The organism is Paracoccus aestuariivivens, assembly GCF_009711225.1.
GTDB classification, from domain to species: Bacteria; Pseudomonadota; Alphaproteobacteria; order Rhodobacterales; family Rhodobacteraceae; genus Paracoccus; species Paracoccus aestuariivivens.
The window spans coordinates 1-56,683 of the sequence record NZ_WMIE01000022.1; the positions used below are offsets into that span (position 1 = coordinate 1).

General features: G+C 61.3%; 53 protein-coding genes and 4 pseudogenes (1 of these 57 cut by a window edge). 30 read left to right on the forward strand and 27 right to left on the reverse strand.

Annotated elements, in window-relative coordinates; translation table 11 throughout:
* Positions 1-107, forward strand: a pseudogene (locus GL286_RS22890) (ATP-binding protein); the annotation flags it as partial.
* 341 nt (positions 108-448) lie between these two features.
* On the opposite strand, the gene GL286_RS19300 reads toward GL286_RS22890, so the two are convergent.
* The 5 genes from GL286_RS19300 to GL286_RS19320 all read right to left on the reverse strand — a co-directional run bounded on the left by GL286_RS19300 (position 449) and on the right by GL286_RS19320 (position 5,589).
* A complete protein-coding gene (locus tag GL286_RS19300) occupies positions 449-1,462 on the reverse strand; it encodes an ABC transporter substrate-binding protein (protein WP_155097212.1) in 1,014 nt (337 codons plus the stop codon).
* 22 nt (positions 1,463-1,484) lie between these two features.
* Positions 1,485-2,270 (reverse strand): ABC transporter permease, encoded by a 786-nt coding sequence (locus tag GL286_RS19305; RefSeq protein WP_155097213.1) that lies wholly within the window; start codon positions 2,268-2,270, stop codon positions 1,485-1,487.
* Positions 2,270-3,076: an ABC transporter ATP-binding protein gene (locus GL286_RS19310; protein ID WP_155097214.1), complete on the reverse strand. Its 807-nt coding sequence runs from the start codon at positions 3,074-3,076 to the stop codon at positions 2,270-2,272. The genes GL286_RS19305 and GL286_RS19310 overlap by 1 nt, the downstream gene beginning before the upstream one ends.
* A 206-nt stretch (positions 3,077-3,282) precedes the next feature.
* The gene (locus GL286_RS19315) at positions 3,283-3,876 is read right to left on the reverse strand and encodes a CHAP domain-containing protein (RefSeq protein ID WP_246185032.1); all 594 of its coding nucleotides are present in this window, start codon (positions 3,874-3,876) and stop codon (positions 3,283-3,285) included.
* Positions 3,877-4,347: 471 nt separating this feature from the next.
* Complete coding sequence (locus GL286_RS19320; protein ID WP_155097215.1) at positions 4,348-5,589, reverse strand: aminopeptidase; 1,242 nt, start codon at positions 5,587-5,589, stop codon at positions 4,348-4,350.
* 157 nt (positions 5,590-5,746) lie between these two features.
* On the opposite strand from GL286_RS19320, the gene GL286_RS19325 reads away from it, so the two are divergent.
* Positions 5,747-6,457, forward strand: coding sequence for a class I SAM-dependent methyltransferase (locus GL286_RS19325; RefSeq protein ID WP_155097216.1), 711 nt, complete (start codon positions 5,747-5,749; stop codon positions 6,455-6,457).
* Positions 6,458-6,530: 73 nt separating this feature from the next.
* Here GL286_RS19325 and GL286_RS19330 read toward each other — a convergent pair whose 3' ends face one another.
* Positions 6,531-7,019 (reverse strand): hypothetical protein, encoded by a 489-nt coding sequence (locus GL286_RS19330; RefSeq protein WP_155097217.1) that lies wholly within the window; start codon positions 7,017-7,019, stop codon positions 6,531-6,533.
* Positions 7,020-7,236: 217 nt separating this feature from the next.
* Here GL286_RS19330 and GL286_RS22670 point away from each other — a divergent pair.
* The 6 genes and pseudogenes from GL286_RS22670 to GL286_RS19360 all read left to right on the forward strand — a co-directional run.
* Positions 7,237-7,432, forward strand: a pseudogene (locus GL286_RS22670) (hypothetical protein); the annotation flags it as partial.
* A gap of 227 nt (positions 7,433-7,659) precedes the next feature.
* Positions 7,660-8,147 (forward strand): annotated as a pseudogene (locus GL286_RS19340) (transposase); the annotation flags it as partial.
* A 59-nt stretch (positions 8,148-8,206) separates the two neighbouring features.
* Positions 8,207-9,177: pseudogene (locus tag GL286_RS19345) on the forward strand (IS5 family transposase).
* 39 nt (positions 9,178-9,216) lie between these two features.
* Positions 9,217-9,432: a hypothetical protein gene (locus GL286_RS19350; RefSeq protein ID WP_211596430.1), complete on the forward strand. Its 216-nt coding sequence runs from the start codon at positions 9,217-9,219 to the stop codon at positions 9,430-9,432.
* A gap of 12 nt (positions 9,433-9,444) precedes the next feature.
* On the forward strand, positions 9,445-10,857 hold the full coding sequence (locus GL286_RS19355) for a M24 family metallopeptidase (protein WP_155097218.1): 1,413 nt from the start codon (positions 9,445-9,447) through the stop codon (positions 10,855-10,857).
* Entirely contained in the window at positions 10,854-11,519 is a 666-nt protein-coding gene (locus GL286_RS19360; protein ID WP_155097219.1) for a flavin reductase family protein, read from the forward strand. Before GL286_RS19355 ends, GL286_RS19360 begins: the two co-directional genes overlap by 4 nt.
* A gap of 52 nt (positions 11,520-11,571) precedes the next feature.
* Here the strand turns inward: GL286_RS19360 and GL286_RS19365 are convergent, their stop codons facing one another.
* The 5 genes from GL286_RS19365 to GL286_RS19385 are packed head-to-tail and all read right to left on the reverse strand — an operon-like array spanning position 11,572 to position 16,216.
* Complete coding sequence (locus tag GL286_RS19365; RefSeq protein WP_155097220.1) at positions 11,572-12,270, reverse strand: aspartate racemase/maleate isomerase family protein; 699 nt, start codon at positions 12,268-12,270, stop codon at positions 11,572-11,574.
* Between the two features lie 4 nt (positions 12,271-12,274).
* Positions 12,275-13,372, reverse strand: a complete 1,098-nt coding sequence (locus GL286_RS19370) for an ABC transporter ATP-binding protein (RefSeq protein WP_155097221.1) — start codon at positions 13,370-13,372, stop codon at positions 12,275-12,277.
* 7 nt (positions 13,373-13,379) lie between these two features.
* Positions 13,380-14,444, reverse strand: a complete 1,065-nt coding sequence (locus GL286_RS19375; RefSeq protein ID WP_155097222.1) for an extracellular solute-binding protein — start codon at positions 14,442-14,444, stop codon at positions 13,380-13,382.
* A 30-nt stretch (positions 14,445-14,474) separates the two neighbouring features.
* Positions 14,475-15,269, reverse strand: coding sequence for an ABC transporter permease (locus GL286_RS19380; RefSeq protein ID WP_170295303.1), 795 nt, complete (start codon positions 15,267-15,269; stop codon positions 14,475-14,477).
* Positions 15,266-16,216: an ABC transporter permease gene (locus tag GL286_RS19385; protein WP_170295304.1), complete on the reverse strand. Its 951-nt coding sequence runs from the start codon at positions 16,214-16,216 to the stop codon at positions 15,266-15,268. Before GL286_RS19385 ends, GL286_RS19380 begins: the two co-directional genes overlap by 4 nt.
* 139 nt (positions 16,217-16,355) lie before the next feature.
* Between GL286_RS19385 and GL286_RS19390 the strand changes: the two genes are divergently transcribed.
* On the forward strand, positions 16,356-17,291 hold the full coding sequence (locus GL286_RS19390) for a LysR family transcriptional regulator (RefSeq protein WP_170295305.1): 936 nt from the start codon (positions 16,356-16,358) through the stop codon (positions 17,289-17,291).
* A 350-nt stretch (positions 17,292-17,641) separates the two neighbouring features.
* On the forward strand, positions 17,642-18,532 hold the full coding sequence (locus GL286_RS19395) for an alpha/beta hydrolase (RefSeq protein WP_155097226.1): 891 nt from the start codon (positions 17,642-17,644) through the stop codon (positions 18,530-18,532).
* Here GL286_RS19395 and GL286_RS19400 read toward each other — a convergent pair.
* From GL286_RS19400 to GL286_RS19410, 3 genes are read right to left on the reverse strand one after another with little or no spacing between them, the layout of a single operon-like run.
* Positions 18,527-19,294, reverse strand: a complete 768-nt coding sequence (locus GL286_RS19400; protein WP_155097227.1) for an ABC transporter ATP-binding protein — start codon at positions 19,292-19,294, stop codon at positions 18,527-18,529. The two genes, GL286_RS19395 and GL286_RS19400, sit on opposite strands and share 6 nt — an antisense overlap.
* A 43-nt stretch (positions 19,295-19,337) precedes the next feature.
* Positions 19,338-20,282 (reverse strand): FecCD family ABC transporter permease, encoded by a 945-nt coding sequence (locus GL286_RS19405; RefSeq protein WP_155097228.1) that lies wholly within the window; start codon positions 20,280-20,282, stop codon positions 19,338-19,340.
* Entirely contained in the window at positions 20,279-21,265 is a 987-nt protein-coding gene (locus GL286_RS19410; protein ID WP_170295306.1) for a FecCD family ABC transporter permease, read from the reverse strand. Before GL286_RS19410 ends, GL286_RS19405 begins: the two co-directional genes overlap by 4 nt.
* Before the next feature lie 172 nt (positions 21,266-21,437).
* Between GL286_RS19410 and GL286_RS19415 the strand changes: the two genes are divergently transcribed.
* Positions 21,438-22,406 (forward strand): ABC transporter substrate-binding protein, encoded by a 969-nt coding sequence (locus GL286_RS19415; protein WP_170295307.1) that lies wholly within the window; start codon positions 21,438-21,440, stop codon positions 22,404-22,406.
* Positions 22,407-22,555: 149 nt separating this feature from the next.
* Positions 22,556-24,685, forward strand: coding sequence for a TonB-dependent siderophore receptor (locus tag GL286_RS19420; RefSeq protein WP_155097231.1), 2,130 nt, complete (start codon positions 22,556-22,558; stop codon positions 24,683-24,685).
* A 103-nt stretch (positions 24,686-24,788) separates the two neighbouring features.
* Here GL286_RS19420 and GL286_RS19425 read toward each other — a convergent pair whose 3' ends face one another.
* On the reverse strand, positions 24,789-25,676 hold the full coding sequence (locus GL286_RS19425) for an NAD(P)-dependent oxidoreductase (RefSeq protein ID WP_155097232.1): 888 nt from the start codon (positions 25,674-25,676) through the stop codon (positions 24,789-24,791).
* A 373-nt stretch (positions 25,677-26,049) separates the two neighbouring features.
* Here GL286_RS19425 and GL286_RS19430 point away from each other — a divergent pair, with 373 nt between their 5' ends.
* From GL286_RS19430 to kdgT, 5 genes are all read left to right on the forward strand, one after another.
* Positions 26,050-26,406, forward strand: a complete 357-nt coding sequence (locus GL286_RS19430) for a COG4315 family predicted lipoprotein (RefSeq protein ID WP_170295308.1) — start codon at positions 26,050-26,052, stop codon at positions 26,404-26,406.
* 12 nt (positions 26,407-26,418) lie between these two features.
* The gene (locus GL286_RS19435; protein ID WP_155097234.1) at positions 26,419-26,931 is read left to right on the forward strand and encodes an RNA polymerase sigma factor; all 513 of its coding nucleotides are present in this window, start codon (positions 26,419-26,421) and stop codon (positions 26,929-26,931) included.
* Positions 26,928-27,689 (forward strand): anti-sigma factor family protein, encoded by a 762-nt coding sequence (locus GL286_RS19440; protein ID WP_155097235.1) that lies wholly within the window; start codon positions 26,928-26,930, stop codon positions 27,687-27,689. The genes GL286_RS19435 and GL286_RS19440 overlap by 4 nt, the downstream gene beginning before the upstream one ends.
* 45 nt (positions 27,690-27,734) lie before the next feature.
* Positions 27,735-28,319, forward strand: a complete 585-nt coding sequence (locus tag GL286_RS19445; RefSeq protein WP_155097236.1) for a YceI family protein — start codon at positions 27,735-27,737, stop codon at positions 28,317-28,319.
* Between the two features lie 523 nt (positions 28,320-28,842).
* A complete protein-coding gene (gene kdgT, locus GL286_RS19450; protein WP_155097237.1) occupies positions 28,843-29,853 on the forward strand; it encodes a 2-keto-3-deoxygluconate transporter in 1,011 nt (336 codons plus the stop codon).
* Positions 29,854-29,901: 48 nt separating this feature from the next.
* Here the strand turns inward: kdgT and GL286_RS19455 are convergent, their stop codons facing one another.
* From GL286_RS19455 to GL286_RS19475, 5 genes are all read right to left on the reverse strand, one after another.
* Positions 29,902-31,131 carry an FAD-dependent oxidoreductase gene (locus tag GL286_RS19455; protein ID WP_170295311.1) on the reverse strand — a complete coding sequence of 410 codons (1,230 nt, stop codon included), beginning with the start codon at positions 31,129-31,131 and terminating at the stop codon, positions 29,902-29,904.
* A 2-nt stretch (positions 31,132-31,133) separates the two neighbouring features.
* Complete coding sequence (locus GL286_RS19460) at positions 31,134-33,188, reverse strand: catalase (RefSeq protein WP_155097239.1); 2,055 nt, start codon at positions 33,186-33,188, stop codon at positions 31,134-31,136.
* Between the two features lie 84 nt (positions 33,189-33,272).
* Positions 33,273-33,737 carry a pyridoxamine 5'-phosphate oxidase family protein gene (locus GL286_RS19465; RefSeq protein ID WP_246185033.1) on the reverse strand — a complete coding sequence of 155 codons (465 nt, stop codon included), beginning with the start codon at positions 33,735-33,737 and terminating at the stop codon, positions 33,273-33,275.
* Between the two features lie 592 nt (positions 33,738-34,329).
* A complete protein-coding gene (locus GL286_RS19470) occupies positions 34,330-35,463 on the reverse strand; it encodes a zinc-dependent alcohol dehydrogenase family protein (protein ID WP_155097240.1) in 1,134 nt (377 codons plus the stop codon).
* Positions 35,464-35,498: 35 nt separating this feature from the next.
* The gene (locus GL286_RS19475) at positions 35,499-36,407 is read right to left on the reverse strand and encodes a LysR family transcriptional regulator (protein ID WP_155097241.1); all 909 of its coding nucleotides are present in this window, start codon (positions 36,405-36,407) and stop codon (positions 35,499-35,501) included.
* A gap of 177 nt (positions 36,408-36,584) precedes the next feature.
* On the opposite strand from GL286_RS19475, the gene GL286_RS19480 reads away from it, so the two are divergent.
* Genes GL286_RS19480 through GL286_RS19505 form a run of 6 tightly spaced genes read left to right on the forward strand, consistent with a single transcriptional unit; the run spans position 36,585 to position 42,773 of the window.
* Positions 36,585-37,784: an ABC transporter substrate-binding protein gene (locus tag GL286_RS19480; protein WP_155097242.1), complete on the forward strand. Its 1,200-nt coding sequence runs from the start codon at positions 36,585-36,587 to the stop codon at positions 37,782-37,784.
* A gap of 2 nt (positions 37,785-37,786) precedes the next feature.
* A complete protein-coding gene (locus GL286_RS19485; protein WP_155097243.1) occupies positions 37,787-38,566 on the forward strand; it encodes an ABC transporter ATP-binding protein in 780 nt (259 codons plus the stop codon).
* On the forward strand, positions 38,563-39,267 hold the full coding sequence (locus tag GL286_RS19490) for an ABC transporter ATP-binding protein (protein WP_155097244.1): 705 nt from the start codon (positions 38,563-38,565) through the stop codon (positions 39,265-39,267). The genes GL286_RS19485 and GL286_RS19490 overlap by 4 nt, the downstream gene beginning before the upstream one ends.
* 1 nt (position 39,268) lies before the next feature.
* Positions 39,269-40,156, forward strand: coding sequence for a branched-chain amino acid ABC transporter permease (locus GL286_RS19495; RefSeq protein WP_155097245.1), 888 nt, complete (start codon positions 39,269-39,271; stop codon positions 40,154-40,156).
* A gap of 1 nt (position 40,157) precedes the next feature.
* Positions 40,158-41,156, forward strand: a complete 999-nt coding sequence (locus GL286_RS19500) for a branched-chain amino acid ABC transporter permease (protein ID WP_155097246.1) — start codon at positions 40,158-40,160, stop codon at positions 41,154-41,156.
* Positions 41,157-41,180: 24 nt separating this feature from the next.
* Positions 41,181-42,773: a GMC family oxidoreductase gene (locus GL286_RS19505; protein WP_155097247.1), complete on the forward strand. Its 1,593-nt coding sequence runs from the start codon at positions 41,181-41,183 to the stop codon at positions 42,771-42,773.
* Between the two features lie 25 nt (positions 42,774-42,798).
* Here the strand turns inward: GL286_RS19505 and GL286_RS19510 are convergent, their stop codons facing one another.
* On the reverse strand, positions 42,799-43,488 hold the full coding sequence (locus GL286_RS19510; protein ID WP_155097248.1) for a GntR family transcriptional regulator: 690 nt from the start codon (positions 43,486-43,488) through the stop codon (positions 42,799-42,801).
* A gap of 117 nt (positions 43,489-43,605) precedes the next feature.
* Between GL286_RS19510 and dctP the strand changes: the two genes are divergently transcribed.
* From dctP to GL286_RS19540, 6 genes are read left to right on the forward strand one after another with little or no spacing between them, the layout of a single operon-like run.
* Positions 43,606-44,592: a TRAP transporter substrate-binding protein DctP gene (dctP, locus tag GL286_RS19515; protein ID WP_155097249.1), complete on the forward strand. Its 987-nt coding sequence runs from the start codon at positions 43,606-43,608 to the stop codon at positions 44,590-44,592.
* Between the two features lie 51 nt (positions 44,593-44,643).
* Positions 44,644-45,192, forward strand: a complete 549-nt coding sequence (locus GL286_RS19520; protein ID WP_155097250.1) for a TRAP transporter small permease subunit — start codon at positions 44,644-44,646, stop codon at positions 45,190-45,192.
* Entirely contained in the window at positions 45,193-46,506 is a 1,314-nt protein-coding gene (locus GL286_RS19525) for a TRAP transporter large permease (RefSeq protein ID WP_155097251.1), read from the forward strand.
* 13 nt (positions 46,507-46,519) lie between these two features.
* Positions 46,520-47,806, forward strand: coding sequence for a malonyl-CoA decarboxylase domain-containing protein (locus GL286_RS19530; protein ID WP_155097252.1), 1,287 nt, complete (start codon positions 46,520-46,522; stop codon positions 47,804-47,806).
* Positions 47,803-49,320, forward strand: coding sequence for a malonate--CoA ligase (locus GL286_RS19535; RefSeq protein ID WP_155097253.1), 1,518 nt, complete (start codon positions 47,803-47,805; stop codon positions 49,318-49,320). The genes GL286_RS19530 and GL286_RS19535 overlap by 4 nt, the downstream gene beginning before the upstream one ends.
* A 22-nt stretch (positions 49,321-49,342) precedes the next feature.
* Complete coding sequence (locus tag GL286_RS19540) at positions 49,343-50,323, forward strand: quinone oxidoreductase family protein (protein WP_155097254.1); 981 nt, start codon at positions 49,343-49,345, stop codon at positions 50,321-50,323.
* A gap of 77 nt (positions 50,324-50,400) precedes the next feature.
* On the opposite strand, the gene GL286_RS19545 is transcribed toward GL286_RS19540, so the two are convergent.
* The 6 genes from GL286_RS19545 to repA all read right to left on the reverse strand — a co-directional run bounded on the left by GL286_RS19545 (position 50,401) and on the right by repA (position 56,216).
* Positions 50,401-51,126, reverse strand: coding sequence for an NAD(P)H-binding protein (locus GL286_RS19545; protein WP_211596432.1), 726 nt, complete (start codon positions 51,124-51,126; stop codon positions 50,401-50,403).
* 17 nt (positions 51,127-51,143) lie between these two features.
* Positions 51,144-51,629: a cupin domain-containing protein gene (locus tag GL286_RS19550; RefSeq protein WP_343038941.1), complete on the reverse strand. Its 486-nt coding sequence runs from the start codon at positions 51,627-51,629 to the stop codon at positions 51,144-51,146.
* Between the two features lie 381 nt (positions 51,630-52,010).
* Positions 52,011-52,634: an SOS response-associated peptidase gene (locus GL286_RS19555; protein ID WP_155097255.1), complete on the reverse strand. Its 624-nt coding sequence runs from the start codon at positions 52,632-52,634 to the stop codon at positions 52,011-52,013.
* Between the two features lie 111 nt (positions 52,635-52,745).
* Positions 52,746-53,822, reverse strand: a complete 1,077-nt coding sequence (gene repC, locus GL286_RS19560; RefSeq protein WP_155097256.1) for a plasmid replication protein RepC — start codon at positions 53,820-53,822, stop codon at positions 52,746-52,748.
* 223 nt (positions 53,823-54,045) lie between these two features.
* A complete protein-coding gene (repB, locus tag GL286_RS19565; RefSeq protein WP_155097257.1) occupies positions 54,046-55,014 on the reverse strand; it encodes a plasmid partitioning protein RepB in 969 nt (322 codons plus the stop codon).
* Positions 55,014-56,216, reverse strand: a complete 1,203-nt coding sequence (repA, locus tag GL286_RS19570) for a plasmid partitioning protein RepA (RefSeq protein ID WP_170295309.1) — start codon at positions 56,214-56,216, stop codon at positions 55,014-55,016. Before repA ends, repB begins: the two co-directional genes overlap by 1 nt.
* 414 nt (positions 56,217-56,630) lie before the next feature.
* Here repA and GL286_RS19575 point away from each other — a divergent pair, with 414 nt between their 5' ends.
* Positions 56,631-56,683, forward strand: partial view of a type II toxin-antitoxin system VapB family antitoxin gene (locus tag GL286_RS19575; protein ID WP_170295310.1) — the 5' end (the start) only. The gene runs 193 nt beyond the window's last position; 53 of the gene's 246 nt are visible here — the first part of the coding sequence; the start codon lies at positions 56,631-56,633; its stop codon lies beyond the right edge, outside the window.

The following is a 56,683-nucleotide window of genomic DNA, read 5'->3' on the forward strand; positions in this document are numbered from 1 at the left end:
GCTGCCACATCCTGGAAACGGGAAACGACAGCTTCCGCTTTAAGGCCAGCTCAGCTGCATTGGCGACGAAAAAGAAGGAGACCACACACACATTGACCAAAGCATGACCCGAATTCCATAGTCAGCGGTGGATCACTTCTCGGTGAAAATCCCGGCTCAGTTCTGGGTGGAAATCAACAGACAAGGGGATATCTGGCATCCGGCTCGGTGGGCGTCGAGCCCGTAGAACCGATCTCGCACCAGAACCGCGCAGCTCCATTCCCGCCAGCTAGTCATATGATTGCCGCAAAACAGGCCTGATGCATGACTGTACCCGACCACACGCCAAACGGCTCAAAATCCGACTTGGAGGAGCAGGAGTAACCATACACGACTCGGGTTTGGATTGGACGCGAAATGGCTTCGTTTCCGGCGGGTAGGCACGACACGCGCGCCTACCCTGATATCGTTACTGCGTAAGCTTGCCAGCAGCGGCCTTCTCGACAAAGGCGTTGGTGTAGGTCTTGCTGACATCCACATCCGCAGCCTTGATCTCGGGCGAATTGAAGCTCATGACCTCCAGCACCGCCTTGGCGGCTTCGGGGGCCATCATGCCATCCGCAGAGATCATCTCAAGGCTGTTCTTGAGCGACTCGGCATAGAGCTTGGCGTCGTCGCCAACCAGTTCGGGCGGCATCTTCGCGGCGATATCCTCGGGTGTATTGCTGTGGATGAAGTGCAGCGTGTCCACGATCGCCGAGGCCAAAGCCTGCGCCTGTTCGGGATGTGCGTCGATCCATTCCTGACGCGTGTATAGCGCGCCGCCCGCGTAATCCGCGCCGAAGAGATGGCGGGCATCGGCTTCTTTGCGGGTATCGACCAGAATGTTCAGCCCTTCATGGCGCTTTTTCAACTGAGAGATCGCCGGATCAAGCGTGACAACCGCGTCGATCTGACCTTTTTCCAGCGCAGCAACCGCGGTCGCGCCAAGTCCCACGCCGACGACCGAGGCAGCCGTCGGTTCAAGCCCCTCACGCGACAGCATGTATTTCAGGAAGAAGTCGGTCGAGGATCCCGGCGCGGTCACGCCGACGGTCTTGCCCTTGAGATCCGCGACCGACCTGATTTCCTCGTTCTTGTCGGGTGCCACGACCAGCGCCAGCCCTGGCAACCGGTCCATCACGACGAACGAAGCCAGTTGCTGCTTCTTGGCGGCAAGGCTGATCGTGTGTTCGTAATAGCCCGACACCACATCGGCGCTGCCGCCGACAACCGCCTTCAGCGCCGCCGAGCCGCCTTTGAAGTCGATCAGTTCGACATCGACGCCATGCTTTTCGAAATTGCCCAGCTGCTCGGCCAGAACGGTCGGCAGGTAGCAGATGCAGCTTGAACCGCCGATGGCGATCTTTACTGTCTCTGCCTGCGCAGAGGTTCCCGCCACAAGGGCAAGAACGGCTGAGCCGATCATGTATTTCAGTTTCATTCCTCTCTCCTCCCTTGGAAAATCAATGTTGGGACTGGTTGTCGGGCCGCCAAACCAAAAGCCGCCGCTCGGCCAGCGTGACTAGCCAGTCGATGATCAGCACGAATGCCGACAGGACGAACATGCCCGCAAAGACACCGGCAATGTCGAACATGCCCTCGGCCTGCGCGATCAGATAACCAAGCCCTGCGGCCGAGCCGAGATACTCGCCCACGACCGCACCGACGACCGCGAAACCGATCGAGACATGCAATGACGAAAACACCCATGTCAGCGCCGAAGGCAGATAGACATGGCGGAGTAGCTGACGTTCGTTCATTCCCAGCATCCGCGCATTCTGCAGGACGGTGCGGTTCACCTCTTTGACGCCCTGATAGACGTTGAAGAACACGATGAAGAACACCAGTGTGAAGCCGAGCGCCACCTTGGACCAGATCCCCAGCCCGAACCAAAGCGTGAAAATCGGAGCCAGAACCACGCGCGGCAACGAGTTCGCCGCCTTGACGTAAGGATCAAAGACCGCCGCCAGTTTTGGGCGACGTGCCAGCCAAAAGCCCAAGACCAGCGCGGCGAAAGCGCCGATGACAAAGGCCAGCGTCGCCTCGACCAGCGTGATCCAGAGGTGATACCAGATCTCACCCGTCGAAAACCACGCGATGATCTGCCGCGCGACGTCACCGGGCGTCGAGAAAAAGAACTGCAGCCGCGAGGGATCGCCAAGGATCGGTGTCTGTGTCACCAACCACCAGATTGCAATGGCAATGACCGCGACAAGGGCTTGCAGCACGAATAGAACAGGTTTCGACATCAGGCCCGCTTCTCCGAATTGTAACCATAGGCCTTGAGGACCTGCTCTTTGAGCAGGTGCCAGATATCCCGATGCAGGGTCTGGAACTCGGGCGTCAGCTTGATTTCCGAGACATCCCTTGGCCGTTCCAGCGGGATCGGGAAATCCCCGATGATCCGTGCGTCCGGTCCCGTAGACAGGATCACCACGCGGTCGGACAGCGAGATCGCCTCCTCGAGGTCATGGGTGACGAACATCACCGCCTTTCGGTCCTGCTGCCACAGGTCCAGCAGCAGGTCGCCCATGATCAGCCGCGTCTGCGCGTCCAACGGGCCAAAGGGCTCATCCATCAGCAGTATCTCGGGATCGCGGATCAGCACTTGCGCCATTGCGACCCGCTTGCGCTGCCCACCCGACAGCATATGCGGATAGCGATCACCAAAGCCGCGCAATCCGACCTTGACCAGCCATTCATCTGCGCGGGCCAGCGCCTCGCGGCGCGGAACGCCATTGATTTCCAGCGAGATAGCCACATTGTCGCGCGCCGTCTTCCACGGCATCAGCGCATCTGCCTGAAACAGATATCCAGCACTTCGGTTAAGACCAGAAAGCTCTTGTCCACCCAGTTCCACCCTCCCTGCCGACGGCTTTAGCAAACCGGCAGCGGCATTCAGCAAGGTGGATTTGCCCGAACCAGTTGGCCCAACGATGGCGACGAATTCGCCCTTGGCAACGTTCAGGTCTGCGCCTGCGACCGCTCTGAACGGTTTGGCACCATGAACTGCAAAACTGATATCCACGGATTTCAGCTGAATAGCTGATTCCATTCTCTCCCTCCCTCGATCGGTCTCTCCGCCCTTCGAACGGTATTACCGATGTCAGGAACCCCGACGGAACTTTGCGTCACTGCGGCGGGGACCGCAAGCTTGCAAGGCATACGGTATTTAGACCGCTGAATTGTTTGAAAATTTATACCGAAGGTCAGGCATGCCGGGTTTCCGGCAAGCCCATAAAGACAGATTCGAAACAGGGATTACTTTTGTGCCTGCGGATAGATGAAACCATTCACCGGATAGCTTGCACCCAGATGACCAGGGCTGCTTTCCAGCTTCACCTCGGACCAATCGTTCCTCGGTGAAACATCGACGGCGGCCATGTCTATCGACACGCGGTTCCGGCTCCAGTTCGCATGGCTCACGAGCACTTTCCGCGCCGAAATCACTTTCGAGACGACAGCGACATGACCGTTCGGATTTTTGCGGGTCGCTTTGAAGGACATGACCGAGGCCGGAACGGGAGTCAGTCCGCGTGCATAATGCCCGTTGGCTTTTCCCCACCAGTCCTTGGCATTTCCCATGATCTCGATCCCGCTCAAGGTGCGGGCAAAAGGCACACACCAGACCCGCGAGCCCCGATGCTGCTTTTTCTTCACCTCAAGCAGGGCCAAAGACATGCGCTCGGGCGAAATCCGCCCGATAGAGACGTCCCGATCCCTGCTCAGCTTGGCGCCGACCACGATGGGGGGCTGAGAACCGCTGCCGTTCGTTGCCTGCTCCGAGCATCCGGCCAGCATTACACATGCCACGATGCTTGCAAGGCAGGCCCGCCCGCTTCTCCTATGGATCATTTGCCCCTCGGCCGTTTTTTATGGGTCGCTCTCCGGCGACCTGCATTTCATAGCCGGAACATCGGTGCTGCGACAATTGTTCGCAGTTCCGGCCGACGACGATAGGCGTCTAACCGCCGTCGCCGATAGCCGGTCGGCGGAAAGCGACCTTACCCGTTCGGATGTGATCGTCGGAGGCAGATTGCGAACGCTCGTCCTCGGGATACGTTTGCCCAGTGCTGGCGCCCAAGGCCAATACAGGAGCAAGCGAGGGATCGCCGGTGCGCCGCGACGCGTTCCAAGTCACGCGACGCTGACAAAATATCTGTCAATTGACCTTGCGTCGCGATGTGTTTAGCGCAAGCAAACGCCTACCTATCGCTTCTGCGGCAACGCTTGAAGCGTATGCGGGTGGCGTTGATGCCCAAACCCGCAAGCATTGCCGATCGGGCAGTCAAGCGCCCCCTGCCCACCACCTCTGCAGCGAGTCCCTCAGCGCGCCCATTCGCCTTTGCGGAACACGGGCACTCGCGTGCCATCCGCGCGGATCCCGTCAATATCGGTCTCAGGCCCGCCGATCATCCAGTCGACGTGTATCATCGAGCTATTTCCGCCTTGCGCCGCGATCTGTTCGGGCGAAAGCGATGCACCATCCAGGAAACACTTGGAATAGCATTGCCCCATCGCGATATGGCAGGCGGCGTTTTCATCGAAAAGCGTATTGTAGAACAGCAAGCCCGTCTGCGAAATCGGCGAGCTATAGGGAACAAGTGCGACTTCACCCAGACGGCGGGCACCCTCGTCGCTGTCTATCATGTTAAGCAGGACGGTTTTGCCCTTGCTCGAGCGCACCTCGACGGCGCGACCAGCTTCGAAGCGCATCTCGATCTCTTCGATCAGCGCACCGTTATACGAGAGCGGCTTGGTCGCGCGAACCGTCCCGCTGACACGATGGGCGTGAGGCGTAGTGAACACCTCCTCGGTCGGGATATTGGGATTGCAGATCACGCCGTTCTGCGCAGTCGACGCGCCGCCATGCCATTCATGGCCGTCAGCCAGCCCGACCAGCAGATCCGTTCCCGCCCCCGTGAAGTGCAGCGCGTCAAAGCGTTCGTCGTTCAGCCAAGCGGAACGCACGCGAAGCGCCGCATTATGCGCGGCCCAAGCCGCGACCGGATCATCATTCTTGACACGCGAAGCCGCGAAAATGGCATCGGCCAGTTTCAGCACGGCCTCGTCCTCGGGCAGGTCGGGAAAGACCTGCCGCGCCCAGCCTGCCGTCGGGTAGGCGGCAATCGTCCAGTTGATCGCGAAGTTCGCGATTTTCTCAAGCGCGGGCTTATAGGCCAGCGAATTGGCCTTGTTAGCGCGCGAGACCTTTGCAGGGTCCTCGGCAGCAAGCGCCATCGGATCTGCTCCTGCAATCGCCATGCGGGCGGCACCACCCTCGAAAGCCTGTGCCATGCCTTGATACAGCCAGTCAGGCGCACGCTCGAAGCTGGCGTCCTGCCCGTGTTGGAACCGCGCGCGGGCAATGTCATCGTCAGTCAGAAGCGGGGTGACGATTCCCGCTCCCGCACGATACGCACTCGCAGCGATTACGCGCACCAAGGGCAGCGCCTCGACCGGAGCAGTCAGCACCAGATCCTGTCCCGGCTGGAGATTCAGACCAACCCGAACTGCAACATCGGCAAGGCGAGAAAGAAGAACGGGATCAAGGGTCGTGGCAGTCATGGTGGCTCCTTGGGCAAGGCTGTCCGTGCAATCGGCGGACGTTAACATGGTAACTTTCCGATTGGCGCGGCAAGATCAAGGGCGTCATCCCGTCTGGCGCCGATGCAAGTGTACGCATATCGCGCAGGCCCGAATTGGAAAAAAGGATTACGCGCTTATGACCATCGAAGCCAAAATCTCGTTGCCGCAGGCCATGTTCAACCGCGAGATGGCCTACAACTATGACAGGAAGAACAGCGGCCTTGCCCCGATCACCAACAGCCTGCATTTCCTCGCGCGGCTGGTTCTAGAGGGGTTGCCACCGCGAAGCAAAATTTTATGTGTGGGGGTGGGGACCGGTGCCGAGATTTTGACGCTGGCCGAAGCTTTTCCGCAATGGACCTTCTTAGGGATCGACCCTTCGGCAGAAATGCTGGAGGTCTGTCGTGAACGCCTACGCCACGCAGGTATCCTTGACCGTTGCGAGTTGATCCAAGGCTACGTTCATGACGCGCCGCCGGATGCCACTTTCGACGCCGCCCTCAGCCTGTTGGTCGCCCATTTCATCCCGCGCGACCAGCGTGCCGATTTCTATCGTGCCATCCATGAACGGTTGAAACCCGACGGATATTTTATCGCCGCCGAGTTATGTACTGACCTGAACTCACCCGACTTCCCGTCCCTGCTGAAAGGCTGGGAACGGATTCAGTTACGCATGGGTGCGAACGAGGAGGCATTGGCCCGGCTTCCGGACATTCTGCGCAACACGCTTGCGGTCCTGTCACCAGAGGAAACAGATGGCCTTTTAAGATCATCCGGCTTTGACATGCCCGTCGCGTTTTTTCAGGCCTTCCTGATCCGTGGCGTATTTGCCGTAAAGCAAAGCTAGGGCGAGGTCACGTTTCGCCGCAAACAGGGCCTGAACAGCTACATCCGCATCCAGGCCCCGCAGTCGGCTTGCCTCACGCTTGGGGCTGGAACTTGGCCCGCAAGGCATCCAGCGCCTTACTCTCGGGTTCCGAGACCGGTTCGCCGCCAAATCCCAGGAAACCACCCTCCTTCGCCGCCTCGGCCACGCGGGTCGCGATGTCCATCAGAAAAGTCCGGAACTCGGAGGCGCTTTCGGGCGCAGTCCGGTCGAACATCCCGACGATCTCGCCTACCCGCGCAATTGCCGCATCCGAGATTTCGGCAGGTTTCTTGCCTTTGACCAGCGGCTTCACACCGTCGGTCGCGGCATGACGCCCTTCGGACGTCTTATATGCCTCGGCGATCTCGGCACCGATCGTCCCGGCCTCGGCCTGCTGGACCGAACTTGCCACCGCGGCACTTTCCTGAACCGCACCGATCAACCCGCCCGGATCCGCCGCCGTCACGGCAAGTCCGACCAGCATCGGTGCCTGCAATACTGCTGTCCAGTCGTCGGTTGAGAACTTTTCTTTCAGTGCCATCTTGGAGATCTCCGTGCAATCGTTTCACCGTTGAACGCGCAGACCAGCGTCAGGTTCACCTCTGCGTCACCCGGTCGCAGCGCGAAATGAGGCAATCCGGAACGAACCTTGCCCGCCCTTTGACGTCGATCTTGCTTAAGTTGATTTCCTCATATCACAGCCGCTCGGGCAGAGGCACAACCCATCGGCGTTATTACACAACTCGCTGACCTACGGGATGGCGATGTCCGCATCTGCCCGCTACCGGACGACAAACTGGAAATCATGTGGTGAGCTGTTGAGACGCCATTGGTCCGAGCCCAACGGCGAACGCGCTGAAGCGACGTGGATCATTGCTGGTCTGGCGGGACAGGGACATGGCTTGGTTGGCCCCCAAGGCTGGTCGTCCATGCCGTCCGCCTGTGTTCTCTGAATGAGAAGGATCAGGAAACAGTCGGCGGACCGTTTTCCCGCTGACGAGCTTCAGCCGCATCAGAGTTTCCGCCCACTGGCTGGTCCCGCCTCTCGTCTTCTCCTGCTCGAGCGTATTGAACAGTTCGTTGTTCGAGTCGCTTCAGACTGCTCTGTCCCCTGAGAACTGGACGGTTTGAAGCCGGAGTTTTCGGCTGACATTTCCCGGCTGGGATAGGAGCTGAGAACGATGAAGGCATCGAAGTTCACCGAAGCGCAGAAAGCGTTCACCCTGAAGCAGGACGAGGAGGGAACGCCGGTCGCGGAGATCTGCCGCAAGGTAGGGATCAGCCCGGCGACCTACCTCATCTGGAAAAAGCGCTATGGCGGGGTGCTGCCCGACGAGATGCGTCGGCCGAAGGCGCTGGAAGACGAGAACAGCCGGCTGAAGAAGATCGTGGCGGACCTGGCATTGGACCGGGAGATGTTGCAGGACGTCATCCGCCGAAAGCTCTGAGGCCTGCCCGCGCACGGGAACTGGTTGATGGGATGTTGGTGGACTGGGGAGTGTCGATCCGCCGGGCGTACGGGACGCTGCGCTTCGATCCATCGAGCAACCATTATAAGTCCCGCCAAACCGGGCAGGCCGCTTTGGAACTGAGGATCAGCGAAATCTGCCAAACGCGGGTGCGATACGGATACCGTCGCATCCACGTCTCGCTGCGACGGGAAGGATGGCGTTGTTGCGCAAATCGGGGAGGATTCATCTCGTGAATCCAGCATGCTAGCTGGGCATCATGAGCAGACCTCCGAAGACGACCTACAAGACCACCAACTGGCAAAGCTACAATCAGGCGCTAAGACAGCGCGGATTGCTGACTGTCTGGTTCGATCCCTCGATGCAGTGGGAAGCCATTCCGTCGGGGCGTCGCGGCCGTCAGCAGGCCTATAGCGACGCGGCGATCCAGGCCTGCCTCACCCTCAAGGTCCTCCTCGGGCTGCCGCTCCGCCAAGCGACCGGCTTCGTAGCGAGCCTGCTCGAACTGTCTGGGCTCGGCTGGTCCGTGCCGGACTTCAGCACTCTGTCGCGCCGCCAGAAAACCTTGAACGTGACCATTCCGTGTCGCGGCTCCAAGGGGCAGCTGCACCTGCTCGTGGACAGCACCGGCATCAAGGTGGAAGGCGAAGGCGAGTGGCACAGGCGCAAGCATGGCGGCTCGAAACGGCGCGTTCGCCATGGTCGCTCGGACCGATGGCGCGACATGGCTCACGGCGCAAGATCCACCTCGGAATCGACGAGGAAACATTGGAGATCCGGGCCGTCGAGGTCACGTCCAGCAATGTCGGCGATGCGCCGATGCTGCCGGACCTGCTTGCCCAGATCCCGGCGGAGGAGGAGATCGCCACCGTCACCGCCGACGGTGCCTATGACACCCGCGCCTGCCATGACGCCATCGCCGCCCGCGATGCTGCAGCTATCATCCCGCCGAGACGGAATGCGAGGCCATGGAAGCCGGACACAGCCGGAGCCCGGGCGCGCAACGAGATCCTGCGAGCATCGAAGCACTTGGGGCGGGCGCTCTGGCGGAACTGGAGCGGGTATCACCGCCGCAGCAGGGTCGAAACGAAAATGAACTGCGTGAAGTTGCTCGGCCAGCGGCTGATGTCGCGGGATTTCGACCGCCAGGTGGCAGAGGTCCAGATCCGCGCGGCGGTCCTCAACCGCTTCACGGCACTCGGTATCCCGACGACCGTGGCCGCAGGATAAGTGTGCTCGGGGAAAGGGGAAGTCCGGTCATCAGCTGATTTGCGCAACAGCGCCGTCTTCATGCAATCGCTGGATAACGTCTCGGTCACGCTATTCTTAGGCGATCCGGGCCGGACCATGCTGCCGCTGCGGCTATTCGCCATGCTCGAGGAAAGCCTTGACGGTCGCGTCGCCGCTGTCTCGGGACTGCTGATCCTTGCCGCCGCACTTCTTCTGTTCACGCTTCAACGCTTCGGCACCCGTTCGCCGCGCTGAAAGGATTTTTCGATGAATGCCCATGCCACGCCCCGCGCCTCGATCGAGCGCCTCTTGGGGGATTTCACGCCGGATTTCGATTTCCGCCCCGCCATGCCGATCCCGCCTGCTGAATATGCCGAGCGGATGCGCAAGCTGAAGCGCGAGGCGGTCTCGGCCGGTCACGACGCGGTGGTGGTCCATTGCGACACGGTCGGCTGGTTCCATGCCGCCCATGCCTATCTGCGCTATCTCTGCGACTGGATGCGCGAGGGGGTGCTGATCATCCCGATGGACGAAGGCAAAGAGCCGGTGCTTTTGTCCTTCTTCACCCAATCGGTGATCCTGCCCCCGGGTGGCGAGCCGGTGGGCGTTGATAGGATTCTGCAAATCGGGGCGGTGGGACGCGAATATGCCGATATCCCCGGCGATTCCGGCCAGAAGACCGTTGAGGCGACCGTGAACCTGCTGACAGATATCGGCGCGGGTCGCGGCAGCATCGGCTTCATCGGCGATAAGCGTTCGACCGCCTTCCGCGCCGCGCTGACCGCCGCCATGCCCGGCGCGAAATTCACCGACCAGCATGGCATCCTCGACCGTATGCAGCGAGCCCGCAGCCCCGCCGAAATCGCGGTGATCCGCTCCGCCGCGCAACTGATCAGCGTCGCGACGCAGGCCGCCTATCACGTCGCCCGTCCCGGCGTGACGGATTACGAGATCTACGCCGCCTTCACCATGGCCCAGATGGCGCGCGGCGGCGAGACCGGCGACGGCTATCAGATCGGCGCGAATGAATGGGGCACCCATTGCGGCAAGCCCTACGGTCGGGTGATGCGCAAGGGCGACCTCGCGAATCTCTATGTCTCGAACGTGACCTATCAGGGCTATACCGCGCAGACCGCCCGCATGATTGCCTTTGGCGAGTTGACCGCGCGGCAGGAACTGGTGCTGGACGCTTGCACCCGCGGCGTGAAAGCCGCCGAAAAGCTGATCCGCCCCGGCACGCTGATGCGAGATCTGAACAACGCGGCCTTCGCGCCTTATGTCGAGGCAGGCCTGCTGAAAGATCCCGAGGCCCGCTCCATACCCTATATCTGGAGCACGGGTGCGGATGGCGGCCCGCGCGAGATCCCCCGCCAATATATCCCCGATGCCGATTACGAGGCACAGGGCCGCCGCCTGATGCATGTCTATCCCGCGACATTCGGTCCGCATAATCCGAACCTCGGCCATTCGGTCGGCATGGCGGGCGGGCAGAATGCCTTCAACATCTCATCCCATAACTATGACAAACTGGAGGAAGGGATGGTTTTCGTCCTGCATACCCAATGGCTTGAGCCGATGTCGGCAGGCTGCAATGTCGGCGACATGTATCTGGTCACCGCCGACGGATTCGAGAACCTGTCGCGGCATACCCCGCTTGAGACGCACCGGGTGGCCGCATGAATAGCATTTCCTTCGACTTCGCCGCGCTGACCCCGAAGGAACGCTACAAGCTGTTGATCGGCACTGTAATCCCACGCCCCATCGCGCTGATCACCACGGTGTCTGAAGATGGCATCCCCAATGCCGGTTCGTTCAGCTTCTTCAATATCTTGACCCATGATCCAGCTGTCATGGCGGTGGGTATCGAATACAAGCCCGATGGCAAGCCCAAGGACACCGCCGCTAATATCCTCGCGACCGGCGAATTCACCGTCCATATCTCGGATCACGCGCTGGTCGATCAGATGGAGATCTGCTCGATCAAATTCGCCCATGACGTGGACGAATTGGCCATCGCGGGGCTTGAGACAACCCCTGGCGAGACCGTCCGCAGCCCCCGCATCCTCGCCGCCCCCGCTGCGTTCGAGTGCCATCTGCTGCAAACCGTACCCGTCACCCCTGCCCGAGTGATCGTGTTGGGCGAGGTCAAACGCATGTTCGTGCGCGAAGCATTGGTGGACCACGAAACACTTCATGTCGACCAACTGGCCATCGACGCGGTGGGCCGTCTGGGCGGACATCTTTACTCCCGCCAACTCGACCAGTTCGAACGCGTGACACCCTCGGTCGAGCAGTTCATGGCAAGCCAGCGCGAAAGTGACTTGAAGCGTTCGGTTCGGTGATCGGTGGAACTGAATGGAGGAAGCCGTACCGCCTTGCCAATGGCATAGGCGATTACGACCCTATGAGCACGGGGTGGTCCGGCAAAAGACCAAGCAGTGATTGCATCCCGATCGAGGCTGAATCGAAGACCAGAGCCATGCCACCTGTCGTCGTGCCGAGGGAATAGCCCTCGATATTGGTGCTCCAGATCAATCGCGCTTGCACGTCGGCTGGTCCGTCCATCTGTCGCAGGGCTGACAGCAGCCTCTCCGAGGACACGCGCGCCGCATCGAAATTCTCGCGGATCGCGAGGGAATGGGACACCGCGACCTCGATGCCTTCGCGGGCAAAGTTTGCGGCGATCCGGTCGGTCTCGGCGCGGTCGCCCTGCGCGACCAACGCGATGCGGGTCACGCCGTGGCGCTTGAGCGTGTCGAGCGTCGCCAGCGCCGTCGTCGTCACCGGCACGCCGGTCAGATCCTGCAAGTCCGCGCAAAGCTTTCGGTCTGGCTCGAAGCCCAGCAGCGCGCCGCGAGTGGCGTTCCAGCAGATCCCCTCAACCCGCGCTTCGGCGAGCATGCGCGCGGCAAAGCGGAAGGGTGACATATCGTAGCCATCGGCGGGGTGGCCGGAATAGGGCACGCGAGCAAAGCACAGGTCGATATCGTCGCGCCCTTCAATCATGCGGTGGGCGACGCGCTCGACCACGCGGTTCGAGGACGGCAGGATCAGGCCGATGGCGCGGCGTGGGGTTGTAAATTCAGTCGCCATCAACTCAGCCTTGCACCACTAGCGTCCGCGCGGCGGGCCAACTCGCGGTCCAGCGCGCGCCGATCTGGGGCATTTCCTCCAACTGGCCGGTCGGGATCGCCGCGACGATCTCGCCGCCCTGATGGTGCAGCCAGACCGACAGCGCCTGCCCACGGAAGGCGGTGCGCGTAATAGTACCGGTGATGTGGTTCGGTTGTGGCTTGCCCTCGCCCATCTGCATCACGATGCTTTCGGGGCGGATGGCGATAGTCGCCTTGGTGCCCTTGGGCAGATCGGGTGCGACGGTGCTAAGGCAGGTCACACCTGCCGCCTCCAGCGCCAGCCCCTTGGGTGATGCGCCCTTCACAGTAACCGGCAGCAGGTTGGTCACCCCCATGAAATCGGCGACGAATTGGGTGGCGGGTCGGTCATAGATTTCTTGGGCTGACGCGACCTGCCGCAGACGCCCGCCCTCCATCACCGCCACCCGATCGGCGAGGATCAGGGCTTCCTCCTGATCATGGGTAACGATGATTGTGGTCAGGCCCAGTTCGGCGCAAAGCGCACGCAATTCGACCTGCATCTCTTCGCGTAACTTACGGTCGAGCGCGCCGAAGGGCTCGTCAAGCAGCAGCACGCGCGGCTGATAGACGATGGCGCGGGCCATCGCGACACGCTGGCGCTGGCCGCCGGATAGCTGCGCGGGCATGCGGGACTCGAACCCCGCCAAACGGACCTTACTCAGGGCCTCATCGGCGCGGGTGGCGATTTCGGCCTTGGGCAGACCGCGCATCTCCAGCCCGAAGGCCACGTTTTCGCGCACGGTCAGATGCGGGAACAGCGCGTAGTCCTGGAACAGCATGCCGAGGTTGCGCTTATGGACCGGCAGACCGATCACCGACTGACCATCGATGATGACGTCACCCTCGGAAGGCTGGACCAGACCGGCGATCATCCGCAGGGTCGTGGTCTTGCCGCAGCCCGAGGGACCGAGAAGGGCGAGGATTTCGCCCCCCTTGATCGTCAGATCGACGCCTTGGACGACGCGATTGTCTCCGTAGCTGCGCCCCAGCCCGATCAGGCGCACTTCCGCGCCGCGGGACAGATTGGTAATCGGTGCCATGCTGCCCTCAGACCGCGAAGATGCCGTTCAGCCGCTCGGTCCAGGCCGAGCGGCGGGTGTTGATGAAGGTCCAATCCGGGTTGAAGAGGCCGCGGGCATCCATCTGGGTTTCGGGATAGGCGATGTATTTCAACGTCGCCTCGTCGAACTCGATCCCCGAGACCGGCGGGGCGGTCAGCGCGAATTCCGAGAAGCTTTTCTGGACCTGCGCCTCAAGCATCCGGTTCATGAAGGCCACGGCCAGATCGCGGTTCGGGCCGCCCTTGACCAGCACTTGAGAATTGTTGCCGCCAAAGCTGCCCTCGGCCGGGAAGGCCATGGTGATCGGTGCACCCTTGGCGGAATAGGGATAGACGTATTTCGACAGCTCCAGCAGACCGATATCGGCCTGTCCTTGGGCCACTTCATTCGCGGCCTGCGGACCATTGTCGAAGAGGTTCATGATATTAGGCTTCAGCGCCTCGACCTGATCGAAGCTGTCATCGATCAGGTATTGCGCTTCCGCGAAGGGTTTGCCCGATTTCACCGCCGCCGCGACAATCAGGAAAAAGACCGAGGGCGTGTTCTTCGGGCTAACCAGCTTCAGCTTGCCGCGATATGCGTCACCCCAAAGCTCGGCATAGGTCTTGGGTGCCTCGACACTGGTGTTGTGGAATAGCCCCGCGACCGAGATCGCGACGCCGGTCCCCCAGCCATCATAGGCGAAACGCGGCATCAGGTTTGCGGCGGCGGGCATCTCGGCCAGCGGCAGTTCCTCGATCAGCCCCTCGGCGCGGCAGGTCGGGATCGCCACGTCATCGATGAACATGACCGAGAATTTCGGGTTCGCCTTGGTCGCCTGCATCTTGCCGACATTGGCAAGGGTGAAGCCTTCCTCGGCGATGACGGTGCAGCCGAAATCGGCCTCGAATTGCGGGATGATGTTCTTGCGGACGAACTCGCCCTGCGCGCCGCCCCAGATCCCGATCTGAATTTCCTTGCCCTGCGCCCAAGCGCCTTTGGACAGGATCATCGGGGCGGCAAGGCTGGTCAGAGAGAGGGCTGCGAAACGGCGGCGCGAAAGAAGGGTCATGTCGGAACCTTTCGGATGAGGGGAGGAGGATCAGGAAATCAGGCGGGCGAGGCTGATGCCGAAGGCCTTCTCGATGACCAGCACGAGGAGGAGGGCGAAGAAGATCAACAAGGCAGCCATGGCGGCGATGGAAGGGTCAAACGAACGTTCGATCATCGAATGCAGGAACAGTGGCACGGGAAAGTTGCGGCCATCGGCCAGCCACATCGAGATCGGGTAATCATCGAACGAGACGATGAAGGCGAAGATTCCTCCGGCACAGATCCCCGGTCGGACCTGCGGCCAGATCACCCGGCGCGCCACGGTCAGCGGCGAGGCCCCCATGACCGAAGCCGCATCCTCCAGCGACCGGTTCACCAGCATGAAGCTGCCCGAGACGGTGCGGATCACGTAAGGCAGGCAGACGACAGTGTGCCCGATGACCAGTTGCGCGAAGGTGGCGCGAGAGCCGAGCATCGAAAAGGTCTGCAACAGCGCCACCCCGATCACGATCAGCGGCACGATCAGCGGCGACAGGATCAGGCCGAGGATCAACCCTTGTCCCGGCAGGTCGTAGCGCACCAGACCGGCGGCGCAGGGAACTCCGAGGATCAGCGAGATCAGGGTGACGACGCCCGCGAGCTTCAGCGAGAACAGGAAGGTTCCCTGCGCCTCGGGATCGGTCAGCACCTTGCCGTACCATTCGGTCGTAAATCCCTGCGGCGGGAAGGTGATGAAGGGCGTGTCCGAGACCGACATCAGCACCGGCACCACCAGCGGCGCAACAACCAGCGCCAGCAGCACCCCGACGACGATTTTCAGAACAGGACTGATATCGTCACTCATGCCGCAATTCCGGTCCATTTGACGAAGCGGCGGTTGACCAGCCGCAGGAAGACAAGGTTCGACGCCAACACCATGGTGATCAGCAGGGTCGAAATCGCGGCACCGAAGGGCCAGTCGTTCAACGTCAGGATTTGCTGCTCGATCAGCGTGCCCAGAAGCGGCGAGAAGTTTCCGCCAAGGATTTGCGGGGTGACGTAAGCGGCGGCGGTCAGTGAAAAAACCAGCGAACTCCCCACCGCCAGCCCCGGCAGGCTAAGCGGCAGGATTACTCGTGAAAACACCCGGAACCGGGACGCCCCGGCGACGCGGGCAGCCTCTTCGACTGACCTGTCGATCCGGCGGATGGCCGAGGCCAACGGCATCACCATGAACGGCAGGTAGACATGGACGCAGGCGATCAGCACCGCCCATTCGGTGTAAAGCAGCGAGGGCATGCCGGTGATGCCAAGCTGTTTCAGCACCCAAGCCAGCGCGCCCGTTTTGTTCAAGATCGTCTGCCAGCCATAAGAGCGCACGACCACATTCACCAAAAGCGGCGCGAGGATGGTCAGCGTCACGATCCGCGCCAGACCGGGTGTGCCGCGGGCGATGGCGATGGCCAGCGGGTAGGCAAGCACCACCGCGACAAGGCAGGTCAGCGCCGCGACCCGCGCCGTGCGGGCCAGGATACGCAGGTAAAGATCGGTCTGGAACAGCCGCAGGTAGTTATCTGCGGTCAGCCCCGGAACCGTCACCCCCTCGACCACCTTGGCCGAAACGCTGAGCCAGACCATCGACAGTACCGGCCAGGCGAACCAGACCAAAAGGAACAGGACCGTCGGCGCGACCATCAGCCAGCCAGCGCGTTGGCCGCTCGGGAACGGTCGGGCGGCACTTTTCGCCGCAAGCGGCGCATGGGTGCCCGATGCTTCGGCGGGTGCCGAAGCCGTTGCGATCAATCCGGTCATTCGGGTGTATCCGTGGTGATCCGCTTCCGGTTTCCTCCCGTCGCGGCGTGGTAACTGTCCTGACATTCCTGCAAGAAACCGTTGCCGTCCATCTCAGTTTGAGCAAAGTTTCATTCTAGAAATTAGAATGGATTTGCCGATGCGCGGATCGCTGCTGCCTGCCGCCTTGCGTTACGCCGATCAGGTCGCCCGCTCCGGCTCAGTCCAGCGCGCGTCTAAGGAACTGAACGTCGCCGCCTCGGCCGTCATCCGCCAGATCGCGCTGCTCGAGGAAAACATCGGCACCGCGCTTTTCGAGCGCGTCCCGCGCGGCATGCGCCTGACACCGGCAGGCGACGCGCTAATCGCGCTGGTGCGGCGCTGGAAGGCCGATGAGCGGCGGGTCGTCACGGAAATCCAGCAATTGCAGGGTGTCAATCAGGGCCATGTGCGGCTGGCGGTGATGGACAGCCATGTGAACGGTTTTCTACCCGGCTTCATCGCGGATCTGGCGGTCAGCCACCCGCGCATCTCGCTGGATATCACGGTGGCAAGCCCCGACGATGTGATCCAGTCGCTGGCCGCGGGTCAGGCCGATCTGGCCGCCGTCTTCAACCTGCCGCCCCGCCGCGACTTGCATATCCTGTGGAGCGCAGAACTACCCTTCGGTTGCGTCGTCGCCCCCGATCACGACCTCGCCCGCCGCGGCTCGACCAGTCTGCAAGAGGCCGTCGCCTATCCGATCGTGCTGCAAAGTCGGGCCTTGGTGATCCGTCGTTTTCTGGATGCCCGATATGACTGGGTGCTCGAAGGCAGCCGCAAGCTGGTCGAGACCAACTCACTGCAACTCGTCAAGCAACTGGCCCGCAGCGGGCAGTACATTGCGTTCACCTCCGAACTTGACGCCGCGCCCGAACTGGAGGCGGGCGAATTGGTCTTCCTGCCCGTCCGCGACAAGGCAGCAGAACCGCAAAGCGTCAGCGTCGCGATCAATGCCAGCGCGCCGTTCTCTCGCGTTACCCGCATCGTCGCGGATGGCCTGACGACTGCGGTGCAGCGCGCATTGGAAAACGCTCGCGCTGTCGGCACTCCCTGACAAGGCTTGGCGCGCCGAGCGGGGTGTCGTTTGATCGCGCAGCGTTATTTACAAGTCCTACGGTCGGTGATCGCTAACTGCGTTCAGAAAGACCCGCGCCTTAATGCACCGGTCTGGCTTGCAAACGGCCAAGCGCATCACGTCAAATCTCACGCCTTTTACCGGAGGGCTTTCGGAATCCGGAACGGGCCAGCCTTGTCGGTCACGGTAAACCATGCGCGCCACTTCAATCCGCGATCTCGCCGTAGACCGCTGATCGATCAGGCAAGCCACCCGTTAAGGCAAGGGCTTGCGGCAGACCGGTTGGCGCGGCTATCTCGGATCTCGGTTCCGAGACACAAGGATATGCCATGGATACCACGTCCCTTCCGGTCATGCCGACGCTTACCGCCGAGGGAGCGGGCCATGCCGGTCTGCGCTGGTTCGACCTGACGGACACGCAGACCGGCGCGATCCGACGGGTGTTCTTGTGGCTGCCACCCGGAGAGATGCCCGAGGCGGGCTGGCCTGCCCTGTTCATGACCGACGGGAATGCGGTGATCGCGACCGCGATCGACGCGATGCGGGCGCAGGCGCCTTACCCTTCGGGGACCAATCTGGGACAGGGCGCGCTGGTTGCCATAGGCTATCCCACCGATGATGCCTATGATCCCTTCCGGCGCAGCTGGGATCTCGGCCCTCCGCCCGGCGCGACCTATCCGCCGTTCTGGCCTGACACGCCCGAGGTCAAGACGGGTGGCGGGGCGGAAATGGCGCGTTTCATCCTTGAGGATGTCCGCGCCTTTCTGGGTACGCTGACGCGCCTTGACCCGGCGCAGCAAGGCCTGTTCGGTCATTCCTTCGGCGGGCTTTTCGCGCTTTGGCTGATGTTCAACCGCCCCGATGCCTTTACCCATTGGGTCGCGGCCAGCCCCTCGATCACTTGGGAAGGCAACTTCCTTATGGCCCATCGCGATGCCTTCGCCCCCCAAGGGCGCACGCTTCGGGTGCTGCTGTCGGCGGGCGAATGGGAGGGCGACGAGTTGGCCCCGTTCCAGCGCGGGGCCGAGGATGCCGATAAGCGCCTTGCCGCCAAGGCCGAGGAGCGCACCTTGGACGCCGGACGCGAGATGGCCGAGGATCTGGACCGCCTGCCCGGCGTCACCGCCGTCTATGAAACCTATGCCAATGAGACCCATATGTCCGTGCTGCCGGTCGCGGTGAACCGGGCGCTGCATTGGGTCTTTGGCCGCCGTTCATAGGGCCGCAGGGAGGACCACCGGCTTGCCATCGGGCAGCGCGCTGCATTCGAAACCGATGCCGAAGGTTTCGCGCAGGGGCACGGGGGCCAGCACGGCATCGGGCGGGCCAATGGCCACGAGCCGCCCCTCGCGCAGGGCCAGAACCTGATCGCAGGTGCGGGCGGCGATGGTCAAGTCATGCAGGATCATCACCACGCTGCGGGTCTTTCCCAAGTCCCGCAGCAGACCGACCAATTCCGTCTGATGCGGCAGATCGAGGAAGTTCAGCGGCTCATCGAGCAGGATCGTGTCGCATTCCTGCGCCAAGACCAGCGCGATCCACGCCCTTTGCCTCTGCCCGCCCGACAGGCTGTCGACGGGGCGGGTGGCCAGATCCTCCAGCCCGACGGCGTGCAGCGCGCGATCAACCGCGGCTCGATCCGCAGGCCCCATCGGCAAAAAGGGTCGCATCCAAGGCGTCCTCCCGCGCGCGACAAGCTGGCGGACGGTCAGGCCCGGCGGGGCTGCGGCCGATTGCGGCAGCATGGCGATACGGCGGGCGCGGGCGCGCGGCGCCATCGCGGCAATATCCTGACCCTGATGCAGGACGCTGCCGGTTTCAGGCGGCAAAAGCCCCGCCATCGCCCGCAGCATCGTCGTCTTGCCCGAGCCATTCGCGCCGATGATCCCGGTGATCCCACCCGAGGACAGGTCAAAATCCACCCCATGCAGCACGGGCGTGCCGCCAAGATGGATGGAAAGATCGCGGATTTCGAAGGGCATTTTCGTCCTTTCGCCTTCAGCTTCGCGCCAACCGGCGCGAGAGTTAACTTTGCGCCATCCGGCGCACGGTCAGTATCAGCACCGGAGCACCGATCAGCGCGGTATAAAGCCCGGTCGGCAGCAGCGCCGCCGGGGCCATGGCCCGGGCCAGAACATCGGCCAAGGTCACGAAAGCCGCACCGGTCAGCATGGCGGCGACGGGGCTTGGGCGACCTCCCGCGACCAGCCGACCGACCGGACCTGCGGCCAGAGCCACAAAACTCATCGGCCCGCACAAGGCGACCGACCCCGCCGCGACCAAAGCCGCGATCAGGCCAAGCCCCGCGCGAAGCAGCCCAACGCGCAGGCCAAGCGCGCGGGCCAGATCGTCACCCAGTTCCAGCCGGTCCAGCACCCGCCCCGACAGAAGCAGCGGCAAAAGCAGCGGGGCAAACCAGACCCCGCGTTGAACCTCGGCCCAACCGGCGCCGTTCAGCGTGCCGCTGAGCCAAGTCATCGCCATGCCCGCGCTGCTGTCACCCATGCGCAGGATCAGCGCCTCGGTCCCGGCGGCGGCGAAGATTGCCAGCGCGAGGCCCTGCAGGACGACGGCGCGGGGATCAAAGCCTTGGCGGGGATGGGCGGCGAGCCACGCCAGCGCGGCGATGGCGGCCAGCCCGCCTCCCCAAGCACCAAGCACCACCGGCGCGCCGAAGAACAGCGCCGCGACCGCGCCAAAGGCCGAGACCTGCGTCACCCCGATCACATCTGGCGAAGCGAGGGGGTTCCTCAGCAATGTCTGGAACACCAGTCCCGAAAGGCCAAAGCCCGCCCCGGCGATCATGCCCACCAAAAGACGCGGCAGGCGCAGGTTCCAGACCATGCGGCCCGCGCCTTCGGGATCGGAAAGCGCCTCGATCAGCGCGGGGGGCGCAAGCCAAACTCGCCCGGCGGCAAGCGACAAGGCGGCCAGCGCCAGCAGCAGCAAGATCAGCCCCAGATACCTCATGCGCCCTCGCGGATCAGGCGGCGGATCAGCGCCATGAAGACCGGTGCGCCCAGCATCGCCAGCACCAGACCAAGCTGCAATTCCGAGGGCCGCGCCAGCCAGCGCCCGGCCAGATCAGCGATGATCGCCAGCCCAGCTCCGACCGGACAGGCCAAGGCCACCTGCTGGGTCAGGCTGGAATGCGGCAGCACGCGGCGCGCCAGATGCGGGGCGATCAGCCCGACGAAACCGACCGGCCCGGCAATCGCGACGCTGGCCCCGGCGCAAAGCGCGACCGAGGCAAGGCCAAGGCCCATGACCCGCCCGACATTCAGGCCAAGGGCGCTGCCCATCTCGGCCCCCAGCATCAGCGCCTCGATCTGGCGGGCAACCAGCGCGGCCAGCAGGATGCCAAGGCCCGCAATCGGTGCCAGCACCGCCAAAGCCGAGAGTTGCGCCATGGCAAGCGAGCCAACCATCCAGAAGCGATAGGCATTCCTCGCCTCGGGCTGGGTCAGCACGATCAGCGCGACGAGGGCCATGAAAAGACTGGACAAGGCCGCCCCGGCCAAGGGCAAACGCAGGGTATTGTCGCCGCTGCCCGCGAGATGGCGCACCAGCAGTGCCGCCAGTGCCGCGCCCGCCAGCGCAAGCCCCGCGATGGCCATTTGCGGCAACGCGCCGATCCAGAACAGCCCCATCACCACCGCCAGCGCCGCCCCGGCATTGACCCCGGTCAGGCCCGGATCGGCCAGCGGATTGCGCGCCATCGCCTGCATCACCACCCCCGCGACAGCCAACGCCGCGCCGATCACCAGCGCGGCCAAGACGCGAGGCAGGCGCATGCCGATGATGATGCCCTGCGCCGGGTCCTTGGGCTCGAATGCCATCAGGGCATGCCACAGCACCGGCAGCGGATAATCCTGCGCGCCAAGGCAAAGCGCTGCGATCAGCCCGGCCAGGACAGCAAGCCAAAGCACGGCAAGTCGGGGCAGAAGGCGCAAACCACTCTCCGTTCGGGATAAAAGCTGCGGCTGGCGACGAGCTGGCCTTTCGCGCCTGATTGCAGGGCCGCGCGCCGGGGTCAAGCGGCTTGACCGAGGCAAGCTCAGCGGTTAGCCCCGGATCACCCAGCGCGAGCGCGCAAGGCAACACCGTTGACTTATGGAAGATGCCATGCCGCGCGCCTTTGTTATCCTTGCCCTGTCGGCAGCCCTTGCCTTGCCTGCAGCGGCCGAGGAAATCACCCTGCGCCATGGGTTCGGCGAAACCAGACTCGATCCCGACAAGGTCAAGCGCATCGTCTCGGTCGGCTATCACGAACAGGACTTTTTATATGCCTTGGGCATTGCCCCGGTGGGCGTGCATGATTGGTTCGGCGATCACCCCTATGCGACGGGGCCTTGGGCCGAAGGGGCCCGCAAAGCCGTCGGTGCCGAGCCGGAGGTGCAAAAGGGCTTCGAGATCGACGTGGAATGGGTCTGGGAGCAAGAGCCCGATCTGATCGTCGCCACTTTCGCGCCGATGGATGCGGCGCTTTATGCGCAGCTTTCGCAGATCGCGCCAGTTCTGGGCCCCCCCGCCGATTATCCGCTTTGGGGCGGGCCTTGGGACGCGGAATTGCGGTTGATTGCGCAGGCGACCGGGCGCGAGGATCAGGCGAAAGCCGTGATAGACCGCATCAGCGCCAAGGTCGAAACTGCCGTTGCCGCGCATCCGAAATTCCGCGGCCTGTCCGGCACGGCGGCCTATTTCCAGAATGGTCAGATCGTCGGCTATCGCAGTCAGGACGGCGCGAACCGGTTGCTCGACAGTTTCGGGATCAAGACGCCGCCGGTCTTTGACGAGATGGTCGCAGGCTCGGACCGCTTCCAGATCAGCCCCGAGCGTTTCGACCTGTTCGATCTGGATGTGCTGTTCTGGTTGGTCGAGCCCCCTTCGCGCACGGCGATCGAGGCGCTGCCCTCATGGCAGAACACCCGCGCCGCCCGCGAGGGCCGCGCGATCTGGGCCAGTCCCGAGATGATGGGCGCGATGGCATTCCAGTCGCCTTTGTCGATCGAATGGGCGCTGGAGCCCCTGACCAAGCTGCTTGCAGCGGCATCGGATGGAAATCCCGATACATCGACAGATCTGACGCCTTGACTTGGCGCGCCGAGGGTCACAGAAGCGTGAAAACCTAGGCAACGCGGCCTCGCGCAACCCCGGCAGCAATCGGCGGCCCCTCTCCGCCATCGAATTTCATCGCGCCAGACCCGGACCGGGTCCGGTCGCCGCATTATGGCCGGATCACCATGACCCATTTCGCCCTGCAAAGGCCCCGCCTTGCGCTGCTGCTTTCCGCCACCGCTCTTACCGCGCTTCCTGCCTTCGCGCAGGAGAATGTGACTCTCGACCCCGTCGTGTTGCAGGGGCAAGGCTCGCCGATCTCGGGCGGCGTGGGCTATACCGTCACGACCACCGCGACGGGCCTGAAATCCGGCGCGCCCGTGACCGAAGTGCCGATGACGGTCAACACCGTGACCGAACAGGAACTCGAGGACCGCGACCCGGTCCAGATCGAGGACGCGCTGGCCTATATCCCGGGCATCGTCGCCTCGCCCTGGGGCATGGATGACCGCTTCGACCAGTTCAGCATTCGCGGCTTCGACCTTGGGGTTTACGGTCTGTTCCGCGACGGGCTGATCAACAAGGCGCAGAGCTTTACCGGCTTCAAGGTCGATCCCTACATGATCCAGCGCATCGACGTGCTGAAAGGCCCGGCCTCGGTGCTTTACGGCTCGAACGATGCGGCGGGCATGGTGAACATGATCACCAAGCGCCCGACCTTCGCGCATCTGGGCGAGGCGAGACTGTCCTATGGCTCGCATGACACGGCGGAACTGGCCGTCGATTGGGGCGATGTGAACGCCGACAAGACCCTGTCCTGGCGTCTGACTGGTTTGACCCGCGAAGGCGCGAACCAGATCGAGAATTCGGATGACGACCGCGATCTGCTGGCCTTCAGCACAACATGGGCACCGACCGACCAGACCTCGATCACCTTCCTTGCGCATTGGCAAAAGGACAACATGATGCCCAACGTCATGGTCCCCGTCGCAGGCGAGGATTACGACAGTTCGGGCGGCACCCTGCCCTTTGATTTCCTGAACAGCATTCACCCTTGGAACAAGTTTCAGACCGAGCAAGCCAGCATCGGTTGGCAGGCCGAGCACGAGTTCAACGACAGCCTGAAGATCCGGCAGAACTTCCGCTATGCCCGTCAGTCGACGGATTACAACCACCTGTATTCCAGCGGGCTGGATGCCAGCGCGCCGCTGCCCGAGAACCTGAACTACACCGCCTTCACCGTGGACGAAAAGGCGCGCTACTGGGCCCTGGACAACCAGCTGGAATATCGCGGCCGGATGGGCGCGGCCGAGCATGTCCTGACCTTCGGCGTCGATGTCAGCAAGCAGATCCGCGATGGCAGCATGGGCTATGCCGATCCGGGCTATACCATTCCTCTGGCCGCGCTGAACTTCGACCAGCCGGTCACTGAACCGGGGGCTTTCACCGACTCGCGCACCGAAGTGCTGGAAAAAGGCATTTACGCTCAGGATCACATCCGCTTTGGCAACGGCATCACGGTCACGGCCGGTCTGCGCCGTTCCTGGGTCGAGAACAAGACGGAAGATCGCCTTTGGGGCATGGACTCCGATCAAAAGGACAATGCCACCACCGGAATGCTGGGCGCGACCTGGGATCTGGGCAACGGCTTCGTCCCCTATGCCAGCTACGGTGAAAGCTTCACCGTCAATATCGGCCAGACATTCGCTGGCGAGCAATACCAGCCGACCGAGGGCAAGCAGCTTGAGGTCGGCCTGCGCTACCAGCCCCAAGGCACGCAGTTGCAACTGGCAGCCGCCCTTTACAATATCGAAAAAAGCAACGTCCTGACCTCGGACCCGATCAATGCGGGCTTCCAGATCCAGACCGGCGAAGTCCGCCATCGCGGGCTAGAGCTTGAGGCACGCGGTCAGGTGACCGATGCGATCTCGCTGATCGCGGGCTACAGCTATATCGACGCCAAGGTGACCAGTTCCGAGGATGGCGACCAAGGCAATGAGCCGGCAATGGTCCCCGAGCATTCGGCCTCGATCTGGGCGGAGTATGACTTCAACGGCGCGGCAGAGGGCCTGAGCCTTGGTGGCGGGTTGCGCTATGTCGGCAAGACATGGGCTGACAATGCCAATAGCCGCGAGGTCGATTCCTACCTGCTGGCCGACATGGCTGTGCATTATAACTGGGATGACTATTCGGTTGCGCTGAACGTCACGAACCTGTTTGACGAGGATTACTACTCGACCTGTAGCTCGGCGGGCTACGGCTGCGCCCAAGGCGAGGGCCGCGAGGCCACGCTGACCCTTTCGCGCGCCTTCTGATACGTAACCGCCGCGCGGGGCGACCTTCGCGCGGCGGGCTGTTTGAATTTGGCCTGGCGCCGTTGCAAGACCGGCTTGAAACAGGCTTTCGCAATGCGTCGGGTCAGACTGCCCTGAGGATTCTATCCGCGCGGGCAGTAAAATCCTCATCGCCTGCAGCTAGTTCCAGATCTCCGATCCGTTGTTGCCAATCTGCGGTCGCAACCGCCATGACGTTCGGCAGGTCCAACTCTGCAAGCGTTGCGGCGACTTCACGCATTTCGGCCGCGCGGCGACGGCCATGCATCATCATCCGTTCAAGATTATAGGCCGCCTGCCGCGGCCATTCGATGCCGGGATTGGATGCCTGTAACGAGGTCAGAACCTTTTCCTCGACCCCTGCCCTACATGCCGCCAAAAGACATTCGGCGGTCAGGGCCTCCATCCCCTTGATCATCACCGAGCGGATCATCTTGATCGAGGAGGCATCCCCGATTGTATTCCCCGCTGGTTTCGCGCGCATGTCCAGAGAGCTGAGCAGTCGTTCGGCCTGTGCGGCATACGGCCCAGCGATCAGCAAGGGCGTGTGATGCAGCTTTGGATGAACCGGAGCCATGATAGCGACATCGACATAGCGACCGCCTGCGGCCCCGATTAATTCAGTCGCCCGGCGTTTTGCACCCGGCGAGCAGCTATTGCCGTCAAGCCCGAGCGCGCCAGCGGCGAGAAATTCGGCAGCTTGCGTCGCAGCTTCAACCGCGCGGTCGGCAGTAACGAGGCAGAATACCGCGCGCGCGTCAGTCAGCGCTGAGGCGTGATCGGCGGCCAGCGTCACCCCGCAACGTGCTGCACGCTGCATCGGCAGGGCAACAGCCACGGCATCGTCGCATTTCAGGTCGTACGCACGCGCCTGTCTTGCGATTTCCGGACCCCAGCCTGTCGCAAATGCCTCGGCCGCCTCACCAAAGCCGATAAAAGCCAAATGCCCTGTTGATACGTCGAAATCACTCATGCGCGTCCTCCCATTTGCACCGTGACTATCGCAGTCCGGAAACAGGGCAATTGGCCATAGCTCCCGCTTATGAACGCTGACGCGCTTCGGAACCGCACCCTGGTCCAACTCGCCTACCCACGCGCCTGAGATCGAGCTAGCCCAATCTGCTGCGCTGCGCGTCGGATGCGGCCAATCCTGATTGCTGGATGGCGGTAAGCGTTAAGCCAGCCTCATCACAAAGAGGTCAATCGGGACGCGGATCGGGATAAGAATGCACGGCGCATCGTCATGTAATCCGGCGGTTCGACCGGCAGGTCATGAAATGTCCGTTCGACGCAAGCGGAGTGTGACACATGCGAACCAATGGCATCCTGCAAAGCCTGATCTGAGGTTGATCACGCTGTTATCGACCGGATCGGCGGGGCCGGCCAAGGCTGTGGTTTGTCACCTCGACAATGCCGATACCGAAGCGCTGACGGGTGGGGCGGGAATGGCGCGTTGCAGCTTCTATGAGCATCAGAGGGCAAAGTCCTTTTGCGATGGAAACTGCGCAGCGAACTGGCCGCGTTTCATCGCCGCGGTGGGTGCCACGGTTATGGAAGCGACCCGTCGGGCCAATGGCAAGGACCGCCAGAGGCAATGGACCCGTGCAGGCAAAACGCTGTATCTTTGGTTTGTGAACCATGCGACCGGTCATGTAACCGGGGACGGGGTCAGCGGGATCTGGCATATCGCCAGAACCTGGTAAGGTCAGGCACCGATGACGCTTCTGGACGAGATCGAGGCCTTCATTCCCGCGCTGCGACGCGACGCGCATGCCCTGATGCGGGATCGCGACGGAGCCGAGGATCTCGTTCAGGATTGCCTTGAGCGTGCCGTGGCGCGGCGACACTTGTGGTGCGGCGACCGCGAGGTCAGGATCTGGCTGTTCCGCATCCTTCTTAACCGGTTCCGCAATGTCCTGCGCAGCTCGAGGCCGCGCCTGCAACTGCTGCCGCTGGAGGCAGTGGGAGCCACCCCGCAATCCGGATCTCAGGAAAGCCATCTGGCGCTGCGCGAGGTCCACGCCGCGATTGGACGGCTGCCCGATGACCAACGGGCCGTTCTGCTGCTTGTCGCGGTCGAGGGGATGAGCATTGACGAGGCGGCGCGGGCACTTGCTTTGCCCCCGGGCACCGTGGCCTCGCGGGTGGGGCGCGCCCGTGCCGCCTTGCGCACAATGACCGGCCATGCCGAAGGCCGGTCGCCGCGTATACAGGGAACAAGGACGTGAACGATAAAGATCGGCCGGATGATGCCATTCAGATCGCTTTGCGCCACGGCTCGACCGCCGATCAGACAGCGCTTGCCACGATGGCGGCGCGTGTTCCGACACTTTCGCGCGATGTCGCCGAATGGGATCGGCAGGACGAGGCTCTGCTGGCGCTTTACGCGCCCATTGCCGATGAGCCGATCCGCCAACGCCATCTGAACACCCTGCGCCGCGCCGAACCGAGTGACGCTTTTACGGGCTGGACGCGGGTCGCGGCAGTTCTGGCGGTCCTTATGCTTGGTATACTTGGCGGAGCGCTTGGCCAGCGGATGTTGGCCAAAGATCCGGCAAGGCAACTGACTGCGGCGGCCTTCCGCGCCCATGCGACTTTTACACCTGAAATTGCCCATCCGGTCGAGGTCACCGGAACGGATGAACCGCATCTGAGTAATTGGCTCTTGGACCAGCTGGGGCGCCAGATCACTCCCCCTGGCCTGCGGGCCTTTGGACCTGAGCTGATGGGCGGGCGCGTGCTGCCCAATGCCGGCGGGCCTGCGGTTCTATTGATCTATCGTGACGCGCAAGATGAAAGACTCAGCCTTTTTATCGCGCCTACCTCCGGCCATGACGAGTCTAATTTCGAATTCGTTCAACAGGATGGCGCACGAAGCTACTGGTGGTTCGATGATAATCTGGGCTGCGCCATGATCGGCACACTGGGCCGCAAGGCGCTGCATGACATCTCGCGCGACGCCTATGAACAAATCGCGGGCGGGTGAACCGACCGCGCAACCAAACCTTGGCAATGATTCACGGAGGGCACGATGTTACGCATAATTCGAGTGCTCCTGTTGGTGCTCACGAGCGTCCTGACCACAGGGGCAGCACTGGCCGCGACGCGGGTCTACCAGCTTGACGGAATGGGCTCGCGGGTCGGGTTCTCGACGGAATCCGGAGCGGGGAGAGTGACGGGCAACATTCCGGTCACTGAAGCAAGATTGCGGCTGGATTTCGGCAATGTCTCGAACAGCAGCATCAGCGTGATGCTGGACGCCTCTGCCGCGACGGCCAATACCCCCTTTGCCGCCGAGGCGATGCGAGGGCCGACCATGTTGGACACGGCACATCATCCAACGATGGTGTTTCGCAGCACCAGGATTTCGAGTTCGGGCAACGTCGTGAAGGTGGTGGGCGATCTAACGATCCGTGGCGTATCACGTCCGGTGACGCTGCAGGGTAGCATTGCGCGGATGAACAAGTCAGACGCGAACGATCTGGATCGTCTTCAGGTCCGACTGAGCGGAGCGATCCGACGCAGCGCCTATGGTGCGACGGGCTGGTCCGACGCCGTCAGCGACGTGGTCCGTCTGGTCATCGTCGCGCAGATCTCTCGGGTCGAAGGAAACTAGTCACCATCGGGCAGAGGCGTAATGTCAGGCTGATTGGCAGGATGATCAGGATACCCAGCGCGTTCGGCAGGTCACACCCAGCAGTTTCCTCTGATCAGGAGATTGTGATATTGCGGCCAGCACGAACGTCACCGCGCGAAATGATGCGGCAGGATATAGCAGAATGGAACAATAGGCTGCGCCTGCTTGAAGGATGCCGATATGAACCCGCTAACTACGGGCCAGCATCCGCCAAAAGAGCAGTTCGATCCGGTCCTTGTCAGCCCGCTCCTGATCTAGCAGGCCTGCCGCAGACGGGTTCGGGCGGCAGAAAACTCTTCTCTCAGAAACGTTCAGGAATGGAAATCTGCGGGCGTTTTCCGGGTACCGAAAAAGCGCGAAACGCCACTTGCAACACCCCGCCAATCCGGCAATTCCGTCGCGTTAGTAATCCCCTGCTCGATTTGACAATCCCCCCGCCGCAGCAGTAAGGCGCGGCCAGACCCGCAGGGCCACGTTCTGGCTGCAACGCGGGGGAGGACGTATGCAAATCAAGAAAACCATCGAAAAAGTGCCGGGCGGCCTGATGCTGATCCCGCTTCTGCTCGGGGCACTTTGCAAGACTTTCGCACCCGGGGCCGGAGAGTATCTTGGTTCCTTCACCAAGGGCCTGACCTCGGGCACCGTCCCGATCCTTGCGGTCTGGTTCTTCTGCATGGGCGCGACGATCAGCCTGAAGGCGACCGGCACGGTCCTGCGAAAATCCGGCAACCTCGTCATCGTCAAGACGCTGGTCGCATGGGCCGCCACCATGGTCGCCACGATGTTCCTGCCGGTCGAAGGCGTTCAGGCAGGACTGTTCGCGGGCTTCTCGGCACTCGCGATCTGCGTCGCAATGGACATGACTAATGGCGGGCTTTATGCCGCCTTGATGCAGCAATACGGCAGCAAGGAAGAGGCAGGTGCCTTCGTCCTGATGTCGGTTGAATCGGGGCCGCTGGTTTCGATGTTCATCCTTAGTTCGGCCGGTGTGGCAAGCTTCGAGCCGCATGTCTTCCTTGGTGCGATCCTGCCCTTCCTTGTCGGTTTCGTCCTTGGCAACCTTGATCCCGACCTGAAGGAGTTCTTCGGCAGGGCCGTCCAGACCCTGATCCCCTTCTTCGGCTTCGCGCTTGGCAACGGCATCGACCTGAACGTGATCATGACCACCGGACTTGCCGGCATCCTGCTGGGCGTTCTGGTGATCATCGTGACCGGCATCCCTCTGATGCTTGCCGACAAATACATCGGCGGCGGCAACGGTACTGCGGGCATCGCTGCGTCCTCGACTGCCGGCGCGGCAGTTGCCAACCCCATGATCATCGGCACGATGGTACCGGAACTGCAACCGGCAGCGGCCTCGGCCACGGCGCTGGTCGCGACTTCGTGCCTTGTCACCGCCGTGCTGGTGCCGATCCTGACCGGACTCTGGTCCAATTACATGAAAAGGCGCGGCGACACGGTGCCAGAACCGCAACAAGCCACCCCGTCCGAGCGGGTCTCGGACTTCCACTGAAATGCCAGACGGCCCGGAGAAATTCCGGGCCGTTTCAGTTTGAACACCTTAGCGAAAGGCGAACAGGTCTTCATCGTCATCGCGCTTCCCCGACAGTCGCGCCGTGACAACTTGGGCGGCGATCATCGAAAAGGTGATGCCATTGCCGCCAAAACCCATCACCGCATGGACGCGCTCAAAGCCCGGAACGCGGTCAATGATCGGCAAACCGTCTACTGTATCGCCAAAAGGAGCCGCCCATAGATAGGCAGGCGTACCGACCTCGATCCCGCATAATGCCTTCAACTTCGCCGCGATGCGGGTGGCGCTGGCATGCAGTCGCGCCGGATCCTGATAGGCATCGGGCGCATCGCTATCCTCACCGCCCGCGATGATGCGGCCATCGCGCGCTGTGCGGAAGTAAAGGTAGGGGTCGGCGGCCTCCCAGACCAGCATATCGTCAAGCCAAGCGGGTCGCGCGATGCGGGGTCGGCTCGCCAAGGCCCAGGTCGAGGTGATGCGGTGCGATTCGCTCTCCATCAGCGGCAGGAATTCATAGCCGGTGCAGAACACCCCCTGCCCCGCAGTCAGGATCGACCCGTCGCGGGTGGCCAGGGCCACGCTATCGCCGGTTTCCGCCAGATCGGTGATCTCGCAGGGGGAGACGATCTCGGCCCCGCGCCCCACCGCCAGCCGCAGCAACCCCGCCGTCAGTTGCGCCGGATTGGCCGAGGCCGAGGCCTGCGACAGGATCGCGCCGGTGCGGGCGATGCCGAAGCGTCGCCCCAATTCCGCGCGATCCAGATATTCGCAGGCAATATCCGCCCTTTGCCGCGCCTCGAATTCGTAGTGCATCGCGCGCTGGCCCATTTCGTCGCCGGTCAGGTAAAGCGCGGATTTCGGCTGCATGTCGCAGGTGATACCGTTCCGCGCCACCAGATCCTGCAAATCACGCACTGCCCGCACCGAGCGCCGCCAAGCCTGTGCCGCCTTTCCCTGTCCCATCCGTTTCGCCAGCTTGTGCAGCGGCATGTCGATCTCGTGCTGGATCATCGCAGTCGAGGCCAGGCTCGATCCCCGCACCGGCGCGCGGCGATCAAGGATCAGGATGCGGCGCTTTTGTCGGGACAAGGCCTCGGCCATTAACGCACCGCTGATGCCGGTCCCGACGATGATCGCATCCCATGTCTTCGAGGATGGCGTCTTGATCGAGGGGGCGCCGATGCCCCTTGTCGCCGCCCAGAAGGGCTTCGCCAGATGCAGGCGGCGCTGCTTTGTGCGGGTCGGTCGCGCGGCCACGATCAAGCAAGATCCCGCAGCGAGGCCTCGCGATCCCAATAGTGCAGGGTCGCGGCCTTGGGCAGTTTCGCAAGATCCACGACGCCCGCATCCGGCTTGATCCCGGCGCCGTCGAGTAGCGGCTTCGCCCCCTCGTCATGGCCGATGGCCTTGAGATGAGCATAGGCATCGGCGACGAAACCGACCGCCGCACTGTCTTGCGCCAGACGCTTGGCGGCATCCTCTGTCAGGACCAGCGCAACCGCATCGAACAGCCATGAAGGCGATCCGGCAAGCTGCCCGTCGGCCTTCAACTTCCCGCCCTTCAGCGCAAGGCCGCCAACCTTGGGCGCAATGGTGAATGCTTTGCCTCCGGCGGCCTCGATCTCGTTAAGCAGCGCGTCGAGTGCGGCCTTGTCCGATCCCTCGTCAAAAAGGATGCCGACCTTGCGCCCCTTCAGCGTCGCTTTCCAGCGCTTTTGAATCGACAGGGCATCGCTTGGCTCAAGATCAAGCGCCGCGCGGGCGGGTGTCGCGGCTTTGGGCAGATCCATCGCCAACCCCTTGGCGACGCGCCCGGCCAGAGCATCATCGACATTCAGAAGCTGCGACAGCACCCGCAGACGGATGTGGTCCAGCCCAACCTTGGACAGTTCAAAGGTAATGGCCGAGGCAATATGAGCCTGTTCATTTTCGGTCTGCGAGTTCCAGAACATGCGCGGCTGGCTGTAATGGTCGGCGAAGGTTTCCGAGCGCAGGCGCAACTTTTCGTCCCCGACAGGCTGCGGCGCGGTGCGAAACCCGTCGTCGCGGGGGCGCGGGCCGTGGTCCTCGCCCGCCTCGTCCAGACTGTTCGGCTCGTAATTGGCGCGACCCTTGGGAATCTGGATCTGCATCATCCCGTCGCGCATCATGTTCGCATAGGGGCATTTCGGCGCATTCACCGGAATCTGGTGGAAATTGGTCGTACCTAACCGCGATTTTTGTGTGTCGAGATAGGAAAACAGCCGCCCCTGCAGCAGCGGATCATCCGAGAAATCTATCCCTGGAACCACGTTCGACGGCAGGAAGGCCAGTTGCTCATTCTCGGCGAAATGATTGTCGGGGTTGCGGTCCAGAACCATGCGACCGATCACGCGCAGCGGTACGACTTCCTCAGGGATGATCTTGGTCGCGTCGAGCACGTCATAGGGCAGGCTCTCGGCGAGCGCGGCATCAAAACTCTGGATCGCGAGGTCATATTCGGGATAGTCGCCTGCGGCAATCGCCTCCCACAGATCGCGGCGGTGATAGTCATTATCCGCGCCTTGCAGCTTGGCGCTTTCGTCCCAGACCAAGGATTGCGTGCCCAGACGCGGACGCCAATGGAACTTGACGAAGCTTTCCGCACCATCGGCGCTCACCAGCTTGAAGGTGTGGATGCCAAAGCCCTCCATCATCCGGTAGCTGCGCGGGATGCCACGGTCGGACATGGCCCACATGACGGTATGCAACGTCTCGGGCATCAGCGAGACGAAGTCCCAGAACGTGTCATGCGCCGAGGCGGCTTGCGGAAATCCTCGGTCAGCTTCCATTTTCACGGAATGGATCAGATCGGGGAACTTGATCGCGTCCTGAATGAAGAAGACCGGAATATTGTTGCCGACTAGGTCCCAGTTGCCTTCGTCGGTATAGAATTTCGTCGCAAAGCCGCGCACATCGCGTGGCGTATCGACCGAGCCCGCGCCGCCCGCGACAGTGGAAAAGCGCACGATCACCTCGGTCCGCTTGCCCTTCTTCGCGAACAGGCTGGCGCGGCTGAGATCCGGGATCGGGTCGGTGCATTCGAAATAGCCGTGCGCAACCGAGCCGCGGGCGTGGACGATGCGCTCGGGGATACGTTCATGGTCGAAATGGAAGATCTTCTCGCGCAGGATGAAATCTTCCAACAGCGTCGGGCCGCGCGCGCCTGCGCGCAGACTGTTCTGGTTGTCTGAGATCGGCGCGCCGTGATTGGTGGTCAGTTTCGGCGTGTCGCCGCGACCGATCTGCTGCGTCTCGCCGCCGGCTCCGGTCGTTGGGTCATACGGTTTTGCCATCTTCCTTGCCTTCCGATTGGGGTGGGCCAAATCTTCTGGGATTGCGGCGAAGCAAGCCTCGCCCAGCGTCTACGCCTTAGAACGTCAGCGTGAAATGATCGCCGATATCGGGTTCGCACCGGTCAGATTGGCCTTGGCGACCTGATAGAGAAATCCGATCCCGCCGGTGGTCGACCAGATTTCGGCACCGGTAAGGCTCAGCCTCAGCAGTCGCAGGTCGGGATCTTCTTTACCATCCTCGAACCACGCCGAGGCCACACTGCTCCAGATCTCGTCCAGCTTTTCGCGGTCCTCCGAAAGCTCCAGCCGCCCCTCGATCTGCGCGAAAAGCTTTCCCGAGGCATCGCCGACGATATGGATTGCGTCCTTGGCGCCGCCCTGCACATCGGCGACCAGATCGGTGCCGTCTGCGGTGATGAACCACAAAGCGCGTGCCTCGGGGTCGGCATAATGCGACATCGGCACCAGTTTCATCCGCTCACGGATGCCCAGCATGCCGGCATTGATACCGTCGAGGCGCTTCCAGAAAACCTGCTCGTCATTGGCCATGGAACTCTCCCTTCCTCGGTGAGGAATGTGTCGTCGTCGGCACAGGCCACCGGCCTCGGGCCGTGGCGTGCAGTCTGACTGATGTTTCCGAGATCGGCATATCCTGCCGGTTCTGGGGCAAGCCGCTACTCGCCCGATGCGGGGTAAAACGTGCTTCGCGGGTCAAGGTTCCCACTTTGGAAATCTCGCTCGGGGCCGGCTAAAGAAGGATTACCTCAAGCCCCCGCTCCCTGCGCGCGACCCGCGCCATATTCGGAAAACAGAGCCACCCAGATTAATCTTGTCTCAGAACGTTTCTGACTTCGAAGGAGTCTCGGCAACATACGCACATCTCAAGACGCCTGGCCCGCAGAGAAAGGTTGCGGCTTTTCTTGGTGTTTACCCGTCATCGCCAAACGCCTACACCGACTATTCAGCGTGAATTGACCCATGCCAAAATCCGCTGCCAGTCGGTTGCGAGCCAGACCGCTTGTCAGCACGATCCGCATCGCCTCGCGCTTGAACACTTTGGTTGGCTTGATCAATGTCACTTTCTCGCGAAACCGGCATCTTACCGAGGCAATGGTCAAATCGGTCCTAGTTCTAGGACAGTTCAATTTGTCGGAAACTCGATCACCTGCCTGACGGCTTCGCCGCGATGAAGGCGATCGAACCCTTCGTTGATCTCGTCAAGGCGGATCCGGTGTGTCATCAGCTTTTCGACAGGCAGTTTCCCGCGTTCGAAAAGTCCGAGAAAGCGCGGGATGTCACGGGCCGGAACGCCTGATCCCAAGTAACTTCCGCGCAGAGAACGTTCTTCCGCGACCAGCGTCAGCGGCGAGATGTTCAGCACCGCATTCGGGTTCGTGAGACCTGCAGAGATGGTCGTGCCTCCGCGACGGGTCAAAGCGAAGGCCGATTCCAGTGCGCGAGCCGACCCAGCAAACTCCAGTGCGGCATCGACACCGCCTTGCGTGGCCTCGCGGACCTTTTCGGTCAGGTTGGCGTCCGTCGCATCGAAGCAATGCGTCGCGCCTAGCTGCTGCGCCAAGGCCAGTTTGGCGGGGATCGGGTCTATGGCAACGATAGTCTCGGCCCCGGCAGCAACCGCACCCAGAATGGCGGCCAAACCTACCCCGCCAAGGCCAACGACCGCGGTGCGACCACCCGGCTGGACGGCACCCATGTTGAAGACCGCGCCCGCGCCAGTCAGGACCGCACAACCCATCAGCGCGGCGATATGGAGCGGCACATCCGGATTGATCCGCACCAGACTGCGGCGGGAAATCACCGCATGGGTCGCGAAGCTCGCCACGCCGGTCATGTGATGCACAGGCTGCCCGTCGCGTGAAAGGCGCGTACCACCGGCCAGCATCTCGCCCCGACCATTCGCGGCGGCACCCGGCTCGCACAAGGCGGGGCGGCCCGATTGACAGGGGGCACAATGTCCACACGACGGGACAAAGACAAAGACCACATGGTCCCCCGGGGATAGATCGGAGACACCCTCGCCCACCGCCTCGACAATGCCCGCGCCTTCATGGCCAAGGACCATAGGTACAGGGCGGGGCCGGTCGCCATTGATCACCGAAAGATCCGAATGGCACAGACCGGCGGCCGCGACGCGAACAAGAACCTCGCCGTAACGCGGAGGAGAAAGATCCAGTTCGCCAACGGTCAGCGGTCGGGTCTGGGCATAGGGGCCTGATCTTCCGATTTCTTCAAGAACGGCGGCGGTGATTTTCATCTGTCCCTCATGGCAAACGGGGCGTTGTCGGTGGATTAGGATTGGTTTTCGGGCAGCATAAGATCCTTGGCGCGTTCGGCCAGACTCTCGGCAAGAAACTCGATCACCGCGCCGGCCCATCGCATGATCCGCACATCGCGGTGGCAGGTCAGCCAATAGGTTCGGGTCAAGCGCACCTGCTTGGGCAGGACGATCTCAAGCCCCGCATATTTCGCGGCGATGAAATGCGGCAGGACGCCGATTCCCACGCCATTGCGCACCGCAGCCAGTTGATTGAAAACGCTTGAGCTTTTTACTGTCGCCCGCAGCGAGGGATGGACCTCGCCCAGATAGTCCAGACCGGGGGCAAAGATCATTTCCTCGATATAACCGATGACGCGATGGCGCAGCAGATCGGCGGGGGCCTGAATCGCAGGCATCGAACGCAGATAATCGGGTGTGGCGTAAAGATGCAGCGTATAATCAGCCAATGGCTGCGAGCGATACGGGCCGCTTGTCACCGGATCCAGCGTGACCCAGATATCCGCCTCGCGCCGCGACAGCGAAAGCACCTGAGGCATGGTGATGATCTCGGGCGAAAGCTGCGGAAAGCGCGCAAGGAATTCCGGCAGAAGCTGGGTCGAGAACAGGCTGGCAAACCCCTCGGGCATGGCCAGCCGCAGCGAACGGGCCTGACCAGAGCTTGCACTGCGATCCACCGGCAATTGCCGCGCGGCTTCCTCCATACGCTCGGCGGTCTCGATCAGGCGCTGGCTTGCCGGTGTGGGTTCGTAACCGTGCGGATTGCGTTCGAACAGGCGGGTGTTCAACGCCTGCTCGAGCCGGTCGATACGCCGCGAGACGGTGACATGCGACGTCCCAAGCACGCGCGCCGCCCGCGAAAGTTGCTTCTCGCGGATCACGGCCAGAAAGAATTGCAGATCGTCCCAGATCAGATATGACATGTGTTCATAAATGTACAGCTCATGTAAGAAAATTATCCTTCCTGAACGCTTGTGTCAAAGCGGCTTTGCTTGCATCGTTGATGACAAGAGGCGCTAGGGAGAAGGGCCTCTGATCAAAATGCCTCGGGCCGGAAGGCAATGCGCCGACCGAACAAGGGGCGTCCTTGGGAGGGGAAAATGCGACACTTTCTGCTGACCACCGCTGCGGTGGGTCTTGCTGCCACGCCTGCCTTGGCCGATCTGTCGGACGGCAAGGTCAAGATCGGCATCCTGAACGACCAGTCGGGCGTCTATGCCGATTTCGGCGGGAAATACTCCTATGAGGCCGCGAAAATGGCGGTCGAAGATTTCGGTGGCAAAGTGTTTGATGCCCCGATCGAGGTCGTCACCGCCGACCACCAGAACAAGGCCGACATCGCCTCGAATATCGCGCGGCAATGGTATGACACCGATCAGGTGGACAGCATCATGGAGCTGACCTCGTCTTCGGTCGGGCTGGCGGTACAGGCGCTTTCCAAGGAAAAGAAAAAGATCACCATCAATACCGGCGCGGCCACGACCGAGCTGACCGGCGCGCAATGCTCGCCCTATGGTTTCCATTGGGCCTATGACACCCATGCGCTGGCCGTCGGAACCGGCGGGGCGCTGGTCAAGGAAGGCGGGGATAGCTGGTTCTTCCTGACCGCCGATTATGCCTTTGGTTATTCGCTCGAGGAAAACACCAGCAACTTCGTGAAGTCGCAGGGCGGCTCGGTGACGGGCGCGGTGCGTCATCCGCTGGCATCTACGGATTTCTCGTCCTTCCTGCTGCAGGCGCAAAGCTCGGGTGCCAAGGTCATCGGCCTTGCCAACGCAGGCATGGATACGCAGAACACCATCAAACAGGCAGCGGAATTCGGGATTACCCAAGGCGGTCAGAAACTCGCCGCGCTGCTGTTCACCTTGGCCGAGGTGCACGGGCTTGGCCTTGAGGCTGCGCAGGGCCTGAACCTGACCGAGAGCTTCTATTGGAACCGCACCCCCGAGACCGCCGAATTCGGCAAGCGTTTCAAGGAACGCACCGGAGCCATGCCGAACATGGTCCATGCCGGAACCTATTCGGCGGTGACGCAGTACCTCAAGGCAATTCAGGCAGCGGGCTCGGACGATCCGGACGCGGTCTCGGCCAAGCTCCACGAACTGCCGGTGAATGACGTCTTTGCCCAGAACGGCAAGGTCGCGGCCAATGGCCGGATGATCTCGGATGTGTATCTGATGGAGGTCAAGAAACCCTCCGAAGTCACCGAAGATTGGGATTACTATAAGGTTTTGGCCACCATCCCCGGCGATCAGGCCTATATCGACCCCGCGAAAAGCGGCTGCCCGCTGGTCAAGTAAAGATGACTGCGATTTCTGCCGCGACGCAGGACCAGCCGCGGGTGGTGCTTTCCGCCCGCGGCCTCGGTAAGGATTTTGGCGGCTTCACTGCCGTCAACAATGTCGATCTAGACGTCGAACATGCACGCATTCACGCGCTGATCGGGCCGAACGGAGCGGGAAAGACGACCGTCTTCAACCTGCTGACCAAGTTCCTGCAACCGACGCGGGGTAAGATAACGCTGCAAGGGACCGACATTACCCGCACGCCGCCCGACAAGGTGGCACGGATGGGGCTGGTGCGGTCGTTCCAGATCTCGGCGGTGTTTCCGCATCTGACGGTGCGCGAGAACGTCAAGGTCGCGCTGCAGCGCCCGAATGGCCTTGCGACCCAGTTCTGGCTGCCGCTTTCGGCGCTGGATCGGTTGGATGCCCGCGCCAATGAACTGATCGATGGCTTGGGTCTGGCCCCGTACCGCGATCACCGCGCCGCCGATCTGTCATATGGTCGCAAGCGCGTGCTGGAGATCGCGACCACCTTGGCCCTCGACCCCGAGGTTCTTCTGCTTGACGAGCCGATGGCCGGAATGGGGCAGGAAGATGTGCAGATGGTCGCCCGCATCATCCGCGACGTCGCCACCGAGCGCGCCGTGCTGATGGTCGAGCATAACCTGAACGTCGTCGCCGATATCTGCGATCATGTCACCGTGCTGCAAAGGGGCGAGATCATCGCCCAAGGGGATTACGCGACCGTCTCGTCCGATCCCCGCGTCCGCACCGCCTATATGGGGACCGACGCATGAATGCGCCGCTTCTGAACGTATCCGGCCTGCAGGCGTGGTATGGTGAAAGCCATGTTCTGCATGGCGTGGACCTGCATGTCTCCGAAGGCGAGATGATCTGCATCCTTGGCCGCAATGGCATGGGTAAAACCACAACCCTGCGCACGATCATGGGCATCCTGCGCAAGCGCAGCGGCCGGATCAACTTCGCCGGTCAGGACATGATATCGGTGCCTTTGCACCGCACTGCCCGCGCCGGTCTGGGCTTCATCCCCGAGGAACGCGGCATCTTCGCCACCCTCTCGGTCGAGGAAAACCTGATGCTGCCCCCCAAAGTGGCCGAGGGTGGCATGTCGGTCGAGGAAATCTACGATCTTTTCCCCAACCTCAAGGAACGCCGCACGAGCCCCGGCACCAAACTGTCGGGCGGCGAGCAGCAGATGCTGGCTTTGGCCCGTATCCTGAGAACCGGCGCACGTTGCCTGCTTCTGGATGAGCCGACCGAGGGGCTTGCCCCCGTCATTATCCAAGCCATCGGCGAGGTGCTGGTCAAACTGAAACAGCGCGGCATGACCGTGGTACTGGTCGAGCAGAATTTCCGCTTCGCCGCCAAGGTCGCCGACCGCTTCTACCTGATGGATCACGGACGCATGATTGCCGATTTTCCGGTCGCGGACCTGCCGCAGCAGATGGACATGCTGCATCGGGAATTGGGGGTCTGACATGACAATGATCTTTGGCATCCCTTTGCAGGCGCTGATGGGCCAGTTGCTGGTGGGGCTGATCAACGGCTCGTTCTATGCGCTGCTGTCGCTGGGGCTGGCCGTGATTTTCGGCCTGCTGCGCGTCATCAACTTCGCCCATGGCGCGCAATATATGCTGGGGGCCTTCGTCGCCCTGCTGCTGCTAACGGTGGGCGGGATCAACTACTGGTTCGCGCTGATACTAGCGCCGCTGATCGTCGGGCTTTTTGCCGCCGCGATCGAGCGTTCGATGCTGTCGCGGCTTTACAAGCTGGACCCACTCTACGGGCTTTTGTTCACCTTTGGCCTCGCGCTGGCGATCGAAGGGACATTTCGTTATTTCTACGGCGCGTCGGGCAAGCCCTATGCTGCGCCGCCGCAACTGTCCGGCGCGGTCAATCTGGGCTTCATGTTCCTGCCGATCTATCGCGGCTGGGTGGTCGTGGCTTCGCTGGCGGTCTGCATCGCCGTGTGGCTGCTGATCGAGAAAACCAAGCTCGGTGCCTATTTGCGCGCCGCCACCGAAAATCCGGTTCTGGTGCAGGCTTTCGGCGTCAACGTGCCTTTGCTGCTGACACTGACCTATGCGCTGGGGGCCGGGCTTGCCGCCTTTGCGGGCGTACTCGCCGCGCCGATCTATCAGGTCAGCCCGCTGATGGGCTCGAACCTGATCATCATCGTCTTCGCGGTAGTCGTCGTGGGCGGCATGGGCTCGATCCTTGGGGCCATCGTCACCGGCTATCTTCTGGGCGTGGTCGAGGGGCTGACCAAGGTCTTTTACCCCGAGGCGTCGAATATCGTCATCTTCGTCATCATGGCGATTGTCCTGATCCTGCGGCCTGCGGGCCTTTTCGGAAAGGAGGCCTGACATGGCCGGAAAATCCGAACCCATCTCTGGCGAACATATCGCCATCCACCCCAAGGCAGGCCAGATCCAGCTTGCGCTGCTGGTCTTGGCATTGGCCGTGGCCGTGCTTGCGCCGCAGTTCCTGTATCCGATCTTCCTGATGAAGCTGTTGGCCTTCGCGCTGTTCGCCTCGGCCTTCAATCTGCTGCTGGGCTATACGGGGCTGCTAAGCTTCGGCCATGCGACGTTTTTCGGCGGGGCGGCCTATTTCACCGCCCATGCCGTCAAGATCTGGGGCTGGTCGCCCGAAGCGGGGCTGCTGCTTGGCGTCCTTGGCGCTGCCGCTTTGGGGCTGGTGATGGGGGCCATCGCCATTCGCCGTCAGGGCATCTATTTCGCCATGATCACGCTGGCTTTGTCGCAGATGTTTTTCTTTTTCTGCCTGCAGGCCAGCTTCACCCATGGCGAGGACGGCATCCAATCCGTGCCGCGCGGGCATCTGTTCGGCGTGATCGACCTGAATGACACGATGAACATGTATTACTTCGTGCTGGCGGTCTTTGTTCTTGGACTGGTCGTGATCTGGCGCTTCGTCAATTCGCCCTTCGGCATGATCCTGAAATCGATCCGCGAGAACGAACAGCGTGCTGTCTCGCTGGGCTATTCCGTGGCGCGCTACAAGCTGGGGGCCTTCGTCATGTCGGCGGCTCTGGCAGGTCTGGCGGGCGGGCTCAAGGCGCTGATCTTCCAATTCGCGACCCTGACCGATGTGGCATGGCAGATGTCGGGCGAGGTCATCCTGATGACGCTACTGGGCGGGATCGGAACGCTGGCCGGTCCGATCTTCGGCGCAGGTCTGGTGGTGACCTTGCAGAACTATCTCGCGACCTCGGATTTCCCGGTCACGATCATCACCGGCATCGTCTTTATGGTCTGCGTGCTGCTGTTCCGACGTGGACTGGTCGGAGAGTTCTTTGCCTCGAAACTGGGGCGCAGGCTGGGTTTCCGCGCGCAGTCCTGAACTGCGCGCGACACGGAGTAAATCATGGAAAGCTACGATTTCATCGTCATTGGCGCGGGCAGCGCCGGATGCGTGCTGGCCAATCGCCTGAGCGCCAATCCCAAGAACCGCGTGCTGCTGCTGGAAGCAGGCGGGCGCGACAATTACCACTGGGTCCATATCCCGGTCGGCTATCTTTACTGCATCGGCAATCCACGCACCGATTGGGGGTTTAAGACCGAGGCCGAAGCAGGGCTGAACGGCCGTTCGCTGCTTTACCCTCGGGGCCGGATCTTGGGCGGCTGCTCGTCGATCAACGGCATGATCTATATGCGCGGGCAGGCGGCGGATTATGACCATTGGCGGCAGATGGGCTGCACCGGCTGGGGCTGGGACGACGTGCTGCCGCTGTTCCGCGCGCAAGAGGACCATTATCGCGGCGCGGACGAGGCGCATGGCGCAGGCGGCGAATTGCGGGTCGAAACCGCCCGCGTGCGTTGGGCGGTTCTCGATGCCTTTCTGGAGGCCGCCGAGCAGGCAGGCATCCCCCGCACCACCGATTTCAACCGCGGTAACAATGAGGGCGGCGGCTATTTCGACGTGACCCAACGCAAGGGTTGGCGCTGGAGTGCGGCCAAGGCCTTTCTGCATCCGGTCATGTCCCGTCCGAACCTGCGGGTGTTGACCGGTGCCGAGGTTGAGCGTCTGGTCATCGAGACCGGCGAAGTTCGCGGTGTGATCTATCACCACAAGGGCCAGCGGATCGAAGTGCGGGCCGCGCGCGAGACCATTCTGGCCGCAGGGGCCATCGGCTCGGTCCAGATCCTAGAACATTCCGGCATCGGGCGCGGCGAGGTGCTGCAGGCTACGGGGATCTCGCCGCTGGTCGATGTCCCCGCGATTGGCGAAAACCTGCAGGACCACCTGCAATTGCGTCTGGTCTATAAGGTAAAAGGCGTGCCGACGCTGAACGAAAAAGCCTCGCGCCTGATGGGCAAGGCGTCGATTGGTCTGGAATATCTGCTGAAACGTTCGGGTCCGATGTCGATGGCGCCCAGCCAGCTTGGCATCTTCACGCGCTCGGGGCCGGAAAAAGAAACGCCCGATCTGGAGTTTCACGTCCAGCCTGTCAGTCTCGACAAATTCGGCGAACCGGTTCATGCCTTCCCCGCCATGACCGCGAGTGTTTGCAACCTGCGTCCCGAAAGCCGTGGCTCGGTGCATGTGAGCGGATCTGATTTCCGCGCCCATCCCGCGATCCGCCCGAACTATCTTTCGACCGCTGCGGACCGGCAAGTGGCGGCACGGGCGATCCGGTTGACTCGCAAGATCGCCGCACAACCCGCCTTCAACCGCTTCGATCCAGAAGAGCATTTGCCCGGCATCGCCTTCCAGACCGAGGACGATCTGGTCAAGGCCGCAGGTGCGGTCGGCACGACAATCTTTCATCCGGTCGGCACCTGCCGGATGGGCGCGGATGAGTCGTCGGTCGTCGATCCGCAGTTACGGATGCGCGCGCTTGGTCGCCTTCGGATCGCGGATGCATCGGTTATGCCAAGGATCACCAGCGGCAACACGAATGCCCCGACGATGATGATCGCAGAGAAGGCGGCAAGGATGATCTTGGCCGAAACGTAAACCGGACCGTCGGCCGAAACAGGCCCTACATGGCCCCCGTCCGCTTGCCGCCGGTCGTCGCGCGGTAGCCTGCCGCCAGATCTGCGAAGCCGTCGCCTTGGACGGCGATATGCCGCCGCAACTCGGCCGAGACGGCGGCATCATCACCCGCGACGATTGCGTCGAAAATCCTGCCATGCTCGGCAAGGGATGCCTGAATTCGTCCTCGAACCCGCAGTTGAAGGCGGCGGAATGGCTTCAGGCGGCGGTGCAGGCGTTCGGCCTCTCCGGCAAGGAAACGGTTGCCCGAGGCGCGATAGATCGCGGCATGAAACTCGTGGTTCGCCCGATAATAGGCTTCGATATCGTTCTCGGCGGCGGCCTTCTCGCAGTCGCGCAGGGCCACTTGCATTGCGATACGATCTGACGGCCCCATCCGCCGCGCGGCATAGCGCCCGCATAGCGCCTCGATCTCGGCCATGACGTCGAACATCTCGACCACGTCTTCGAGAGAGGGGAAGCGGACAAACGTCCCGCGACGCGCCCGAAGCTCGACCAAGCCGGAACCCGCCAGCGCCTGAAACGCCTCGCGAAGCGGGGTACGGGAGACGCCGAAATGTTTCGACAGGCTCACCTCGTCCAGTCGCTCGCCATCGGCAAAGCGACCCTCGACGATCATTTCCTCAAGCGCCTCGCGGATCCGGTCAGTACGGCGATGGTCCGGTATCTCTTGCATCTGGGCACCTGCATTCACAATCAAAATTCTTGCATACAATAATGTTGACTGGAAATGCAGATCGCCGCAAGCTGCATTCATCGTGAAAAAGGCGATACCTTTGGGAGGAGGTTTCCGATGAAAATTGCAAAGGTTGCGGTGCTTGCCGCGATCCCGATGGCGATTGGCCTGTCGACCGCCAATGCCGAGGAACTGCGGCTGTCGCATCAGTTCGCGCCCGGAGACCTGCGCCATAAGGTGGCCCAGATGGTCGCCGATGACGTCGCGGCGGCGAATGTCGATCTGACGATCAAGATCTTCCCGTCGGGCTCGCTGTTCAAGGCGACCGAACAATATCAACCGCTGAGCCGGGGGCAGCTCGACATGACGGTGCTGCCGCTGTCCTATGCGGGCGGTCAGCGACCGGAATATAACCTGACCCTGATGCCCGGCCTGATCAAAAGCCATGAGCATGCCGCGCGCGTGAACGCCTCGCCCTTTATGGGAGAGATCGAGCGCATCCTGAACGAAGATGACGTGATGACCTTGGTCAAAGGTTATCTGGCGGGCGGCTTCGCCAGTGTCGATGGCTGCATCACCAAGCCCGAGGATGTGAAGGGTAAGACCGTCCGCGCCGCTGGCAAAGGCTTCGAGGAGATGTTGCAGGCGGCGGGCGCCTCGATCGCCTCGATGCCCTCGTCCGAGACCTATAACGCCATGCAACAGCATGTGCTGCAGGCGCTGAATACCTCGTCCTCGTCCTTCGTCTCGTTCCGGTTGCAGGAACTGGCGAAATGCTACACGCCCGCCGCCGATGTCGCGCTGTGGTTCATGTATCAGCCGCTTCTGGTCAACAAGACCACCTTCGACAAGCTGAAACCTGAACAGCAGGAAGCCCTGCGCGCCGCTTCGGCCAAGGCCGAGGCCTATTACCTCGAAGAGGCAAAGAAAGAGGATGCGGCCTCGGTCGAGGCATTCAAGGCAGCGGGTGTCGAGATTGCCCAGATGACACAGGCGGATTTCGACGCGTGGAAAAAGCTGGCCGAGGAATCCTCGTACAAGCAATTCGTCAAGGACGTGCCGGACGGGCAGAAGCTGCTCGATATGGCCCTGTCAGTCGAGTGAGTGCCAGCGGGCATCGCAAGGTGCCCGCATCCCTGCAATCGGAGTAAACTTATGTCCGCACCCATTGCGGTTGCACCGGTGATCAAGGGCGAGAACGCCTTTGTGCGCGCCGTCGAAGCCTTGACGACCTTTTTCGGTTGGATCGCTGCCGCCCTGACCGTCGTCGCGCTGATCGTCACCTGCCAGATGATCTTTGTCCGCTCGTTTCTTGGCCAATCCACGATCTGGCAGACCGAGGCCGTCATCTATCTTATGATCGCCGCGACAACCCTGGGTCTGGGCTATGTCCAGCAGATGCGCGGGCATGTGAATGTCGACCTGATCCCGATGGCGCTGGGACCCCGTGCGCGACGGGTGCTGGCCTATGCGGTCCTGCTGGCGACGATCGGGGTGAGTTCGCTGATCGCATTCTATTCGTGGGACCTGTGGCATCAGGCCTTCGAGCGGAACTGGAAATCCTCGACGGTCTGGGCGCCGCCGCTTTGGGTGCCCTATCTGGCCATGCCTTTGGGCTTCGGGCTGTTCCTGCTGCAACTCGTCGCCGATCTGGTGAAGCTCGCGACCGGCACCGAGCCGCCCTTCGGCATCAAGGAGGTCTGAATGGACCCGCTTACGCTTGGCCTTCTGGTCGCAGTCACCACCATCGTCGTCCTGTTCTCGGGCATCTCGGTCGCGGTCGGGCTGCTGCTCGTCGCCGCAAGTTTCCTGCTGATCTTCGACGGCACGCGCTCGCTGGAGATGATCCCCGAGATCTTCTTTGCCGATCTGAACAGCTTTACCATCCTGTCGATCCCGATGTTCATCATCATGGGCGCGGCAGTGGCCTCGACCCGCGCCGGGGCCGATCTTTTCGAGGCGCTGGAACGCTGGCTGACCCGTGTGCCGGGCGGGCTCGTCGTCTCGAACCTTGGAGCCTGCGCGCTGTTCGCGGCGCTTTCGGGGTCATCGCCGGCGACCTGCGCCGCCATCGGCAAGATGGGCATCCCCGAAATGCAAAAGCGCGGCTATCCCGACGGCGTTGCCGCGGGGGCAATCGCGGCGGGCGGGACGCTGGGCATCCTGATCCCGCCCTCGGTCACGATGATCGTCTATGGTATCGCGACCGAAACCTCGATCGGGCGGCTGTTTCTGGCGGGGATCATCCCGGGCCTGATGCTGACCGCGCTGTTCATGGGCTGGGCGATCTTCGCGACATGGCGGTCCGGCAACACGGCAGTGCTGTCGCCGCGCAGCTATTCCCTGCGCGAACGGTTCGAGATTATGCCCCGCATCCTGCCCTTTCTGCTGGTCATCGTGGGGGTGCTCTACTCGATGTATGGCGGCATCGCCACGACCTCGGAAACCGCGGCGGTCGGCGCGGTACTTTGCCTGCTCATGGCGATCACCATCTATCGTCTGTGGAACCCGCGCGCGATCTGGGGCGTCTTGCGCGACAGTACCCGCGAAAGCGTGATGATCCTGTTCATCATGGCGGCGGCGGGGGTCTTCGCCTATATGATGTCATCGCTGTTCATTACCCAATCCATCGCGCAATGGATCGCGGGGCTCGAGGTGAACCGATGGGTGCTGATGGCGCTGATCAATCTGTTCCTGCTGGTCGCGGGCTTCTTCCTGCCCCCGGTTGCCGTGATCCTGATGACCGCGCCGATCCTGATGCCGATCCTCGAGGCCGCGCAATTCGACCCCTATTGGTTCGCCGTCATCCTGACCATCAACATGGAGGTCGGGCTGATCACCCCTCCGGTCGGGCTGAACCTTTTCGTCATCAACTCGATCGCGCCTAATATCTCGCTGCGGACGATCCTGCTGGGCTCAGCCCCCTTCGTCGGCTGCATGTTCGCCGCAATCGTCATCCTGTGCCTGTTCCCAGGCCTTGCCACGTGGTTGCCGAACCTCGTGATGGGACCTATCTGACAAAGGAAAAAAGATGGCCCGCATCGCGTTCTTCTCGGATCTCATGTCCACCTTGTTCGAGCGGCGTCCCAGCGCGCCGGCCGGAGCCAGCCAGCGCCCCGTGACCGAGCTATGCGAGGCCCTGCTTTCCTCACAGGGCGAGGTTTCCGGCGTGCGTCTGGCGCGGGATATCCTGTCGCACTACCGCGCCATGCCCGCCGAGAATCGCCGCGCCTTTTTCGACTATCTCGCGCAATCGCTCGACCTCGACCCAAATGCCGTGATCGAGGCCGCCAAGCGTTACGGCGAAACTCATGCCCCCGGCGATCTTGCCCGCCTCTCGCGTGAGGCCGAGCCGCGCCGCCAAGAACTGTTCCGCCGGTTGAACCAAGCCCCCGGCGCAACCGAGACGCTGGTGCGCATGCGCCTCGACCTGCTGCGCCTGCTGCCCGAAGCCCCGGGACTGGGCGTGATCGACACCGATTTCCAGCATCTTTTCGCCAGTTGGTTCAATCGCGGCTTCCTTGTCCTGCGCCATATCGATTGGCGCACGCCCGCAAACATCCTTGAAAAGATCATCGAATATGAGGCCGTTCACGCCATCAATGACTGGCATGACCTGCAACGCCGCTTGCGTCCCGAGGATCGCCGCTGCTTTGCCTTTTTCCACCCCGCCATGCCCGAAGAGCCGCTGATCTTCGTCGAGGTCGCGCTGTGCAAGGGCATTCCCGGCTCGGTGCAATCGCTTCTGGCCGAGGAACGCGAACTTGAAACCGGCTTCGACACCGCCGTGTTCTATTCGATTTCAAACTGCCAAGAGGGTCTGCGCGGCATTTCCTTCGGCAATTCGCTGATCAAACAGGTGGTCGAGGAAGTCAAACGCGACCTGCCGCAGATCACCTGCTTCGTCACGCTCTCTCCGATCCCCGGCCTTGCGCGCTGGCTCAAGGATCAGTCGAACCCCGAGGCTGCCACCCTGCTTGCCGCCAACGACCCCGCAGCCCTGCATCCCTTGGCCGAGGACCTGCGCCGCCTGACCGCCGAATATCTGCTGAACGCCAAACGTCCCGATGGCTTGCCCGCCGATCCGGTCGCACGCTTCCATCTGGGCAATGGCGCAATCCTGCATCAGGTCCATGCTTTGGCCGATGTCTCGGCCAATGGGCTGCGCCAAAGCCGGACGGCCATGGTCAATTACCTCTACGACCCCGAAAAGGTCGAACAGAACAACGAGAGCTTTGTTACCCGGCGCAAGGTGGCGGCCTCGAAACAGGTGCAAGCGCTGATCGTGCCGCGCAATACGACAGGAAGAAAAAAATGACCAATCCGCTTTTCGATGCCCTTGTTGCCCCGCTTGCCACGCGGCGCGATGCCGTGCTGTTCGACGCCAACGGCACCGGGGTTTCCGGCACTGCACTTTATGACAGGGCCATGCGGCTTGCGTCGGCGCTGAGCGGCTTGGGGCTGGTTCCGGGTGACCGTCTGGCGGTCCAGATCGAGAAATCCCCCGAGGCATTGGCGCTTTATCTTGGCGCGCTGGCGGCCGGTGTGGTCTTTCTGCCTTTGAACACGGCCTATACCCCCGACGAGGTCGATTATTTCGTCGGCAATTCCGGTGCGATGTTGCTGGTCGCGGACCCCGCCCGTGCCGAGGCTTTGGCGCAGGTTGCTGCGCGGCATGGCACACAACTTCGGACGATGGATGGTGCGGGCAAGGGCACCCTGCCGGATCTGGCCGATCAGGCCCATGCTTCCCTGCCGGTGGACCGCACCCCCGATGACCTTGCCGCGATTCTTTACACTTCTGGGACGACCGGACGGTCGAAAGGCGCGATGCTGAGCCAGTCGAACCTGCTTTCCAACGCTGAAGTGCTGGTGCGCGAATGGCGCTTCACCAAGGATGACGTGCTGCTGCACGCCCTGCCGATCTTCCATACGCATGGGCTTTTCGTCGCCACCAATGTCGTGCTGCTGTCGGGCGGGCGCATGATCTTCCTGCCCGGTTTCAAACTGGATCAGGTCATCGATCTGCTGCCCCGTGCGACGACGATGATGGGGGTTCCGACCTTTTACACCCGGCTTTTGGACGATTCCCGCTTTGACCGCGATCTGGTCGGGCACATGCGGCTGTTCACCTCTGGATCGGCTCCGCTTCTGGCCGAGACCCATCGCCAGTTCGAGGATCGCACCGGCCACCGCATCCTCGAACGCTATGGCATGACCGAAACCAACATGACCACCTCGAACCCCTATGGGGGCGAGCGCCGCGCTGGAACCGTGGGCTTCCCCCTGCCCGACATTGAACTGAAAATCACCGACCCCGCCAATGGTGCCACCCTGCCCGATGGGCAGCCCGGCATGATCGAGGTGCGCGGCCCGAACGTCTTTCAGGGCTATTGGCAGATGCCCGAAAAGACCCGCGAGGAATTGCGCGAGAACGGGTTCTTCATCACCGGCGATATCGGCGTCATCGACGCCGAGGGCTATGTCAGCATCGTCGGGCGGCAAAAGGATCTGATCATCACCGGCGGTTTCAACGTCTATCCCAAAGAGATCGAACTGATCCTAGACGAGCAGCCCGGCGTGTTGGAAAGCGCGGTGATCGGCGTGCCCCATCCCGATTTCGGCGAGGGGGTCGTGGCCGTCCTGATCCCGACCCCCGACAGCGCGCCTGATGTCGCGGCGATCAAGGCAACGCTTGCGCAAAGCCTCGCCAGGTTCAAGCAGCCCAAGCACATCGCCATTCTGCCGGAACTGCCGCGCAATACCATGGGCAAGGTGCAAAAGAACCTGCTCCGCAAGAAGCTTGAGGCGCTGTTCGTACCGCAGCACTGATCTCGGAAAAAGGAGCACAGCCATGCCTTTGCGCAAATCCGTTCTTATCGAAAACATGGGTGCGCCCGAAGTGATGCGGCTGGTTCAGGACGAGTTGCCGCCCCCCTGCCCCGGAGAAGTGTCCCTGCGCCAGACCGCGATCGGTTTCAACTTCATCGATATCTATCAGCGCAGCGGGTTCTACCCGATGCCGCTTCCAACTGGGCTTGGGTTTGAGGCCGCAGGCGTGGTCGAGGCCTTGGGCGAAGGCGTGACCGGTTTCTCCATCGGCGAGCGCGTCGCCTATATGAATTCCGCACCCGGGGCCTACGCCACGCATCGCAACCTGCCCGCCGAGAAACTGGTGCACCTGCCCGACGGCGTTTCGGACGAGGCCGCGGCCACGCTGTTCTTCAAGGGCATGACCGCGCAATACCTGCTGCATCGCACCTATCAAATCGCTGCGGGCGACCTGATCCTTGTCCATTCTGCCGCAGGGGGCGTGGGCCAGATCCTGACCCGCTGGGCCAGCGCGCTCGGGGCGCGGGTCGTCGGGACGACAGGATCACCGCAGAAGCGCGATGCTGCGCTTGCGGCGGGCTGTCAGGCGGTGATCGATCTGAATGATCCGGACTGGCCTGCTGCATTCCTGAGGGCAACCGGCGGCGAGAAGGCGCGAGTCGTTTATGACGCAATTGGCAAGGACACTCTGATCCAGTCCTTGGACTGTGCGGCGAAATTCGGGCTGGTGGTCAGCTATGGCGGAGCTTCGGGCAAGCCTCCGGCCATCGACCCTGAACTTCTGAACAAAAAAGGTTGCCTGTTCCTGACCCGTCCTTCGGTCTTTCCGCATAACAGCGAACCAGAAACCTTCCGCGCGAACGCCGCGATGCTTTTCGACGCCATCTCGCGGGGCGATGTTCGCGTCGATATCGGCGCGCGCTTTATGCTCGACGATATTGCCGAGGCGCATCGCGCCGCCGAAAACCGCAAGAACGCAGGAGCAATCCTGATCCTACCGTAAGGATATCCTTAGCAAACAAAGCGTTGCTCTGTCCTTTCGCAGACGCCGTCGCAGGATGAGCAGGCTTTGACGACCACTCAGGCCAAACTTGACGAATCCACGATATGGCGACCGGGTTTGCCGCTTGCGATCGCATCGACCAACGCTCGAGCGACGCGTTCCGGCCGGCTGATCCGCCAGCGAGTGGGCAGGATCGGCCCGAAAACGCCAAGCACGACTTTGCCCAGATCTTCGCTCAACCTGCGCTCGGATCTTGTTCCACCCAACAAGCCGGGGCGGACGAATGTCAGCGAGCTATAACCAATCTTCTCGAGGTCGTTCTCGATCTCGCCCTTGGTCCGCAGATAAAAGGATCGTGACGATGGATCGGCACCAAGCGATGATGTCAGCGCAAAGTGGGTAGCGCCGCTGTCATGTGCTCTTTTGGCGATTGCAAGATTCAGCCCATGGTCGATGGCCCGGAACGCCTCGGCCGAACCAGCGACCCGTTGCGTCGTCCCAAGCGTCGAAATCACACCATCCACGAAGAACCAATCGGCTTCGGCAGGCAGATCGTTGAGGTCGACGACGAGGTTAATGAGCTTCGGATGTTCCGGCAAAGGTCGGCGCGTCAGTGCAATGACCTTGGCAAACCGTGACTCGTTTAGCGCCAAGTCAAGGACATGCCTGCCGACGACGCCGGTGGCACCGATCAGCAAAACATGAAGGGGCTTTTCTCCCATTGGATACCTCTTTGACGATCGTTGCCAACCATATCTTGTGGCCGTCACGCTCGGTTCCTGATCGGATATCCATCCGTTCAAGGGTCCCAACGTGTCGTTCAGGTCTTCGGGGCGGAATGAATAGGATCGACCCAATAGATAGCCTCGGGAGGCTCAATCGGGTCGACGTCGGTGATATTGACAACAACCGCCTCGCTATCCGAACGCACAAGGACGCATTCCAGTACCTGCTTGGGATCGGCGTTGATTTCCTGATGTGGGACATAGGGCGGCACATAGATGAAATCGCCCGGCCCTGCCTCGGCCACAAATTCCAGACGCTCGCCCCAACGTAACCGGGCCTTGCCGCGCAGGACATAGATCACGCTTTCCAACGGGCCGTGATGATGGACGCCAGTCTTGGCATCAGGCTGGATCGCAACGGTTCCGGCCCAGATCTTTTGTGCGCCGACGCGGGCATGGTTGATCGCGGCCTGCCGGAACATCCCGGGCGTCTGGGCCGTGTTCGGGTCAAGCTGGTTGCCTTTGATTACCCTGATGCCGTCATTCTTCCAGCGCGGCTCATGGTCGTGATCGTGCGGCACCTCATGCTCCTCGGTTATTAGAAATCAAACCCTACGTTCCTGATCGTATCGGGATGCCATTCGGAAACATAGATTTTCCTTGCGTGGGCGGATCTGCCCGAGAGGTGCTGTGGCGGGGTTCATTAGTCTTTGCACGGATCGGCGGCCCATTGTCGCGAGTGGCCTATTCTTGTAGGGAGCCCCACGCACGGCGTCCTCGCGGCCGTCTTTGCCCCTAGTGCCGCAGGCTGAAGTGAAGTGCGGTTCGCCCCCTGCCCCGCATTTTCCGGTGCAAGTATCTGTTAGCGTACGTTTGCATCATTCACCGCGTCACTATTGCCCTGGATTGATGTTCTCTTTTCGTTCACATCCATTATATCTAGAACGTATCGAGAGCACCGTCTAAGCCTGCGCGGGTTCGATCAGTTCCGGACCGTCATCGGATATTGCAAAAGGATGCACCAGATGATGTCTGAGCGAAGCCCCTGCCCCAAGCGTTTGGTCATCGCTTCCGGCCAACCAGGCGTCGCGCTCTTCCGCATTTAGGATCACCGGCATACGAGCATGTAGATCGTTGACCGTTCCGTTTGCAGCGCGGGTTAGAATGGTACAGGTCAACAGATGCTGCCAGCGTGAGGCCAATCCTGCAAACCAGAGTGTGCCTTCGTTTCCGGCATTATGGATGAAATGCGGCTGTTTGTGACCAGACGCGCCACTCCATTCGTAATAGCCTCCAGCCGGGATAAGGCAGCGACCGAAACGCCAGACTGCGCGGAAGCTGGGTTTTTCGCGGGCATCCTCGATGCGCGCATTGAACGTTGTCGGTTTAAAATCCCCTAGATCGCCCTTGTGCCACGATGGTATCAGCCACCAGCGTGCCATCATTGGCAGAAGTGATTGTTTGGCTAGGATCAGCACATCTTCGGTCGGCTTGATATTGTATCGGCGTTGGAATGGGGTGATGTTTAGCTGCGATAGCTCGCTGTCGGTTCCCCGCAGGTCGGCGTCGATGAACCGGCCGCACATGAATGGCTCCTTGATCTAATTGAGACCTTCATTGGTTGTCCGCGGACAACCGTAATTCATTCTTACAAATTTGCATCTCTAACGCCATCCGAGTTGTCCGCGGACAACGATTCAGATGGATGAAGTGTCTAGCCGTAGAATTACCGACCAAGGTTCAAAACCGGATCGGCGCTGCCCGTTTGTCAGTGATCTGAAATAGGGGGCGAAACGCTTAATTCTTGGTGCGATGGAGGCCATGAGCCAAACTGTCAAAGCAGTCCGAATCGCCCCGTTTGATTGAATAGCTGCGTTGTAGGACGATGCGTCGATGCGCATCATTGGTGCCAGTCTATCTGCATGGGCTATGATGTCATCGATACTTTTGATTTCGTCTAATGCAAATTCAGCTGCTGCAGGGCATTTTGATAGCAGCGTGGGAATGCTGATGTTTTCATAGCATGTTTCAATGTCCTGCTCGATGGCTGAACTCTCTATCTTTATATCTTCTTTTTTAGACTTCTGATGGTGGCGGACATTTTGGCTGTCATTGCCGGCCGTTTCCTCAGCAAGGTGATGTTCTTGGACAGGTGTAGCGCGGTCAAATGCGAGTTGCTCAAGTTGATAAATCAACGAATCGAGATCGCCTATGGATAGCTTTCTACGCAATATGGATGGGATTTCAGCAGCTGTTTTGTTCTGCGGATCAATGTGAAGAACTCGTGAGGCTATCGCGCGAAGTTTGGTTCTAAGGAACGCCAGGTGTTCGTTTTCTTGGTCCTGTTGGTCGGCACGTTCGGTCAAATGTGTCAAAGCCCGAAAGAGCGGTGCAAGGTCGAAACCGAAGCGCATAATGCTGGCCGTGCTTGCGCTATGTTTCGAGTATCGTTTGCCGTTAGGGCTGTCGTGGCGTGCGATCAGACCTAAGGCTTCAAGCGTGGAAAAGTGGCGCCGCAATGTGCGCTCTGAAATTCCGTTGCGCCGGAATGCAAGTGTTTGGTTGGACGCAAAGACGATGTGATGGTTCCGCTTTGGCGGCAGGCAGGAGAGGAGGGTGTCCAGTGTCGCGATGACCGGCGACTTGAGACCGATGCTCATCGCGGCACGGCGAATGACATTCATGACAGATGCGCGATCGAAACATTGGTTGTCCGTGGACAACACTGCTTCGACCTGCGCTCCTATTGGGAGGCTGGCAGATACATGTTTCATGTCGTTTCACGACAGCCGCGAGAAGATTTGCCATAGGATCACCAATTAGTGGCCTAAAAAGACCAATAAGCATCCAACAACCGAATCGGTTGACTTGACTGGCGGGGAGAAACTGCTAGATCTGAGGTGCGAAGACAGATCGGGCTCTCCGAGGGTGACCTTGGGGGGCTCTTTCGTTTTTGGGCTGCTTATGTGCTCCTGTTGTTGACTGCTCGAAAACCGATTAATGGGCGCGCTTGTTTGCCAGCCACTCGTTGTAGAGATTGATGAGTGCCTTCTGCGCGTTCTTCTTAGCCCATTCCGCGAATTCAGGTTCGCTTGGGGAATTGATTCGAATGTTCACAGCCTTTGCGCTGGATTGCACCTCTCCGATTATCTTGCCTTCAGGGATTTTCACTGACAGGGTAGGAGGTGCGTTTCGTTCCTTGCTTTGGCCCGAGCCCGCAAACTCGTTCGCGACCAGTGAAAACCGCTCGTCCGAGGATTTTTGAGCACCGGAAGCCGTAATCCGGTCAAGCAGGGCAGGGACGTCAGATTCCTTGCCATCTACCGCGACTGCCAGATCTTCCCACCGGCGGCGTCCGATGCCATGTGCAGGCCCGATAAATTCGACGAGCGCGCGGGGAACCGAACGCGTCACCTTGTTCATCCGCGACAGCATTGCCTTGTCGATGGCCAAGGCGTCGAGAATGACGTCATTGGCGTAACCTGCAGTGCTTAATTCAGCGCAAAACAACGCTTTTTCGACGAAGCTGGGGTCTAGTCTTTGGTTGTTCTCCTGACCCTGGGCAACAATGGCCTCGCGATCATCTAAAGCGCGAACTAGCGCTTTGGCCGGTATTCCAAGCATTTTAAGCGCGCGAAGGCGGCGACGGCCGTAGACGATCTTGTAGCGGCCAGGGGCGCCGGGCGTGGATCGCACCATGATGGGCACCTGTTGCCCATTCTTGCGAATGCTTTCCGCGAGTTCGGCCACGTCCGCATCATTGAATTCGAGCCGATCTTTTGGGCCGTCGACGTCGATCAGATTAGGCGCAATATCCCGCACTGCGTTGCTGGAAAGATCACGTAGAGTGGTCTTCACGCCCGACATGGCTCCGGTATTTGGAAAAGAACGCCGTGGCTCAATGGTTTCCGGACTTGCTGCTTCCGCTGGCGGAGCAGGTGGCTGAAAGATATTGCGGCGAGCCATTACTCAGTCCTCCGTCCCCAAGCCTGCTGGATGACGGCCTCGAACTCGTCCGCGACGCCATTGACGCTTTCGAGAATGCGGTCGAGGGTCTTCTTCACAACCTGGTTGGGTTCCAGTTCATAGATTGTCTGCTGGGTCATCCCCGCGTCCGAGATTGCGGTCGATTTCAGCATCGGAGTCGTTAGAACCTGATCGAGCAGGATAGACCGCAGAAAACCTGCCATTTGCGATTGAGGCACGTCGGTCGGCTCGTATCTGGCAATAAGGAACTTGAGAAAGTTCCAATCGGTCGGACCTGTTACATCCTCCAGAGTCCGGATAGTTTCTCCAGCCATTTCAAGGAATTGCGCCATCGAGGCAACATCCAGCATGCTAGGAACGACGGTGATCAGCAAGCCTGTCGATGCCAACAACGCGGTCATCGTTGTGAAGCCGAGTTGCGGAGGGCAATCAATGATCACTAGATCATATTGATATTCGACTTCATCCAATGCGATGGAAAGCCGCTGAGTAAAGGGCGGATCTATCTTGTGCTGCAGTGCGTAGGCCGTCTCGGTTTCATATTCCGAGAGCAACAGACCGGCGGGTGCCAGATCGAGCTTGTGGAAATAAGTCTTCCGGATGACCTGACTTAGCGGAACAGGGTCCTGATATCTCAAGGCGTCATAGATAGTACCGCCCGAAGTAAACTCGATCTCGGGGCTGAATCCGAACATGGTGGTCAGGCTGGCTTGGGGATCCATATCGATCGCCAGCACACGATAGCCGCGCAGTGCGTATCGTTGTGCGAGATGAATGGCTGTCGTTGTTTTGCTGGAGCCGCCCTTGAAGTTGACGATGGAAATGACCTGCAACGGATCGCTCGGCCGGCGGCCCGGCAGATAGGCCTCGCCATTGCGACCCGTCTTCGCCATGACCTCGCGAATTGCGTCAATATCTTGCGCCGTATAAAGCCTGCGACCGCGGCTATCCGTCTCAACTTCGGGGAAATCGCCTTCCTGATGACGTGTCCGCAGGTTGGACATGCTGATACCGGTCAGTTCCGATACTTCTGCAGGATGGAATTTTCGCAGTGTTTTTCTGGTATCGGGATGAAAACTGGCCCGCATATGGTTGCTGAGCGCCTCTGATAGGCGTGCGGCATTGCCGCTGATTGCGCCAGCGACTGAACCGGGAAGTAAATTTGTGTTATGCACGACCACGATACCCTCGGTCTCTTGGTGGACCCTATCAGTTTTGTCGCCAGAATGCGCAAATACCGCACTCACGCGACGAAACAATCATTGGCACGCAAGTATCGACCGAGCAAGCATTTTCTTTTCCCTGTAACGTCAGACAGTTGGCGTGAGGGCAAATATTGACTCTGCAGTTCGGCTAGAAAATTGAAAAATATCGATAATATTCTGGATGTCGCGGTGGTCGGGTAAGAGTCGGCTGATCAGAAAGCCGCTTGCGGTTTTCTACGCAACTAATTGATTTTACTATATTCAATGACATTGTTCGCTGTGAACGAATGCGATTCGTTGGCAGGCGTATCTGATCACCTTAGTCTGCAAAGCATCACCTTGCGATCTTCCTGCACAAAGTATATATCCATCAAAAGGAAAGGATATACCATGCCGCTTTACACTAGGGCTCCTGATATCGACGTACTGGTCGCACGCTATCT

Excerpts from the sequence above, each read along its gene's own strand:
- GL286_RS19535 (WP_155097253.1), top strand. The coding sequence starts at position 47,803 with ATGACCAATCCGCTTTTCGATGCCCTTGTTGCCCCGCTTGCCACGCGG.
- GL286_RS19435 (WP_155097234.1), top strand. The coding sequence starts at position 26,419 with ATGACGCTTCTGGACGAGATCGAGGCCTTCATTCCCGCGCTGCGACGC.
- GL286_RS19505 (WP_155097247.1), top strand. The coding sequence starts at position 41,181 with ATGGAAAGCTACGATTTCATCGTCATTGGCGCGGGCAGCGCCGGATGC.
- GL286_RS19405 (WP_155097228.1), bottom strand. The coding sequence starts at position 20,282 with ATGAGGTATCTGGGGCTGATCTTGCTGCTGCTGGCGCTGGCCGCCTTG.
- GL286_RS19310 (WP_155097214.1), bottom strand. The coding sequence starts at position 3,076 with ATGGAATCAGCTATTCAGCTGAAATCCGTGGATATCAGTTTTGCAGTT.
- GL286_RS19510 (WP_155097248.1), bottom strand. The coding sequence starts at position 43,488 with ATGCAAGAGATACCGGACCATCGCCGTACTGACCGGATCCGCGAGGCG.
- GL286_RS19330 (WP_155097217.1), bottom strand. The coding sequence starts at position 7,019 with ATGGCACTGAAAGAAAAGTTCTCAACCGACGACTGGACAGCAGTATTG.
- GL286_RS19460 (WP_155097239.1), bottom strand. The coding sequence starts at position 33,188 with ATGGCAAAACCGTATGACCCAACGACCGGAGCCGGCGGCGAGACGCAG.
- GL286_RS19465 (WP_246185033.1), bottom strand. The coding sequence starts at position 33,737 with ATGGCCAATGACGAGCAGGTTTTCTGGAAGCGCCTCGACGGTATCAAT.
- kdgT (WP_155097237.1), top strand. The coding sequence starts at position 28,843 with ATGCAAATCAAGAAAACCATCGAAAAAGTGCCGGGCGGCCTGATGCTG.
- GL286_RS19470 (WP_155097240.1), bottom strand. The coding sequence starts at position 35,463 with ATGAAAATCACCGCCGCCGTTCTTGAAGAAATCGGAAGATCAGGCCCC.
- GL286_RS19490 (WP_155097244.1), top strand. The coding sequence starts at position 38,563 with ATGAATGCGCCGCTTCTGAACGTATCCGGCCTGCAGGCGTGGTATGGT.
- GL286_RS19485 (WP_155097243.1), top strand. The coding sequence starts at position 37,787 with ATGACTGCGATTTCTGCCGCGACGCAGGACCAGCCGCGGGTGGTGCTT.
- GL286_RS19365 (WP_155097220.1), bottom strand. The coding sequence starts at position 12,270 with ATGGCGACTGAATTTACAACCCCACGCCGCGCCATCGGCCTGATCCTG.
- GL286_RS19415 (WP_170295307.1), top strand. The coding sequence starts at position 21,438 with ATGCCGCGCGCCTTTGTTATCCTTGCCCTGTCGGCAGCCCTTGCCTTG.
- GL286_RS19525 (WP_155097251.1), top strand. The coding sequence starts at position 45,193 with ATGGACCCGCTTACGCTTGGCCTTCTGGTCGCAGTCACCACCATCGTC.
- GL286_RS19395 (WP_155097226.1), top strand. The coding sequence starts at position 17,642 with ATGGATACCACGTCCCTTCCGGTCATGCCGACGCTTACCGCCGAGGGA.
- GL286_RS19400 (WP_155097227.1), bottom strand. The coding sequence starts at position 19,294 with ATGCCCTTCGAAATCCGCGATCTTTCCATCCATCTTGGCGGCACGCCC.
- GL286_RS19305 (WP_155097213.1), bottom strand. The coding sequence starts at position 2,270 with ATGTCGAAACCTGTTCTATTCGTGCTGCAAGCCCTTGTCGCGGTCATT.
- GL286_RS19520 (WP_155097250.1), top strand. The coding sequence starts at position 44,644 with ATGTCCGCACCCATTGCGGTTGCACCGGTGATCAAGGGCGAGAACGCC.
- GL286_RS19385 (WP_170295304.1), bottom strand. The coding sequence starts at position 16,216 with ATGACCGGATTGATCGCAACGGCTTCGGCACCCGCCGAAGCATCGGGC.
- GL286_RS19475 (WP_155097241.1), bottom strand. The coding sequence starts at position 36,407 with ATGTCATATCTGATCTGGGACGATCTGCAATTCTTTCTGGCCGTGATC.
- repB (WP_155097257.1), bottom strand. The coding sequence starts at position 55,014 with ATGGCTCGCCGCAATATCTTTCAGCCACCTGCTCCGCCAGCGGAAGCA.
- GL286_RS19315 (WP_246185032.1), bottom strand. The coding sequence starts at position 3,876 with ATGATCCATAGGAGAAGCGGGCGGGCCTGCCTTGCAAGCATCGTGGCA.
- GL286_RS19530 (WP_155097252.1), top strand. The coding sequence starts at position 46,520 with ATGGCCCGCATCGCGTTCTTCTCGGATCTCATGTCCACCTTGTTCGAG.
- GL286_RS19355 (WP_155097218.1), top strand. The coding sequence starts at position 9,445 with ATGAATGCCCATGCCACGCCCCGCGCCTCGATCGAGCGCCTCTTGGGG.
- GL286_RS19375 (WP_155097222.1), bottom strand. The coding sequence starts at position 14,444 with ATGACCCTTCTTTCGCGCCGCCGTTTCGCAGCCCTCTCTCTGACCAGC.
- GL286_RS19325 (WP_155097216.1), top strand. The coding sequence starts at position 5,747 with ATGACCATCGAAGCCAAAATCTCGTTGCCGCAGGCCATGTTCAACCGC.
- GL286_RS19390 (WP_170295305.1), top strand. The coding sequence starts at position 16,356 with ATGCGCGGATCGCTGCTGCCTGCCGCCTTGCGTTACGCCGATCAGGTC.
- repC (WP_155097256.1), bottom strand. The coding sequence starts at position 53,822 with ATGAAACATGTATCTGCCAGCCTCCCAATAGGAGCGCAGGTCGAAGCA.
- GL286_RS19300 (WP_155097212.1), bottom strand. The coding sequence starts at position 1,462 with ATGAAACTGAAATACATGATCGGCTCAGCCGTTCTTGCCCTTGTGGCG.
- GL286_RS19420 (WP_155097231.1), top strand. The coding sequence starts at position 22,556 with ATGACCCATTTCGCCCTGCAAAGGCCCCGCCTTGCGCTGCTGCTTTCC.
- GL286_RS19370 (WP_155097221.1), bottom strand. The coding sequence starts at position 13,372 with ATGGCACCGATTACCAATCTGTCCCGCGGCGCGGAAGTGCGCCTGATC.
- GL286_RS19555 (WP_155097255.1), bottom strand. The coding sequence starts at position 52,634 with ATGTGCGGCCGGTTCATCGACGCCGACCTGCGGGGAACCGACAGCGAG.
- GL286_RS19500 (WP_155097246.1), top strand. The coding sequence starts at position 40,158 with ATGGCCGGAAAATCCGAACCCATCTCTGGCGAACATATCGCCATCCAC.
- GL286_RS19480 (WP_155097242.1), top strand. The coding sequence starts at position 36,585 with ATGCGACACTTTCTGCTGACCACCGCTGCGGTGGGTCTTGCTGCCACG.
- GL286_RS19380 (WP_170295303.1), bottom strand. The coding sequence starts at position 15,269 with ATGAGTGACGATATCAGTCCTGTTCTGAAAATCGTCGTCGGGGTGCTG.
- GL286_RS19320 (WP_155097215.1), bottom strand. The coding sequence starts at position 5,589 with ATGACTGCCACGACCCTTGATCCCGTTCTTCTTTCTCGCCTTGCCGAT.
- GL286_RS19445 (WP_155097236.1), top strand. The coding sequence starts at position 27,735 with ATGTTACGCATAATTCGAGTGCTCCTGTTGGTGCTCACGAGCGTCCTG.
- GL286_RS19360 (WP_155097219.1), top strand. The coding sequence starts at position 10,854 with ATGAATAGCATTTCCTTCGACTTCGCCGCGCTGACCCCGAAGGAACGC.
- GL286_RS19540 (WP_155097254.1), top strand. The coding sequence starts at position 49,343 with ATGCCTTTGCGCAAATCCGTTCTTATCGAAAACATGGGTGCGCCCGAA.
- dctP (WP_155097249.1), top strand. The coding sequence starts at position 43,606 with ATGAAAATTGCAAAGGTTGCGGTGCTTGCCGCGATCCCGATGGCGATT.
- GL286_RS19425 (WP_155097232.1), bottom strand. The coding sequence starts at position 25,676 with ATGAGTGATTTCGACGTATCAACAGGGCATTTGGCTTTTATCGGCTTT.
- GL286_RS19495 (WP_155097245.1), top strand. The coding sequence starts at position 39,269 with ATGACAATGATCTTTGGCATCCCTTTGCAGGCGCTGATGGGCCAGTTG.